This window comes from Pseudomonas sp. Wu6, from assembly GCF_019891515.1.
GTDB lineage: Bacteria > Pseudomonadota > Gammaproteobacteria > Pseudomonadales > Pseudomonadaceae > Aquipseudomonas > Aquipseudomonas orientalis_A.
The window spans coordinates 1-55,660 of record NZ_JAFLXH010000023.1 but is presented as its reverse complement, the minus strand read 5'-3'; the positions used below and the strand labels follow the sequence as shown (position 1 = coordinate 55,660).

Sequence of the window (55,660 nt, the reverse complement as noted above, 5' to 3'; positions counted from 1 at the left end):
AGCAAATCCTGAGGCCCGTTGAAGTCGGGAAAACCCTGGGACAGGTTGATTGCGCCGGTGTCGGCCGCCAACTGCGACATGCTGGTGAAAATGGTCGTGCCGACGTTCGGCAGCTTGCTGGTGATCATGGGAGCCCCCTTCGGGTGAGCTGCAAGTTTTAAGCTGCAAGCTGCAAGCGGGTCAAGGGGCAAACCGCCGCGCACAAAAAAGGGCGCCAACGGCGCCCTCTCTTGCAGCTTGCAGCTTACAACGTGAAGCTGCGGTTATTTCTTGTCGCGGCGCTTCTTGTCGGCCTTCTTGTGGTGAGTCATCAAACGACGCTTCTTGTTCACCTGACGGTCGGTCAATGTGTTCTTGTTGCCTTCGTATGGGTTCTCGCCACCCTTGAACTCGATACGGATCGGCGTGCCGACCAGCTTCAAGACACGGCGGTAGGTGTTTTCCAGGTAACGCACATAGGACTTGGGCACCTTCTCGATCTGGTTACCGTGAATCACGATAATCGGCGGGTTGGCACCACCCAGGTGGGCGTAACGCAGTTTGATGCGGCGGTTGTTGACCATCGGCGGCGCGTGCTCGCCCACCGCGTCTTCCAGGATCTGGGTAAGGCGGTTGGTCGGCCAGCGCGTGACCGCAGACTTGAACGAGTTCTGTACCGAGGCGTAGAGGTTGCCCACGCCGGTGCCGTGCAGCGCCGAGATAAAGTGGATATCGGCAAACTCAACGAAGAACAGGCGACGCTGCAGCTCGATCTTGACGAAATCGCGCTCGCTCGGCGTCATGCCGTCCCACTTGTTGATCGCGATCACCAGGGCGCGACCGGCTTCCAGGGCAAAGCCCAGCAGGTTCAGGTCGTGGTCCACCACGCCTTCGCGAGCGTCCATCACAAAGATCACCACGTTGGCGTCTTTGATCGCTTGCAGGGTTTTGACCACGGAGAATTTTTCAACTTCTTCGTGGATCTTGCCACGCTTGCGCACACCGGCGGTGTCGATCAGCGTGTACTTTTCTTCGTTGCGCTCGAACGGGATGTAGATGCTGTCGCGGGTGGTGCCGGGTTCGTCATAGACGATTACCCGGTCTTCACCGAGCATGCGGTTGACCAGGGTCGACTTGCCGACGTTAGGGCGGCCGATGATGGCGATCTTGATACCGTCTTTTTCGCTCGGGCCAGGAATGCGCTTGGCTTCCTCGCCTTCGGCGACGATCTCCTCCTCACCCTCTTCTTCCTCATCGTCATCCTTGGGAAAGGTGCTGAGGGCAATTTCGAGCATCTGCGTGATGCCGCGACCGTGGGCGCCGGCAACCGGGATCGCGTCGCCCAGGCCCATCGGGCTGAATTCGGCGCGGGCCGCTTCAGGATCGATGTTATCGATCTTGTTCGCAACCAGATAGGAGCGCTTGTTGCGCTTGCGCAGGTGCTCGCCAATCATCTGGTCGGCAGCGGTGTAGCCCGCGCGGGCGTCCACCAGGAACAACACGACATCGGCTTCTTCAATGGCCAGCAGCGACTGCTCGGCCATTTTTTCGTCCATGCCATGTTCGTCACCGGAGATACCACCGGTGTCGACAATAATGTAGGAGCGCCCTTGCCACTTTGCCTCACCGTATTGGCGATCACGGGTCAGACCGGACAAGTCGCCGACGATGGCGTCGCGAGTCCTGGTCAGGCGGTTGAACAAGGTGGACTTGCCGACGTTAGGTCGGCCCACCAGGGCGATTACGGGAACCATGCGGCTCTCCACTTCGTTATTTCAGAAAATACAAAAGCCGCTGCAGGGCAGCGGCTGGTGCTCGGGGCGGCATTTGAATGCCACATGCCCTGCTCGACACTGAATACTGCAGGAGCGAGCTTGCTCGCGAAAAACCAGAGGACGCCGCGTTTATCCAGAAAACCCGCGTTAGCGTTGACGTCCTTCGCGAGCAAGCTCGCTCCTACAAACAGCATTGAGGCAAGGCCGCCTGGGGGTTACCCCAAGCATGATTCTTACTTGATGGTCAGGGCTTCCAGCTTGCCGCTGTTGCCATACACATACAGCATGTTACCCACCACCAGCGGACGCGCACGCAGGCCGTCGCTGTCGATACGCTCGCGACCCACGAAGCGACCGTCCACCTGGCTCAGCAGGTGCAGGTAGCCTTCGAAGTCACCGACCGCTACGTAGCTGGAGAAGACTTCCGGCGCCGACAGTTGGCGGCGAGCCAGGGAGTCGTTGCTCCACAGCGCAGTGGTGGAACGCTCGTCGACACTTTCAACGGTGCCGGACGCCAGGCTTACGTAGACGCTGCCAAACCCTTGGGCGACACCGGCGTAGCTGGACGCATCACGCTGCCAGTTGACCCGGCCGCTCTGCAGGTCCAGTGCCGCGACACGGCCCTGGTAAGTAGCGACGTAGAGGGTCTCGCCGGACAGCAACAAGCCACCGTCGATGTCCACGACGCGATCCAACTCGGAACGACCTTGCGGGATAGCCACACGGGTTTCCCAGGCCGGCACGCCGTTCTGGGTATTCAGGGCCACCACTTTACCGGTGGACAGCCCGGCAACGGCCAGATTGTTGGTCACAATCGGACCACTGGTACCGCGCAGGGTCAACACCGCCGGGGTGCTGTCGTACAACCAGCGCTGTTCGCCGGTGCTGGCGTCCAGACCGATCACGCGATCATCCTGGGTCTGCACCACGACGATATCGCCGTTGGTGGCAGGCGGTGCGAGCACTTCACTGGTCACGCGGGCGCGCCATTTCTCTTCACCGGTGCTGGAGTCCAGCGCCACGACTTCGCCTTTGAGCGTGCCGAGCATGACCATGCCGTAACCCACGCCAACGGCGCCGGAGACAGGCAGTTCAAGGTCTTTCTTCCACTTCACGTCGCCGGTCATGCGATCCAGGGAGGTCACGATGCCGGTTACATCAGCGGCCACAATGTTGTCACCGTCGATTGCCGGTACCAGCATGTTGTAGGTTTCGCCCTGACCGTCACCGATGGAGCGGCTCCACTGCTTTTGCAGGACCACTTCTTCCTTGAAGCTGGTCAGCTCCGCAGGCGGCAGTTCTTTTTTACTGTTGCTGCTGCAACCCGCGGCCAGAACGGCCAGAGCCAGCAATGCTGCATGTTTCCAACGGATCACGTCACGCATCCCCTTTGGCCAAGTCGTCCAGCTTGATTTGTAAGCCACCGACCGCCGCTTCATCAGACAGCGCCGCCTTGGCTTTTTGGTACGCAGCATTGGCTTCGTCGGTACGACCCAATTGGACCAAAAGGTCGCCCTTGAGCTCTTCGCGAGTGGCTACAAATGCCTTGTCAGCATCGCCGTCGAGCAGTTTGAGTGCTTCGTCAGCCTTGTTCTGTGCCGCCAATACCTGTGCCAGGCGTTGACGTGCGATTTCACCCAGGGTCGGGTTGGTCGGTTTGTCGGCGATCGCCTTGAGCTCAGTGGCTGCCTCATCCAGCTTGCCGGTGTCGACCGCGACTTTCGCGACGAACAGGCTACCGTACTGGGCGTAGGTGGTACCGCCAAATTCGTTCTTCAGCTTGCCGGCCAGGTCTGCCACTCGTGCAGGGTCCGGCTTGCCGTCCGGCGTCAGGGTGGTTTCCAGCAATTGCTGGTAAACGATCGAGGCGCCCTGGGACTGGTTGGCCTGATATTTGGTCCAGGCTTGCCAGCCGAACACCACCACTAAAGCCAGCAGACCGCCAGTTACCAGGGGCTTGCCGTTACGCTGCCACCAGTCCTTGAAGTCGGCCAGTTGCTCATCATCAGTACTCGACACCCCAATACTCCTTAATCGCTAAATTCGGCTGTTCGACAGCTTCAACCCTGCACGACGCAGGTGGCCAGGTGCGCAGCGAGCGCATCAAAGGCAATGTTCTGTTGTTCGCCCTGGCCACGCAGGGGTTTGAAACCTACCACTTGCTGGGCCAACTCGTCATCGCCGAGGATCAGCGCATACAACGCGCCGCTCTTGTCAGCCTTCTTGAACTGGCTCTTGAAGCTACCGGCGCCGGCATTGATTTGCAGACGCAGGTTCGGCAGTTGGTCGCGCACCTGTTCGCTCAAGGCCAGGGCAGCCAGTTCGGCAGCCTCGCCAAAAGCGCAAAGATACACGTCCACCTGGCGGGAAATCTCTTGTGGCACTTGCTCAAGGGTCTCGAGCAACAGGATCAGCCGCTCGATGCCCATGGCGAAACCTACGCCCGTGGTCGGCTTGCCACCCATTTGCTCGACCAGGCCGTCGTAACGACCACCGGCACACACAGTGCCCTGGGCGCCGAGTTTGTCGGTGACCCACTCGAACACGGTCTTGCTGTAGTAATCGAGGCCGCGCACCAGCTTGGGGTTGATCACATAGGGAATACCCGCCGCATCCAGGCGAGCCTTGAGGCCCTCGAAGTGCGTGCGCGATTCGTCGTCCAGGTAGTCGGCCATTTTCGGCGCGCCGACCAGTACGGCCTGGGTGTCGGCGTTCTTGGTATCAAGCACGCGCAACGGGTTGGTCTTCAGGCGGCGCTGGCTGTCTTCGTCCAGCTTGTCCAGGTGGGCAGACAGGTACTCGACCAGGGCTTCGCGATAGCGTCCGCGGGACTCACTGGTGCCCAGGCTGTTGAGTTCGAGCTTGACCGCGTCGCGGATGCCCAACTGGCCCCACAGGCGCCAGGTCAGGACGATCAACTCGGCGTCGATGTCCGGACCGTCCAGGTTGAAGACTTCGCAACCGATCTGGTGAAACTGGCGATAGCGACCTTTCTGCGGACGCTCGTGGCGGAACATCGGGCCGATGTACCACAGTTTCTGGGTCTGGCCGCCACCGGTGATGCCATGCTCCAGCACAGCGCGAACGCAGGCCGCAGTGCCTTCCGGACGCAGCGTCAGGGAGTCGCCGTTACGGTCTTCAAAGGTGTACATCTCTTTTTCGACGATGTCGGTCACTTCACCGATGGAGCGTTTGAACAGCTCGGTGAACTCGACGATCGGCATACGGATCTGCTTGTAACCGTAGTTATCCAGCAGACGCGCGACCGTGCTCTCGAAATAGCGCCACAGTGGCGTCTGCTCCGGCAGGATGTCGTTCATGCCACGAATGGCTTGCAGAGACTTGCTCACATCAAATCCTTAAATTCGTTCAATCAGCCGCGAGCGATCAGCGCTGCGTCAGCGGCGACCTTCTCGGCCGCTTTCTCGCGGATCAGCTTTTCCAGCTCATCCACCAGATTGTCATTCGTCAATTTCTGCGACGGTTTGCCGTCAATGTAAATCAGGTTCGGTGTACCGCCGGTCAAGCCCACGTGTGCCTCCTTGGCCTCGCCCGGTCCGTTGACCACGCAACCGATCACCGCGACATCCAGCGGCACCAGCAGGTCTTCGAGACGCAACTCCAGGTCGTTCATGGTTTTCACCACGTCGAAGTTCTGCCGCGAGCAGCTCGGGCAGGCAATGAAGTTGATGCCACGGGAACGCAAACGCAGGGATTTGAGAATGTCGTAGCCGACCTTCACTTCCTCTACGGGGTCTGCCGCCAGGGAGATGCGGATAGTATCGCCAATCCCTTCGGCGAGCAGCATACCGAGACCCACCGCAGATTTCACTGTGCCTGAGCGTAAACCGCCCGCTTCCGTGATGCCTAGGTGCAGCGGCTGTACGATTTCCTTGGCCAGCAGGCGGTAGGCTTCTACGGCCATAAACACGTCGGAAGCCTTTACGCTGACCTTGAAGTCCTGGAAATTCAAGCGTTCCAGGTGCTCAACGTGGCGCAATGCCGACTCCACCAGCGCCGCCGGGGTAGGCTCGCCGTATTTCTTTTGCAGGTCTTTTTCCAGCGATCCGGCGTTGACCCCGATGCGGATGGGAATACCGCGATCACGGGCCGCATCGACCACGGCGCGCACACGGTCTTCACGACCGATGTTGCCTGGGTTGATCCGCAGGCAGTCCACACCCAGCTCGGCTACGCGCAGCGCGATCTTGTAGTCGAAGTGGATGTCGGCAACCAGCGGCACCTTGACCAATTGCTTGATACGGCCGAAGGCTTCGGCAGCGTCCATGTCCGGTACGGACACCCGCACGATGTCCACGCCGGCCGCTTCCAGACGATTGATCTGGGCGACGGTGGCAGCCACGTCATTGGTGTCGCTGTTGGTCATGCTCTGCACCGCGATGGGGGCATCGCCGCCCACCGGCACCGAGCCGACCCAGATCTTGCGCGATACGCGACGTTTGATTGGAGATTCGCCGTGCATGACTATTGTCCCAACTTGAGGCGAGCGGTCTCGCCACTGGTGAACGGCGCTACGTCCACAGGCTGGCCGTTGTAGGCCACTTGCGCGCCACGGGCATAACCCAGACGCAGCGTCAAAGGAGGCTTGCCGCCCTGGTCAAGAGTATCTCCCTTACGCTTCAGACCGCTAAACAGCACTTTGCCATTACCGTCGGTGACTTGCGTCCAGCAGTCAGCGACGAAGGTGATCTGTACGCGCCCGTCACCGGCGATCAACGCGGGGGTGGTGGGCGGCGAAATGGCAGGCGCAGCCGGTGCCGCAGGCGCTGGAGCCTGGGCCGGAGCGGCTGTTGCGGGAGCCTGGGCCACGGGCGCTACGGGAGCCGGCGCGGGTACGGCTGCAGTCGCTGCAGGTGCGCTGTCGGCTTGCGGAGCGGGTTGTTCAGCGGTGGCAGGCGCTTCCGGCGTGACTTGCCCTTCGACGACCGCCTGGTCTTCCGGCTCATCCAGCGGATGAATCTGGGTGGTGCCGTCGGCGCTTTCGACTTCGACGTGCTCCAGCGCGTTGCTGGTCAGGTCTTTATTGCGCTGGGAAGTCTGGTCCTGCCACCAGACGAAACCACCCCCGATCACGGCAATCAGCAGCAACAGGCTGACAATGCGCAGGATCGTGTGGGAAACCCGGGTCGGCTCTTCAATACGACCGAGGCCATGCACATTGCTGCCCTGGGAGTCGGTGCCGGTGAACTGGTCGAATTGCTGGACCAGTGCGGTCTGGTCGATACCCAGCAACTTGGCATAAGCGCGGATATAGCCGCGGGCAAACGTGTGCCCGGGCAGCTTGTCGAATGCGCCAGCTTCCAGGTTGGCCAGGGAGGTGCTGGTCAAATTGAGCTTGAGGGCCACTTGCGCCAGCGACCAACCATTGCTTTCGCGGGCCTCACGCAAGGTGTCGCCTGGGTTTACGCGATTAGCTGCTACAACTTCCGGGTGCGCGGCTTTCATCATTGCTCCGACAGGTATTGCTGATATTCCGGCGTACCGGGATAGAGTCGTTCGAGTTGCTGGCCAAAACGTGCGGCCGTGTCGCGTTCTTCATGAACCGTCGCCAGGCGCACACCGAGCAATAGACTACGTGCATTGTGCCCGCTGAGCAGGCTAAAACGCTCGTAATAGTCACGTGCCGGCACATAATGCCTGTCTTCGTAGGACAACTCAGCCATTTCAAGCAAAGCGCGTGGCTGGCGAGCGTTCAGGTGCAGGGCTTTTTCCAGTTGCTGGCGCGCCAGTTCGCGCTGTCCCAGGTGTATCGACGTCACCCCAAGGTTCTCGAAGATGCGCGAACGCTGGGGATAAAGGGTGTCGGTGCTGGCCTGGCGGAAATAAGCGGCCGCCTGTTCATACCGTTTCTGCTCGAACAGGAAACTGCCGTAGTTGTTCAGCAACCGCGCGTCGCCAGGACGGGAAGCCAGTGCCGTGGTGAAATACCGATCAGCCAACTCGGGCTCGGCCTGAGCCTGGAAGACCAGCGCCAGCGCGGCATTGGCATCCGCATCATCGGCATCCAGCTCCAGGGCCTTCTTCAATGGCACCTTGGCCTGCTCACTCATGCCTTGTTGCAGATAGCCCAGCCCCAGTTGCACATACGCCACTCGCGCCGCTTCACGACCCTTGTCGGTTTGCAAAGGGCTGTCGTAGCCCGATGAAACACAACCGGCCACGAGACCGGTAACAAGTAAAAGCAGCGCAAGGCGCAAGGGCATAGAGATCCTCTCTCAGATTCGATTTACAGCAATCAGCGGCAAATCGTCGGCGGCGTTCAGTTCGCGTCCGGCGATATAACGCTCGCTGCGGCGGGTGCGGTCCATCACCTGCCCTACCAATTGGCCACAGGCGGCATCGATGTCTTCACCACGGGTGGTGCGCACGGTGACGTTGTAGCCGGCCTGGTGCAGTTGATCCTGGAAACGGCGGATGGCGTTGTTGCTCGGCCGCTCGTAGCCAGAATGGGGAAACGGGTTGAACGGAATCAGGTTGATCTTGCACGGGGTGTTCTTGAGCAGCTCGATCATCTCGACCGCGTGCTCGACCTTGTCGTTGACGTCCTTGAGCATGGTGTACTCAATGGTCAAGACACGCTTTTCGCCCAAGGTCGCCATATAACGCTGGCAGGATTCGAGCAGCATCTTAAGCGGATACTTCTTGTTGATCGGCACCAATTGGTTACGCAATGCGTCATTGGGTGCGTGCAGCGACAACGCCAGGGAAACGTCGATGTGCTTGGCCAGCTCATCGATCATCGGTACCACGCCGGAGGTCGACAGGGTCACACGGCGCTTGGAGATGCCGTAGCCCAGGTCGTCCATCATCAGGTGCATGGCCGCAACCACGTTGTCGAAGTTCAGCAGCGGCTCACCCATGCCCATCATCACCACGTTGGTGATGGCACGGTCGACGGTCGCCGGGACGCTGCCAAAGGATTTGTTGGCAATCCACACCTGGCCGATGACTTCGGCGGCGGTGAGGTTGCTGTTGAAGCCTTGCTTGCCGGTGGAGCAGAAACTGCAGTCCAGGGCACAGCCTGCCTGGGACGAAACGCACAAGGTGCCGCGCTTGCCCTGGGGAATGTAGACGGTCTCGACGCAGCTGCCGGACGCCACGCGCACCACCCACTTACGGGTGCCGTCGCTGGAGATGTCCTCGCTGACCACTTCGGGACCACGAACTTCGGCAATGGCCTTGAGCTTGTCGCGCAGGGCCTTGCTGACGTTCGTCATGGCGTCGAAATCGTCGACGCCAAAGTGGTGAATCCACTTCATTACCTGACCGGCACGGAAACGCTTCTCCCCGATTGAGTCGAAGAATTTCTCCATTTCCGGCTGAGTCAGACCCAGCAGGTTGGTTTTAACAGTCGATGTAGTCATGGATTCACCCTCACTCTTTAAGCCGATGCTTAGCGAGCGGTTACTTCAGTAGCAGCGAAAAAGTACGAGATTTCGCGAGCAGCAGCGGCTTCGGAGTCCGAACCGTGAACAGCGTTGGCGTCGATGGACTCGGCGAAGTCAGCACGGATGGTGCCGGCAGCCGCTTCTTTAGGGTTGGTAGCGCCCATCAGCTCACGGTTCAGAGCGATAGCGTTCTCGCCTTCCAGCACCTGAACAACAACAGGACCGGAGATCATGAAGGCAACCAGGTCGCCGAAGAAGCCACGAGCGCTGTGCTCAGCGTAGAAGCCTTCAGCTTCAGCCTTGGACAGTTGCTTGAGTTTCGAAGCTACAACCTTCAGGCCGGCTTTTTCGAAACGAGTGGTGATCTCGCCGATGACGTTTTTTGCAACAGCGTCAGGCTTGATGATGGAGAAAGTACGTTGAACAGCCATGGTGTAACTCCAGAAACGGTAATTTACGAAAAATTAAACCCGCGAATTATACGCGGGTTATCGGGTATTGCCTAACTGCGTAATAAGGCGGCTCAGTCTGCTTCTTCGATCCACAGGCCTTGAATCGCCTCCAGGACCTTTTCGCCACCCCGATCAGGGATGTCGTCAAAATCCGGCAGTTCCATTACGAGGTTACGCAGCTTGACGAAGTTCACCGTAAGAGGATTGACCTCAGGATGAGCTTCAGCAAGTTGTATAGCGATTTCTTGTACATCAACCCATTTCAGGCTCATGACAGTTCCTTGAATCAATGCGGCGCTTCGGCCGCATGGTTGAGCGAATATTTCGGGATTTCGACCGTGATGTCTTCAGTGCCGACCTTTGCCTGACAGCTTAGACGCGAAGTCGCTTCCAGGCCCCAGGCGCGATCGAGGAAGTCTTCTTCCAGCTCATCGGCCTCCTCGAGCGAGTTGAACCCCTCGCGAATGACGCAGTGGCACGTGGTGCAGGCGCACACACCGCCACAGGCACTTTCGATCTCGATGTGGTTGTCGTGGGCGACCTCAAGGATGGACTTGCCGGTCTCAGCCTCCACGACCATACCATCCGGGCAATGCTCGGCGTGTGGCAGAAAAATGACCTGCGGCATCAGTTATTCCTCAATTTCATTCAGGTTGCGACCCGCCAGGGCGGCTTTTACCGTCTGGTCCATACGGCGGGCGGCAAAGGCATCGGTTACTTGTGACAGGCGCTTGGTCTGCTGCTCGATGGCGTAACCATCGTTGCCTTTCATCAGTTCGGCCAGCTCCTGCATCTGCAGGTCGATGACCATGCGCTCCTCGGCATCCAGCAAGCGCTCGCCATCGGCATCCAGAGCGCCCTGCACCGCTTCGAGCAGGCGCTGGGCATCGACTTGCTGCTCACGCAGCACGCGGGCGACCTTGTCATCGCCGGCATATTGGAACGAGTCCTTGAGCATCTTGGCGATTTCACCGTCAGTCAGGCCGTAGGACGGCTTGACCTGGATACTGGCCTCGACGCCCGAGCCCAGTTCACGGGCCGCCACGCTGAGCAGGCCGTCGGCGTCGACCTGGAAGGTCACGCGAATCTTCGCCGCGCCCGCCACCATCGCCGGGATACCACGCAACTCAAAGCGCGCCAGGGAGCGGCAGTCGCTGATCAGCTCGCGCTCGCCTTGCAGCACATGAATCATCATGGCCGTCTGGCCATCTTTGTAGGTGGTGAAGTCCTGGGCGCGGGCGACGGGAATGGTGGTGTTGCGCGGAATCACTTTCTCCATCAGGCCGCCCATGGTTTCCAGGCCCAGGGACAACGGAATCACATCGAGCAGCAGCAGTTCGCCACCATCACGCTTGTTGCCGGCCAGGGTATCGGCCTGGATCGCAGCCCCGATGGCCACCACTTGATCCGGGTCGATTTCAGTCAACGGCTGGCGACCAAAGGCTTCGGCAACGGCCTCGCGAACCCGTGGAACACGGGTGGAACCGCCTACCATGACCACCGCTCCGACCTCTTCGAACTCGATACCGGAATCACGCACCGCGCGGCGGCAGGCCTTGAGGCTGCGGGCAACCATCGGTTCGATCAACGCATCGAAGGCTTCGCGGGTCAGCTGGGCCGACCAGCTACCGTAGGAAACTTCAACGGAAGCAGCGTCCGTCAGCGCTTCCTTGGCAGCGCAGGCGGCTTGCAGCAGGTTGCGCTGAGCGCCTGGGTCCAGGTCGGCAGACAAGCCGGCACTGCTGATGATCCAGCCCGCGATGGCATGGTCGAAGTCATCGCCACCCAGGGCGCTGTCGCCACCGGTGGCCAGCACTTCGAACACGCCGCCGGTCAGTCGCAGGATCGAAATATCAAAGGTGCCGCCGCCCAGATCATAAATGGCGACCAGGCCTTCGGCGTGCTGGTCCAGGCCGTAAGCCACGGCGGCAGCGGTCGGTTCATTGAGCAAACGCAGCACGTTCAGGCCGGCGAGCTTCGCCGCATCCTTGGTGGCTTGGCGTTGCGCGTCGTCGAAATACGCCGGAACCGTGATCACCGCACCAACCAGCTCGCCGCCCAGGGTGGTTTCCGCACGCTGGCGCAGCACCTTGAGGATATCGGCCGACACTTCCACCGGGCTTTTCGGGCCCTGGACGGTGTCGATGAACGGCATATGGGATTCACCGCCGACAAAGCGGTACGGCAGCTGGTCGCCCAATTGCTTGACGTCGGACAGACCACGACCCATCAAGCGCTTGACCGACAGCACGGTATTAAGGGGGTCGGAGGACGCTGCCAGCTTGGCCGACTCGCCGACTTCGATACGATCGGCGTGATAGCGCACGGCGGACGGCAGGATGACCTGGCCATCGGCATCGGGCAACGGCTCGGACAGGCCGCTGCGCACCGCAGCAACCAGGGAATTGGTGGTGCCCAGGTCAATCCCGACCGCCAGGCGACGCTGGTGCGGTTGAGGGCTTTGACCGGGTTCGGCGATTTGCAGTAGAGCCATGGTAATCAGGTCTTATCTGTCTATCAGGCGTGCATCACGGGCAGCACACTGGGTTAATCGTCGAGGCGCTCTTCTAGCTGGCGCACTTCGTAGGTGAGCTTGTCGAGAAACTGCATGCGCCGCATCAGGCGTTCGGCCTGTTCGCGTTGCGCAGCATCATCCCAACAGGCTGCGAAGCTTTCGTTGAGCTCATCCTGGGCCGCCTTCAGACGACGCTTGAAGACCGCGACGCCAGCCACATCGGCTTCGTCCTGCAGGTCTTCGAGTTCTTCGCGCCATTGCATCTGCTGCATCAGGAAGTCCGGGTCATGCACGGTGACTTCCATCGGCAACTCGCCGCCCTTCATCGCCAGTAAATAACGGGCGCGTTTCGGGGGGCTTTTGAGCGTCTGATAGGCTTCGTTGAGGCTGGCCGATTGCTCCAGCGCCAGGCGTTGCTCACGCTCGGAAGCGTCAGCGAAGCGGTCCGGATGCACGCCACGCGCCAATTCTCGATAGCGCGTGGCAAGCTGCTCAAGGTCCAGCCGAAAGCTCGGCTGCAGCTCGAATAAAGCGAAATGACAAGGAGTACCCACAAGAAGCCTCAGATGTTGAAGCTTTCGCCGCAGCCACATTCACCGCGTACGTTGGGGTTGTTGAACTTGAAGCCTTCGTTCAACCCTTCCTTGACGAAATCGAGCTCGGTGCCGTCCAGGTAGGTCAGGCTTTTGGGGTCGATGATCACTTTCTCGCCGTGACTTTCGAACACCTGGTCTTCCGCAACCACCTCGTCGACAAACTCCAGCACGTAGGCAAGGCCGGAACAGCCCGTGGTGCGAACACCCAGACGAATCCCCTCACCTTTACCGCGCCCATTCAGGGAGCGGCGAATGTGCTGCGCAGCCGCTTCTGTCATGCTGATAGCCATCGTTGACTCCTTACTCGTCGCCAAATACTTAGATCAAGCCTTTCTTCTGCTTGTAGTCGCGAACGGCCGCCTTGATGGCGTCCTCGGCGAGTACCGAGCAGTGAATTTTCACCGGCGGCAGGGCCAGTTCTTCGGCCAGCTGGGTGTTGCTGATGGTGACAGCCTCATCCAGGGTCTTGCCTTTCATCCATTCGGTCGCCAGGGAGCTGGAGGCGATGGCCGAACCGCAGCCGTAGGTCTTGAACTTGGCGTCTTCGATAACGCCAGCGTCGTTGACCTTGATCTGCAGGCGCATCACATCGCCGCACGCCGGAGCGCCGACCATGCCAGTGCCGACATCAGGATCTTCCGCGTTCATCTTGCCGACGTTGCGCGGGTTTTCGTAGTGGTCGATGACCTTTTCGCTGTAAGCCATGGTACTGAATCCTCACTCATCAGGGCCGCTCTGGAACCCTGTAGAAACGCCTGCGTTTTCCGCCACGTTGCTACAGAGCTGGGGTGGCGGCTTCTATATTTAGTGTGCCGCCCACTCGATCTTGGAAATGTCGACACCGTCTTTGTACATGTCCCACAGCGGCGACAGAACGCGCAGCTTGTTGACGGCTTCGCAGACTTTCTGCGCGGCGTAGTCGACTTGCTCTTCAGTGGTGAAGCGGCCGAAGGTAAAGCGGATCGAGCTGTGTGCCAGTTCGTCGTTGCGGCCCAGGGCGCGCAGTACGTACGAAGGCTCAAGGGACGCCGAGGTGCAGGCCGAACCGGACGAAACCGCCAGGTCCTTGAGCGCCATGATCAGCGACTCGCCTTCGACGTAGTTGAAGCTCAAATTCAGGTTGTGCGGTACACGGGCGGTCATGCTGCCATTGATGTACAGCTCTTCAAGGTTCTCGACCTGCTTGTAGAAGCGGTCACTCAAGGCCTTGATGCGCACGTTTTCGGCAGCCATGTCTTCCTTGGCTACGCGAAAGGCTTCGCCCATGCCGACGATCTGGTGAGTCGCCAGGGTGCCCGAACGCATGCCGCGCTCGTGACCGCCGCCGTGCATGGTGGCTTCGATACGTACGCGCGGCTTGCGGCTTACGTACAGGGCACCGATGCCTTTGGGGCCGTAGGTCTTGTGGGCGGAGAACGACATCAGGTCGACTTTCAGCTTGGACAGGTCGATCTCGACCTTGCCGGTGGACTGAGCGGCGTCGACGTGCAGCAGGATGCCCTTGGAACGGGTCAGCTCGCCAATCGCTTCGATGTCGTTGATGGTGCCGATTTCGTTGTTCACGTGGATCACGGAAACCAGGATGGTGTCGTCACGCAGCGCGGCTTCGATCATGGCCGGGGTGACGATACCGTCGGTGGTGGGCTCGAGGTAGGTGACCTCAAAACCTTCACGCTCCAGTTGGCGCATGGTGTCCAGGACAGCCTTGTGCTCAATCTTGGTGGTGATCAGGTGCCTGCCCTTGGTCGCGTAGAAATGCGCCGCGCCCTTGATCGCCAGGTTGTCGGACTCGGTGGCACCGGAGGTCCAGACGATTTCGCGCGGGTCGGCGCCAACCAGGTCGGCGACCTGGCGACGAGCGTTCTCGACCGCCTCCTCGGCTTTCCAGCCGAATACGTGAGAACGGGAGGCCGGGTTGCCGAAGTTTCCGTCAACCAGCAGGCATTCGCTCATCTTTTGCGCGACACGCGGATCAACCGGGGTGGTCGCTGAGTAATCAAGGTAAATCGGCAATTTCATGGACTTTCTCCTAAATCAGGCTGGCTGGCGCGCCGTTAGCTCTGCGGCTGTCACTCGACGGCGGACGCTTCGATCTTGTCCAGACGCGGCGCCTTGGTGTTGCAACGGCGCTGGTCCTGACGCTGGGCTACTTCTTGCACCTCACGGCGAGTCACAAGATCAGCCAAGCTGATACCACTCAAAAACTCATGGATCTGCAGGCTCAAGTCACACCACAAGTGGTGCGTCAGGCAGGTGTCACCGGCATGGCAATCACCCAGCCCCTGGCATTTGGTCGCATCGACGGATTCGTTGACCGCGTCGATCACCTGGGCTACCTGGATGCCCTGCATATCGCGGGACAATTGATAGCCGCCACCTGGGCCTCGCACGCTGGAAACCAGATTGCTGCGGCGCAATTTGGCGAACAGTTGCTCGAGGTAGGACAGGGAAATGCCTTGGCGCTCGGAGATATCGGCCAGGGACACCGGCCCAGTTTGCGCGTGCAAAGCCAGGTCGAGCATGGCAGTCACCGCGTATCGGCCTTTTGTAGTCAGTCTCATGGACAAGTACCAAGGTGTTTCAGAATGGGAGCAAGTATGCGATTCCCGAGTATTTAAGTCAACTATAAGACCTAGTACTTTAGTCAGGATTACCCGTAAAAAGGGCGCGCGAATCATAGCAGGCTGGGGTGGGGACGAACAGCGTCACCGGATAACCTGCGATGCCAGACACAATGAAGATCAAATGTGGGAGGGGGCTTGCCCCCGATAGAGGTGGGTCAGTTGCCAAATAGGCCGGCTGATCCACTGCAATCGGGGGCAAGCCCCCTCCCACAGGGGATCTCTGGTGATTTCGAGATCTCAGCTTGCCTTGGTGGCGGTTTCGTCCTTGATCTCGGCGAAATCTTCTTCGCGCAGCTCAGGCAGATCTTTCGCACAGTAAGGGCTGCCCAGGTCCTTCAGGGCGCCACACATGCCCTCCAGCTTGCCATCCACCGCTTGCAGGTGGTCGAGCAACTGGCCAATGGCACGCGCCACCGGGTCTGGCATGTCTTCGCTGACGCCATAGGCATCAAAGCCAATCTTCTCGGCCATGGCCTTGCGCTTGGCCTCCTGTTCGTCGCCGACTTCCGGCTTGACGATGATCCGGCCCGGAATACCCACCACCGTCGCACCGGGCGGCACGGCCTTGGTGACCACGGCATTGGAGCCCACCTTGGCACCCGCGCCGACCGTGAACGGGCCAAGCACCTTGGCACCCGCGCCCACCACCACACCGTCGCCCAGCGTCGGGTGGCGCTTGCCTTTATTCCAGGTGGTCCCGCCCAGGGTGACACCCTGATAGAGCGTCACGTCATCGCCAATCTCGGCGGTCTCGCCAATCACGATGCCCATGCCATGGTCGATGAAGAAGCGACGGCCGACCTTGGCGCCGGGGTGAATTTCGATCCCGGTCAGCCAGCGCCCGAAGTTCGACACCAGCCGCGCCAGCCATTTCCAACCCATGCCCCACAGGGCGCCGGACAGGCGGTGAAGCCAGATCGCGTGCATGCCGGGGTAGCAGGTCAGCACTTCAAAGGCGTTGCGCGCCGCCGGGTCACGGTGGAAAACACTCTGGATATCTTCTCGCAAACGCTCGAACATCTTTAATCCTTCCGCTTAAGGAGCTCGCCACGGGCCGCTTTCTGGGTTTCCGTGAGGATGCCACGCAATATATTCATTTCCGCCCGACTGACCGAGCTGCGCCCGTAAAGGCGGCGCAGGCGCGCCATCAAGTGCCGTGGTTTTTCAGGATCAAGGAACTCGATGGCCACCAGGGTTTGCTCCAGGTGCTCATAGAATCGCTCCAGCTCGTCCATCGTGGCCAGCTCGCCACTTTTGGTCGACGCCACTTCGTCCTTCTCCATCTTGCTCGGCTGGCCCTCAGCCGCCAACCAGGCCATGCGCACTTCGTACGTCAGCACCTGCACCGCCGCACCCAGGTTCAGCGAACTGAACTCAGGGTCTGATGGAATGTGCACGTGGTAATGACATCGCTGCAGCTCTTCATTGGTCAGGCCGGAGTCTTCACGGCCAAACACCAGGGCGATTTCTGCGCCACCGGCCGCCTCTTCCACCACTTTGGTACCGCACTCACGCGGGTCCAGCAATGGCCAGGGAATGCGGCGGTCACGGGCGCTGGTGCCGAGCACCAGGTTGCAGCCGACCAAGGCGCCTTCCAGGGTGGCGACAACCTGGGCGTTTCCCAGGATGTCGTTGGCGCCGGATGCGCGGGCATCGGCCTCATGGTGCGGAAACACACGTGGCTCGACCAGCACCAGCCGCGTCAGCCCCATGTTCTTCATGGCTCGCGCCACCCCACCGATGTTGCCGGGATGACTGGTATTGACCAAAACGACACGGATGTTTTGCAGCAAGGGAGGCGCTCTCGGACACGGGAAAGGGGAGCAAATCTTACAGAAGCGCTTAGGGTTATGCCACGAAAGCTAACGTCGCCCTTCACCTGAAGAAAGTTTCTGCTAAACTGCCCGGCTTTCTTTAACAACCTTAGGTGACCTATCCATGCAGCCCATGCTGAATATCGCGCTGCGCGCCGCCCGCAGCGCCAGTGAATTGATCTTCCGCTCCATCGAGCGCCTGGATACCATCAAGGTCGACGAAAAAGACGCCAAGGATTATGTGTCCGAGGTGGATCGCGCCGCCGAACAGAAAATCATCGACGCCCTGCGCAAGGCCTACCCGACCCACGGCATCCTCGGTGAAGAAACCGGCCTGCACAAAGGCAGCGGCGAAGGCGAAGACTACCTGTGGATCATCGACCCACTGGATGGCACCACCAACTTCCTGCGTGGCATCCCGCACTTTGCCGTAAGCATTGCGTGCAAATACCGCGGCCGCCTGGAACACGCCGTGGTGCTGGACCCGGTTCGCCAGGAAGAATTCACCGCCAGCCGTGGCCGTGGCGCCCAGCTCAATGGTCGCCGCCTGCGTGTCAGCGGCCGCACCAGCCTGGACGGCGCCCTGCTGGGCACCGGCTTCCCGTTCCGTGACGACCAGATGGACAACCTGGAAAACTACCTGGGCATGTTCCGCGCCCTGGTCGGCCAGACTGCCGGCATCCGTCGCGCTGGCGCAGCGAGCCTGGACCTGGCCTACGTGGCCGCCGGTCGTTTTGATGCGTTCTGGGAGTCGGGCCTGTCCGAGTGGGACATGGCTGCGGGCGCCCTGCTGATTCAAGAAGCGGGCGGCCTGGTGAGCGACTTCACCGGCGGTCACGACTTTCTGGAGAAAGGCCACGTGGTTGCCGGCAACACCAAATGCTTCAAGGCAGTGCTGACGGCGATCCAGCCGCACCTGCCGGCTTCGCTGAAGCGCTAAGCGAGCGCGCACAAAAAAGCACCCCGAGGGGTGCTTTTTTTATGCCTGGGATTTGAGCCAGGCCCATCCATCAGCAGCAATACAGATCAAATGTGGGAGGGGGCTTGCCCCCGATTGCAGAGTGTCAGTCAACCAAGCATCAACTGACCCACCGCTATCGGGGGCAAGCCCCCTCCCACATGTTGAATTGCACAGTTTTTTGAATCTGTGCCTGGCCCTGGATTACTGCTGGTTCTGACCCAGAATCAGACGCCCTTCCTTGTCCACCGGAATCTGGCCGCCTGGATCACGCTCCATACGCACAGTACCTTCCTTGCCATCCAGGTTGTAACGCACGTCATAGCCCACAACCTTGTCGCTGATGTCATTCACGGTGTTACAGCGAGTCTGGGTAGTGGTGTAGGTATCGCGGTTCTGCATACCTTCCTGAACCTTGTTACCCGCGTAACCGCCACCGACCGCACCGGCGACCGTTGCCAGCTTCTTGCCGTTACCACCACCAATCTGGTTGCCGAGCAGGCCGCCTGCCAGGGCGCCTACGACGGTACCGGCGATTTGATGCTGATCCTGCACCGGACGCTGCCGGGTCACGGTGACATCCTTGCAGACCTCACGCGGGGTTTTAATCTGGGTTTTTACCGGCTGTACCGCCAGCACTTGCGCATACTCAGGGCCGCTTTTTACCAGGCTGTAGGTGGCAACAGCGCCCCCGGCAGTCACACCGACAGCACCCAATACCGCACCAACCAGCAACGACTTGTTCACGTTGAACCTCCTGACCATCACAAGCGGACCGAAAGATCCGCGCTATACCCAGCCTTGGAGCAAAAAAAAAGGCACGAGTTCAATCTCGTGCCTTTCTTTGTACCGCCGATCAACAAACGCCCATCAAGGACGGTCGTCGACCTCCTTGCCAGTGCTGGCCGGAGGGATCAGGTCTTCGCTGTTGAGGTTCAGCCAGATCAGTACCACGTTGGCGATGTAGATCGACGAATAGGTACCGGCCAGAACACCGATGAACAGTGCCAGGGAGAAGCCCCACAGGTTGTCGCCACCGAAGATCATCAGTGCCGCGATCGCCAGCAAGGTGGAGATCGACGTCGCCATGGTCCGCAGCAGGGTCTGGGTGGTGGAGATGTTGATGTTCTCGATCAACGTGGCCTTGCGCAGTACACGGAAGTTCTCGCGAACCCGGTCGAATACCACGATGGTGTCGTTGAGCGAGTAACCAATGATCGCCAGCACGGCGGCCAATACGGTCAGGTCGAAGGTGATCTGGAAGTACGCCAGGATACCCACGGTCACGATCACGTCGTGGATCAGCGACACGATGGCGCCGACCCCGAACTTCCACTGAAAGCGGAAGGCCAGGTAGATCATGATGCCGACCAGCGCCATCAGCATGCCGAGGCCGCCCTGATCGCGCAGTTCTTCACCCACCTGCGGGCCGACGAACTCTACGCGCTTGACCGAGGCCGGGTTGTCGCCGCCGACCTTCTGCAAGGCCTCGGCAACCTGGTGACCCAGTTGCGGGTCTTCGCCAGGCATGCGCACCAGCAGGTCGGTAGTGGCGCCGAAGCTCTGCACCACCGCCTCGTGATAGCCGGCCTTGACCAGCTCATCGCGCACCAGGGTGACGTCGGCCGGCTTCTCGTAGGTCAGCTCGATGAGCGTACCGCCGGTAAAGTCCAGACCGTAGTTCAGGCCCTTATGGAACCAGCTGAACAACGCCAGAACGGTAAGGAGCACGGTGACGCCGAACGCAACGTTGCGAACGCCCATGAAGTTGATTGTACGTAACATGGCAGCCCCTTAAATCCACAACTTCTTGAAGTCACGCCCGCCAAAGATCAGGTTGACCATTGCGCGGGTCACCATGATGGCCGTGAACATCGAGGTAAAGATACCCAGGGACATGGTCACCGCAAAACCTTTGACGGGGCCGGTGCCCATGGCAAAGAGAATCCCGCCGACCAGCAGAGTGGTCAGGTTGGAGTCGAGAATCGCGGTAAATGCCCGGCCGAAGCCTTCGTTGATTGCACGTTGTACGGTCATGCCCGCCGCGATCTCTTCACGGATCCGCGAGAAGATCAGCACGTTGGCGTCCACCGCCATACCCATGGTGAGGACGATACCGGCGATACCCGGCAGGGTCAGCGTGGCGCCCAGCAGCGACATCAGCGCCAGCAGCATCACCATGTTGCCCGCCAGGGCCACGGTGGCAATGATGCCGAAGAAGCGGTAGATGGCGATGATGAACAGCGACACGAACAACATGCCCCACAGCGCCGCATCGACACCCTTGGTGATGTTGTCGGCACCCAGGCTCGGGCCGATGGTGCGTTCTTCAGCGAAGTACATCGGCGCCGCCAGGCCACCGGCACGCAGCAGCAGGGCCAGCTCGGAAGATTCGCCCTGGCCGTTCAGGCCAGTGATGCGGAATTGCGCACCCAGCGGCGACTGGATGGTCGCCAGGCTGATGATCTTCTTCTCTTCCTTGAAGGTCTGTACCGGCACGTCTTTCTCAACGCCGTTGACCATCTGCTTGGTATAGGTGGTAACCGGACGCTGCTCGATGAAGATTACCGCCATGCTGCGACCGACGTTGCTGCGCGTGGCGCGGCTCATCAGCTCGCCGCCGTGGCCATCCAGGCGGATGTTCACTTCAGGCGTGCCGTGCTCGCCGAAACCGGCCTTGGCATCGGTCACCTGGTCACCGGTGATGATCAAGCCACGCTCGATCAACGCTGGAGGACGGTTGCCTTCGCGGAACTCGAACTCTTCGGAAGTCGCGCGGGTAGCACCCGGCTCAGCCGCGAGGCGGAACTCCAGGTTGGCGGTTTTACCCAGGATACGCTTGGCTTCAGCGGTGTCCTGCACGCCCGGCAGTTCAACCACGATGCGGTTGGCGCCCTGGCGCTGCACGATCGGCTCAGCCACACCCAGCTCGTTGACGCGGTTACGCACCGTGGTCAAGTTCTGCTTGATGGAGTATTCGCGGATTTCCGCGATCTTGGCCGGGCTCATTGCCAGACGCAGCACCGCCTGACCATTGAGGTCGGCCGGTACGATGTCAAAGTCGTTGAAGTTCTTGCGGATCAGCGCACGGGCCTGTTCGCGGGAAGCTTCGTCAGCGAAGCCCAGCTGGATCGCACCGTTGAGCTGCGGCAGGCTGCGATAACGCAGTTTTTCTTTGCGCAGCAGGCTCTTCACATCGCCTTCATACACTTTCAGGCGTGCGTCGAGGGCTTTGTCCATGTCGACTTCCAGCAGGAAGTGCACACCACCGGACAAGTCCAGACCCAGCTTCATCGGGTGCGCGCCAATGCTGCGCAGCCATTGTGGCGTGGTCTGTGCCAGGTTGAGCGCGACAACATAGTCGTCACCCATGACCTTGCGTACGACATCCTTGGCCGGCAATTGGTCTTCTTGCTTGGTCAGGCGCAACAAGCCGCCTTTGGAACCAGCTGCCAAGGTTGCCGCTTTAACCTGGATGCCCGCGTCAGTCAGCGCTTTGCTCGCGCGTTCCAGATCAGCCTGATTGACCTGCAGCGAAGTGCTGGCGCCAGAGATCTGGATCGCCGGGTCATCAGGATAGAGATTGGGAGCGGAATAAATAAAACCGATCGCCAGCACCGCCAGGATCAGTACGTATTTCCACAGAGGGTATTTGTTCAGCATCACGCCGCCCGCTTATAACGCGGGGCGCCTTGCGCGCCCCGTCGATTGGTAAAGGTTGTTACTCAGATCGCTTTGAGCGTGCCTTTTGGCAGCGTGGCGGCGATGGCGCCCTTCTGGAACTTCATTTCTACGGTGTCGGAGACTTCCAGTACCACGAAAGCATCGGAAACCTTGGTGATCTTGCCGGCGATACCGCCAGTGGTCACGACTTCGTCGCCTTTCTGCAGGCTGCCGAGCAGGTTTTTCTGCTCTTTGGCGCGCTTGGCCTGTGGACGCCAGATCATCAGGTAGAAGATGACCAGGAAGCCGACCAGGAAAATCCACTCGAAACCACCGCCCATCGGGCCGGCAGCAGCAGGCGCGGCGGCGTCAGCCATGGCGTTAGAGATAAAAAAGCTCATTTAGCACTCCAGTTGCAAATAGTGAATCTTAGGGTCGGGAAACTCAGTCCAAGGGCGGCACAGGGAGCCCGCGCTTGGCATAGAAGGCATCGACGAAGGCGGCCAATGTACCCTGTTGAATAGCCTCGCGCAAACCAGCCATCAGGACTTGGTAGTGACGCAAATTGTGGATGGTATTCAACATGCTACCCAGCATTTCCCCGCACTTGTCCAGATGGTGCAGATAAGCACGGGAGAAGTTCTGGCAGGTGTAGCAATCGCAGGTCGGATCGAGCGGCGAATCATCATGGCGATGGAACGCGTTACGGATCTTCAGCACGCCTGTATCAATGAACAGATGCCCATTGCGGGCATTACGGGTTGGCATCACGCAATCGAACATGTCCACACCGCGGCGCACACCCTCTACGAGATCTTCCGGTTTGCCAACGCCCATAAGGTAACGAGGTTTTTCTGCGGGCATCAGGCCCGGCAGGTAATCGAGCACCTTGATCATCTCGTGCTTGGGCTCGCCCACCGACAGACCGCCGATAGCCAGGCCGTCGAAGCCGATCTTGTCGAGGCCTTCCAGCGAGCGCTTGCGCAGACTTTCATGCATGCCGCCCTGCACAATACCGAACAGCGCCGCGGTGTTGTCACCGTGGGCATTCTTCGAGCGCTGGGCCCAACGCAGCGACAACTCCATGGAGATGCGCGCCACGTCTTCGTCAGCCGGGTACGGCGTGCACTCGTCGAAAATCATCACGATGTCCGAGCCCAGGTCGCGCTGCACCTGCATCGACTCTTCCGGGCCCATGAACACTTTGGAGCCATCCACCGGCGAGGCGAAGGTCACGCCCTCCTCCTTGATCTTGCGCATGGCGCCCAGGCTGAACACCTGAAAACCACCGGAGTCGGTGAGGATCGGACCCTGCCACTTCATGAAGTCATGCAGGTCGCCGTGCTTCTTGATCACTTCCGTGCCCGGGCGCAGCCACAGGTGGAAAGTGTTGCCGAGGATGATCTCGGCGCCGGTGGCGACGATGTCACGGGGCAGCATGCCCTTGACGGTGCCGTAGGTGCCGACCGGCATGAACGCCGGGGTCTCCACGGTGCCGCGCGGGAAAGTCAGGCGACCACGACGGGCTTTGCCGTCGGTGGCCAGCAGTTCAAACGACATACGACTCATAAGTTGTCCTCAGGGCCGCGCGGCGCCGGGTTACGGGTGATGAACATCGCATCACCGTAGCTGAAAAAACGGTACTCGTTGGCGATGGCGGCTTGATAAGCGGCCATGGTTTCCGGGTAACCGGCAAAGGCCGACACCAGCATCAACAGCGTGGATTCCGGCAAATGAAAGTTGGTGACTAGGCAATCGACCACATGGAACGGCCGGCCCGGGAAAATAAAGATATCGGTGTCACCACTGAACGGCTTGAGCACACCATCGCGCGCCGCGCTCTCCAGCGAGCGCACGCTGGTGGTGCCCACCGCCACCACCCGCCCGCCGCGCGCCTTGCACGCGTTAACCGCGTCCACCACGTCCTGGCCGACTTCCAGCCATTCGCTGTGCATATGATGGTCTTCGATGTTCTCCACACGCACCGGCTGAAACGTCCCGGCCCCCACGTGCAGGGTCACATAGGCGCTTTCGACGCCCTTGGCGGCAATCGCATCCAGCAGCGGCTGGTCGAAATGCAGCCCGGCCGTCGGCGCCGCCACCGCACCGAGGCGCTGCGAGTACACCGTCTGATAGCGCTCGCGGTCCGCGTCTTCGTCGGGGCGGTCTATATAAGGAGGCAATGGCATATGGCCGACACGCTCCAGCAGCGGCAACACTTCCTCGGCGAACTTAAGCTCAAACAACGCATCATGCCGCGCCACCATCTCGGCCTCGCCGCCGCCATCAATCAAGATGCTCGACCCCGGTTTCGGCGACTTGCTGGAGCGCACATGGGCCAGCACGCGATGGCTGTCCAGCACCCTTTCCACCAGAATTTCCAGCTTGCCGCCGGACGCTTTCTGGCCAAACAGCCGCGCCGGAATCACCCGGGTATTGTTGAACACCATCAAATCGCCTGGGCGCAAATGCTCAAGCAAATCAGTGAATTGACGGTGTGCGAGGGCACCGCTCGGCCCGTCCAGGGTCAGCAGTCGACTGGCGCGACGCTCGGCCAAAGGGTGGCGAGCGATCAGCGAATCAGGGAGCTCAAAAGTAAAGTCAGCAACGCGCATGATGGGGTTCGTCTAGCAGGGCCGGGAAGTCTAGCGGAAATAGTCAAAATTGACCATGAAACGTGATTGACCAACGGTAATCACCTCTCTATACTTCGCCGCCATTGAGCCCTGATGGCGGAATTGGTAGACGCGGCGGATTCAAAATCCGTTTTCGAAAGGAGTGGGAGTTCGAGTCTCCCTCGGGGCACCATCTTAAAAAAAGACCTTGAAATTCAAGGTCTTTTTTTTCGTCTGTAGAAAAGTGGGCGACAGCTGATTCATTGCTTGCCGCCCATTACCAACCTGAAACACGATCCAAATGTGGGAGCTGGCTTGCCTGCGACTGCGTCAGCCCCAACACCCTCAAACCACCTGCCTACACACCAACCGAATCCCCCTCCTCCGTCACCCCATTCGGCAACATCCCATTCGCCAAATCATCCACCACCGCCTTCGCCATCTCGCCCAAATAATGTGCTGCCCAGGCATAGCGATCTGCGCTGTTATCCATGGCCGCATCCAATGCCAGCATTTTTGAACAATGGAGGAGCTCGGAGGCATGCTCGAGGGCATCGCGGATGGGTACGCCGGCATTGACGCGGAATAGACGGTGGAGGTTGGGCTGTTTGCCGCAGGTGGAGAAGGTGATGACGCCTAGGGTTTTGTTGAGCGGTGGGTTGATCATTGGGCACCTCCCAGGTGGGTGGAGATGCAGGATAAGGAATTGCGAGGATATGACCTATCAGAAACGCTCATGAGTTTTAGCTCCTAATGTCGAGAAGCTGCCACATTCGTTATCAGGCGAAAGGGTGGCAGCTGTGCGCAGGCTGATAAACCGGGACAATAGGAACCCGGCAGGCCCGAAGGCCTCCCGCGCACAGCCGCCATAACACGGATGTGCGGACGCAAAAAAAAGCGCCGGCATGGTGCTGGAGACGCTTGAGCGCCTATTGTTCCACGGGTTATCAGACCCGGTCACTGAATTTGCAGTGACGGTGGGAAGGTAGCTCAGAAACGCGCGGATCTAAAAGCTGGGATCTGTGGCGAAAAGTTTCCGATAGTCAGGCTGAGGTTATCAATTCAAGCAGAATTGTGATCAGCCCTCTACTAAGCCTTAACCGGCAAGTGATGCTCCGACAGACCGCTGATGCATCTACAGTGACAGAAGCAAGCTCTGGTATTGGCAGAGCGATATCGTTAGCGCTTGCGGCAGAAGGGGCGACGTCGGTTTGCTATGACTTACGCCCGGATGCAAACCCTAGTATAAAACCGGGGTCAAACCACCGTTATTTCAAACGTGATCTGCCCCTCATTCCACTAGACCTTTCAGCCACAGTAGCAGGTTCTAGCCTCCACCCCCGGCCGCAGCTTTCTTGGCAGCTTTTTTAGCGTCGATGATCGCCTTAGTCTGCCCCACAATTTCATTGAATACCGCCGAAGCCGACGCAACCGAGGACGGGTCGCTCGATGAATCAAAGCCGCAGCCAGGATGGGCCGTCATCTTACCTTTTTCGGGGAGTTTCAGTGTCTGCACATAGTTCGGGTCAGCAACAACAACTGCCCACCTCAGAGTTTCATCGCCCTCTTTGAGCACAACCGTCGCTTTGCGACAGGCCGAGTAGATCAGCACATCGCTCTTCGTCTTATCGTTCGCAAGAAACTTCGTGGTTTCGATAGCGTCGCGGGCCACTGGCTCAATAAAGACATCACCGGCTATACCGCCAGCAAAGATCAGCGGTATTTTTATTACTTCGTTACGCTTCTCTGCTCTCGCCGTCAGCTCTGGCTCAAGATCAATCGCGTCAGGCAACGCAGTTGTGGTATCTACAACCTCCCCGGTGAAAGCAAGCAGTCCAACAAGACCAACACCCGCAGCCCCCACGTTCTCGATCAGTTTGACTAAGTTGTCTTCTGTGTTAATCGTAACTGCTTGAATTTGATCCGTATCCGGCCTTTTGGTGATACCCAGATGAGTGGTTCTCCAAAACCAGTAGTCTGTGGACTCGATCGCGTATCGATGAGCTGATGAGGCTGTGGGTACTGAGGTCAAAACCAGCTTTCCCGCTGGCGCGGCGGTAGCGGTTTTGTCGCCTTTGTCACTGTTAACCGCACCAGTCCCTGCTACAACATTTACGCTTTCTCCCTTTGCTGGCTCCGTACGGTCGAGACGGATCGCAGAGGACTGGAGTTCGAACTTCGTATACCCCTCCCTGTCTTCATTAAATGACTTGTGGTAAGTAATTGCGCTACAACCCGCTAGAGCGCCCATTAACATGACGTTTATGGATAGCTTGAGTATCTGCATCGAGATGATCCTTCTTGATTCGTGTTGAGCCTCATCTCTTAATGACTGCGTACTACTTGGCCCGCTCTACCGAGGCTGGACGTGTTTGGCACTAGTACCATCACACAGGCTAGCCAAGCGCTACCGTCTTTCCAGTCATTCTGGGTAAGTATTTTTGAGGCCAAGTCCAGAAGTGAATCGTCACGGTGCTCCTGGAGGTTCATTGGGCTCATATTCGGATCACGCATTACGTTGAACACAGCACCAGAACCTGACTCCAAACCCGACCGAAGGCACCTCCAGGTTTTTTTATAGATGGCTGTGCTGCGGGCATAAATGACATCATGCCCGCTCTATTCTCGCAGCGTATTGGCCATCTTTTGGCCGAGGGAGCTTTCAAGTACATGGTTTCGTTTGACCTCCCTGCCGGCGGCGGAGATATGGGGCGCCTCATACGCGAAACGGATTGGTCTGCAACCCCTCTGGGGGCCAGAGAATCTTGGCCTATGGCGCTCAAAAGCTCACTCAGTCTGATGCTGAACTCACCCGAGAGCATGTACCTCGTGTGGGGAGACGCGTTACAACTGTTCTTCAATGACGCTTACCTCATCAATCTCCCATGCGCGCCAGAAGTTGCCTTGGGCGCGCCGATTCATTTGATTTGGGGCCAGGCATGGGAGCAAGTACGCACCATTGCGCAAAGCGCGCTCCAGGGGCAGGCAAGCCGCTTTGAAAACCATCCGATTACACTTGTTCGAGAGGGGGTGACCGAGCTGACTTTCTGGTCATTCTCGTTTTCGCCACTGCATGGGGATACTGGAAAGCCTGAGGGAATGTTCTGCCTTGTCCACGAAACCACGACGCAGGTGCACGGAGCGCTGAAACTGGAGGAGAACGAGGCATTCACCGACCGTGTTCTCGCGAGCATAAACGACTGCATCAAGGTACTGGATCTGGACGCCCGCCTGACGTTCATGAGCGAGTTGGGTAAAGAGATCATGGAAGTCAGCGATTTCAACGAAATACGCGGCTGCCCGTGGCCTGACTTCTGGCAGGATCAGGGAAACGTGGATGCCAAGGCTGCCGTGCAATCTGCTCGCGAAGGTAAGAGTGCCAGCTTTATGGGATCTGCTTTCACCATGGGTGGGACGCTGAAATGGTGGCACGTTCAAGTCAGTCCTATTTTTGGCTCGGATGGGAAACCTGAAAAAATCCTTAGTGTCTCTCGCGACATGACAGCCCTGCGTGATGCCCAAAATGCATTGGCCAAACTCAACGAGTCGTTGGAGCAGCAAGTTGTCGAGAAAACCCGGGACCGAGATCGCATTTGGCGGCTTTCCGCAGACCTCATGCTGGTCGCTCATTTCGATGGGAAAATCTCGGCGGTCAACCCTGCGTGGAGTAAAACGTTGGGATGGCCTGAAGAACATCTCATAAATAGCCAGTTTCTTGACTTCGTTCACCCTGATGACTTGGAGCGGACGATTGATGCGATGACCGATCTGAAGCGAGGGGAGCATTTCCCTACTTTCAAGAATCGCTACCGGCATTCGGATAACTCATATCGCACCATCTCCTGGACGGCGGTGCCGGATAAAGACTTTATCCACGCTGTTGGCCGGGATACTCAAGCGGAGGAAGATGCCAACGAGGCATTGAAGCTTTCAGAGGAGGCGCTGCGGCAATCGCAAAAGCTGGAAGCTATTGGGCAGCTCACGGGTGGTGTCGCCCACGATTTCAATAATCTACTGACGGTTATCAAGTCCTGTACAGATCTTCTCAGCAGCCCAGTCCTATCAGAGGATCGCCGCGATAAATACATCAAAGCGATTTCAAGTACGGTAGAGCGCGCGGCGCGGTTGACGAGCCAGTTGTTGGCATTTGCACGACGACAAAAGCTGCAACCGGAAATCTTTAACGCTGGCGAGAGTGTTGTGCGAATAGGCGAAATGATGGACACGCTCACTGGGTCACGGATCAGTGTGACCATCGATATCTGTGATGAGCCGTGTTTTATCAATGCCGATGTAAGCCAGTTCGAGACCGCGCTGGTAAACATGCTCGTTAACGCTCGGGACGCAATGGGCGGTGTCGGGGAGCTTTCAATCAACGTTAATACGAATACATCGCTCCCCGCAGTACGCTCACACCCCGAGCGTCCTGGAAATTTCGTAACTGTTTCTATATCTGATACCGGCACAGGAATTTCTGCAGACAAATTAGAGCGCATCTTTGAGCCGTTCTATACAACCAAAGGTGTTGGGCAGGGCACCGGGCTCGGCCTATCTCAAGTTTTCGGGTTTGCAAAGCAATCAGGCGGAGAGGTCCTGGTCAGTAGCTGTGAGGGTGTTGGCAGCACGTTTACTCTATATCTGCCACGGGTCGAGGCATTCGTGCAAAAGACCATTGATGCCGCACCTGCAGTTACGGAGTGCGGCGAGGGATATGCAGTGCTGGTTGTAGAGGATAATGAAGATATCGGGACTTTCACTTCTGACACCCTGCAGCAGCTGGGTTATACCGTCCACTGGGTATCTGGCGGGCAGGAAGCGCTTATCGCGCTCTCACCTAATCCGGAAAATTTTCATGTCGTCTTCTCAGATATCACGATGCCCGGCATGAGCGGGATCGAGTTGTTCGAACGTATCGAAGTACTTTATCCATGGTTGCCCGTGGTCCTCACCACAGGCTACAGCTCCGAGTTCGCCAAAATTGAAGCGGGTGGTCAGCGGTTTGAGCTATTGCAGAAACCTTACTCAATCGAATCGCTTTCCAGTTTGCTTGCCAACGTGGTGAAGCGCAGAGCTTCACTGCGATCATAATAAATTTCGATTGCGTCCAACGGTCTTTGGACAAAGTGAAACAGGAAAATCATGGCATTCACCGCTACCTGTATTGTTTCCCTATTTTTTTGGGCTGTTGTTTCAGCAGTTACGGGGACTAAAGAGCCATGGGACCTGGCTAATTATTGGACCCTCATCTATCCCGCTGCGCTTGCTCTGTCGGTGATTCTTGGAGCCCTGCTGAAAAACGCCCAGTGGTCCGCAGGCGCCGTCGTAATGCTTGCTCAGATCCCGGTGATGTTGGTTACCTCTGGTGTTTCCCCGTTGCTGGGCGTCGGCATTCTGTATGCGGCTTTTCTTGCGATTCCGGCGATAGCGCTATCGTGGCTCGCCGGCAGGGTGCGGCAGGCTTACACGCCATAAAGCCCTGATCGTTCCCACGCTCTGCGTGGGAACGATCACAAATCGCCCAGCGTAGTGCTGCAAGATCGTACAAGCTCTCCCACCCTCCCCCTCGCTAACCTGACGACTCTCCACCACCACGAGTACCCGTCATGGTCCAGACACGTCCTATAAACCTCGCCCAAAAAGCCTCACTGATCGAGCAACAATGGAGCCCACGGGTCGTCGCCGAAATGAACGACTACCAGTTCAAGGTAGTGCGCATCGAAGGCGAATTCATCTGGCACGCCCATCCCGAAACCGACGAGGCATTCCTGGTACTGGAAGGCACGCTGCGTATCGACCTTGCCGACGGCCCGGTCTATGTGGTGCCAGGCGAACTGTATGTGGTCCCTCGCGGCGTAGAGCACCGCACGGCCGCCGAAGGCGAAGCCAAGCTGATGATGATCGAGCCACGTGGCATCTTGAACACCGGTCACGAAGGTGGGGACCGGACCGCCTTGAATGATCAGTGGATCTAGGGCTGCCTTTGGATCATACGAATCAATAAAGCTGACGGGCGCGTTATCGTTGAGGTTTTTCGCGAGCACGCTCGCTCCTACAGGGGGGCAAGTTCCGTCAAGCAAATTAGCGACATCAACAAAGGCGCGAACTCGGTGACTGGCTTATCGATTTCAGCGCCCTCTCCAACCAACCAAACCCCACATGTTCCTGTTCCAACCTGACCCCACTCCCCAGCCTGTTGTCGCGCAACTCATCGAACAACCCACGCTCTTCTGGCGTAAGAAAGGGCAAATCGTGAGCCACCTGCCGGCTCTCCTGCCCCCACAACTCCTTGTGGGCCTCCAGGGTTTGGCGGTCCATCAATAACGATTCGACATGCCCAAACTTGCGCCGCAGTTGATCAAGAATGGCAAAGCCGTGGGTATCAATATCACCCCAGTAATACATCGTGCAGCGCGACAACCACTCGGCACGTCCCAGGGTTTCCCAGCCATAGCCTTTACCAAAGATCACGATGGCCTCTGGCACAGGCGGAAAGGCGAGGAAATTGGTTTCGTTTTCGGTCACGAATACTCGCGTTACGGCGATGTGCAGCCGGGAAAAGCTCGCGGCGTCGAGGGTGATGTCCGGCAAGTCAGCCCCGGGCAGCAGGGCCAAGCCAGAGTCGAGCACACGAAAGCGAAGTACGGCGGTTTTTTCAAGGAAGCCGTAGCGAGCGCAAAACTGCGAGGCGCCTTTGTACTGTGTCGCGATAGCCTGCTCCGGCAGCACTCGATCAAACAATTCGCTCAAGACGGCTCGGTGGCCTTCGATGAATTTGGTATGGATGCCCGGAATGTCGACCTGTCGCAGGTAGATTCCGGGATATGGGTGTTGCTTCATCCACGCCACGACCTCCAAAAGCGCCGGCCAATGCGGCGCGAGTTCTACGGCCTGCAAAGGCCGAACGCCCAGCCAGCCGACAAGCGAGGGTTGCCGCTGAAGGGTCAGCTCAAGCATGCCGCGCAAGGCTTGCAGCTCAATCTGTTTGCCGATCAGCTTAATGGCATCTTCGGCCGAGTCCAGCCACACCGCCGCCGGTAACCGCTGCAAACCGATAACCCGATGGTTGATGTCCCGCCATTGAATGCGAATACCATCGACAGCACTGAGCTGTGCGACCCACTTGCGGACATCTTCGAAGTGTTCACTTAACTGAGTCGTATCCGGCGTTTTCAGCGCAAGTCGGCGTGGCTCCCAGGGCGGCCCTGCAACCAGCGCGCGCAGTAAGTCCCCGCGCAACCAAAGACGCAGCATCTGTTGCTTGAGGTCCTGCACCGTAGTCCAGTTCATCATGACAAATCGCCTCGGTGCTCCCGGTACTCCTCAATCGACAAATTACGCAACCGGGAGGCCTTGCCGCCCTCGTTTTGCACAAAGCCCACGCTGGAAACAAAAGGCTCGATGATGTGGATTTTCTGCAAGGGGGTGACGATCAGCAATTGCAGGTTGAGCTGTTCAAATAACCTCAGGCCGTACTCGGCCGATTCGTCGGAGCCGCGGCCGAAGGCTTCATCGATCACCACAAAACGGAACGAGCGCGAACGCACGGCGCCCCATTCCAGACCGAACTGATAAGCCAGGCTGGCCGCCAGAATGGTGTAGGCCAGTTTTTCTTTCTGCCCACCCGACTTGCCGCCCGAGTCGGAATAATGCTCGTGCTCGCGATCACCCTCGCGCCAGCGCTCGCTGGCGGCGAACAGAAACCAATTACGCACGTCGGTCACTTTGGCGGTCCAGCGTCGATCCTGTTCAGTCAGCCCTTCGCGCCCGCGAAAGCGATCAATGATGGTTTTGACTTGCAGGAACTTGCTCTCCGAATACTGGGCGTCTTCGGAGCCGGTCAAGGCGCCTTCGGTGCAGGCGCGCAATTGCATCTGGAAGTCGCGAATGTCGGCATCCGGGCTCAGTTGCGACTCCAGCACGATATAGCGGCCGGGGTTGTAGTCGATCTGCCCCAGGGATTGATTGATCAGGTCAATACGCTCCTTGATGGTCTCCCGCTCCCGCGCCAGTTGCCCGTTGAAGTTGGCGATCTCATTGATGGTGTTGACGTTGAGCAGTTCCTTGAAGCGTTGCTCAAAACGCGGCAGGTCGTCACGGATGAGCTGATCCAACAGGTTGCTGTACTCGTCGACGGCGTTAAGGTCGGCATCGAACTCGTTGGTTTCCAGCTTGTAGGCTTCCTTGAACGCCGCCATCGCACGGATGATTTTGTCGCGCAGACGCTCCAGTGCTTTGGCTTCGGCGTCCATTTTGCCTTGCAGGGCTTCACGCACTTCGCGTTCGGCGCTATCGCAGGATTCAACGGTCAACAGCCGCTCGCCCAGCACCTGGGCACGCAGGGCCTCCAGGTGGAGCCGCGTGGCGTCTGCGATCGTGATGATCAAGTTGAAGGTTTCGACGCGAAGCGCGGTGGCGACTTCGTGCTTGGCCTGCACGCTCCCCAATTCCTTGTCGAGCCTGGAGATTTCTTCTTCCGTCTGCCCCAGCGTGTCTTGCATGGTTTTCAGTTGGGCGGTCAGTTGCAGCAAGGTGTCACTGGCCGCTTCCAGCGTGGCTTTTTCATCCTGCAAGCGCGCCACGAGGGTTGCACACTCCGCCCAGTCAATGTCCCGATAGTCAGTGAATTCATTGAGCGCCGCCAACGATTCAAGCTGCTGACGCAACTGGCTGCGCCGTTTTTCGGCATTGGCGATCTGTGCGCCGATATCGGCCAATTGCCCTTGCAGCCGTTCTTTTATCGCCTCAAGCGCAACGATTTTTTCCGCGTTGCTCCAGCCAAGCACATACCGACTGCGGTCATCCAGCCGATGTCGATCATCCTTTTCATGCCGCTCACCAGCGCCCTTGATCTGCCCCGACAACGACAGGGCACGCACCTCTCGACGAAATTGTTCCGGTGTGTCGCAGCAGGCGTAATTGAAACGATGGCTCAGTTCGCGCAGCAGCCAGGCGTAAAACGCCGAGTCGGGTTTAACACTGAGTTTTGTCACCAGCGACTGTGGATGCAGATCCGGCGCATCGGACTGCCGACCGGACCGTACGCGGAAATACACCAGGCGACCCGCCAAGTGGGTTTTATCCACCCAGGCGGCGACCTGGTTGTACTGTTCATCCGGCACCAACAGCGCCAGGCCGAAATTGTGCAGCACGCGCTCAATGGCGCCCTCCCACGGGCGATGGTCTTCGCGCACCTGCAACAGTTCGCCGACGAAGGGCATGACGTCTTCCGCCAACCCCAACGCCAGGCACATGGCCGTGCGCAACTTGATCTGCGCATCGGGGATATTGCTGCGCCGCGCCTTGAGACTGGTGATTTCACTCTCCAGTGCCGCGTGCTCAAGCCGGCCCTGGCGCAACGAGACGCCCCATTCGGTGATCTGGTTTTGCAGGTCGGCTTCCTGGGTGCCCGACTGTTCTCGACGGGTTTGCAACTGTTGTCCAAGACGGGTGAACGCCGCTTCATCGTCAATCGGTGACTCGCCCACAGCGGCAAGTAATTGCCCGTGGCGCTGCGCTCGCTGTTGGCGGCGTTCGCGCTCGGTATCGTACTTGCGTATGTCTATCGCCAACTGCTCGAGACGATCACCGCCCTGCTCGGCCACCGCCCGCTTGATGGATTCCACGTCCTGGCGCTGACGATCACGCTGCTCGATCTGACGCTCCTTTTGCGCGCCGAGCCGCTGTTGATCCTGAGCCAGCAGTTGCAGGCGTCGATCCAACAGCGTCAGCTTGAGTTCGGAAAACCAGGGCTTGAGCGCCTCCCGACAATCACGCAAGCCGTCCTGCTCTGCGCACAGGCCCTGGTACTTGTCGCAATCGGCCACCAGCGGCTCCAGCAACACGCGCTGCTGCTTAGCCTTGAGCACGGCCTCATGGGCACGGCTCAGATCATCGAAGTGGGCGATCAGCGCAGCGATGCGCGCGGCAACATCAAAGGGTTCAAGCATGTGGCTGCGCACAAAATCGGTGAGGTTACCCACCGACTTCATCGAGACGGTTTGATGAAAAAGCTCCAGGGCCTGCTCGTTATCAATGCCAAGGCGGCGCCGGAACCACGCACCGTATTTGGGGAAACTGTCCTGAATATCCGCCCCGCTGTTACGCAGGCGCTTGCGCAGTTGCGGGATGTCCGAGCCAAAGTCGGCAAAGTCCGCGGTGATGCACAGGTCGCGCTCAGCGCCGACGTAAAAGCGCTCGGGCTGGCTTTGCCCGTCTCTCATCCAGAACACCTGGGCCAGGGTGACCGTCTGATCGTAACCGGCGTTATGAAACACCCCCAGAATCACCGAGTAGCTGTTGTGGTCACGCAGGGCGACGGGTTTGGCGGCACCGGTGACGTCACTGCGCTCGGATTTGTAATGACCCAGGACATAGGAGCGCAGGCTGCGCTCTTTGTTTTCTGCGCCGGCGGCCTTGTTATAGGCAATCCGTTGAGTGGGTACCAGCAGGGTGGTCAACGCATCCACAAGCGTCGACTTGCCTGAGCCGATATCGCCTGTCAGCAGGCTGTTTCTGCCCTCGGGCAACAGCGTCCACACGCGTTGATCGAAGGTGCCCCAGTTGAAGACTTCCAGGCGTTTGAGGCGAAAGCCTGAAAGGCTGTCATCGCCGATAAAGTCCAGCTCGGGTAGCAATAAGTCACTCATGGAACCACCTCCGGTTCGCTGTGTGGCGCGGCAGGGCTCTCGCCGCACAGATGGGCACGGTACTCACTCAGGCGGGTGTCGAATTCAGACAGCCACTGAGCATCCACGAACGCCTTCAGAATGCGCCGTACTTCATAACTGAGGGGGCCGCTGCTGCTCTTGAGACGCCGCAAAAAACCCAGGTCGACGACCTTGCCGATATGCGTGTCAATCTGATCGACCAGCCGCGCTTCGTTGCTGCTGTCGGGCAGAAACACGCGAATCAGTTCGACGATGTCATCGCGGGTCAGCACCAGCCGTGTTTCACCGCCACTGGCATCGAATTCCGCGAGTTTTTTACGCAGCAAGGCCAGCAGCAGGCTGACCGGAAATGACAACGGCCGGCGCGCAATCAGGCGCGGTACGCGAACCGTCGATTCATCGTCTGCAGGTTCGGTTCGGCTCCTCAAAAAGGCGTAGCCTTCGGCCTCATCCAGCATCAGCTCCAAACCCAACACGGTCACGTAGTCGCGCACCCGCGTCTGCAAGTTGAGCAATACGCTCCACAAGCGCTCGTCGGCTTCGTGATACATCACCCCTTTAAGCAGCACAACCAGCAGCGTCGACAAATCCGCCGCGCCACTGTCCATGACCTCACCCGATGCGGGTTGCTCTTCGCTCATCCTTGCCTCACAAAAATAACGCGCGCCAACCGTGCGTGCTTCTGAACCGAATGGCCATCACGATCCGTCGCGACCCACGCAATCGGCTCGTCCTGAGTGTCGTCGACAACGGTGGTAAAGGTTTCACTGCCCAAATGAAGATACGCCACCAATTCGGCCAACCCCTGCTGCAAGGGCCGCAACCGAGTCAGCTCATGCAAGGTAACTTGCGAGCGTAGCTGCAAGGTTTGCTGAATATGAGCGGCCAACCGAACCAGATCGACCGTCTGGTCGTTATACAATGCGCTGATATCGATATGTTCGTCGCCGACTTGCACCGCGATACCGGCAAAGTCGGGCTTTACGCTCAAGGTGTGCAGCGGGCGTTCCATGGGCAATTCAATACTGGCGGCCACGTCGGCCATGTCCATGAACGCCCCTGCCGGCGCTTGCTCACGCAGGCCCAGCGCCTTGGCTTCAACCCCGTGCAAAATATCCATGATGCGGCGGTTTTCCAGCCAGACCTGATCGTCCAGAAAGCGCCGTAATTGCTGGGACAGTTGCGCGACCATGCGCTGGGTGTGCTCGCCGGCCTCAAGCCAGTCGTAATGCACCCGCCGGGTACGAATATCCGGCTTGAGTTCCATCACCGGTGCCAGGGCCAGCACACGGTCAAGCATCCGCGTCAATTCCTCTTGACGACTGCTCGACATCAAAAAGCCCCAAAACGCCCTGAAACTACGGCCCTGGTCCGAATCGGAAATAGCGTCGCGCTCGCCCATGATCTGTTCGAGCAACGCGCCTTTGGCACCTTCCCACAAGGCAATCCGCTCCCGCACACGGCGGTCGAGCAGACGAAAGTTATGCTCGACCTCGCGAAAGTCAGCCAGCAACTCCCGTGATAACTGCGTGAATTGCTGAAAGCGATCTTTGAGCGCCGTATCGTCAAGCAGCGGCACGTCACCGCGCAGAATTTGTGCGATTTCCGCATCCAGCTCATCACGGCGCTTACGTAAATCGGCAACGCGCTTGGCCGGGTCGGTTTCACTGCCTTCACTCATTTGCTTGAGCAGCTCGAACAGCGTCAGTAAGCGCGACTCGGTACCGACGAATCCTCGCTCGGCGAGGGTGGCCAACCAGGCGATGGCTTTCTCGGTGGACGGGGTCAGGTCGAATTGCGGTTCATCATCGTCTTGACGATAGAACTTGCGCAGCCAACCTTTTTCCGGACTGGCCCATTCATTGAGGTACTGCAAAGCAGACTTGGGGAAAACATCGTCATCCAGCTGCCGGCGCAAGACATAGAGCTCGTCTTCCAGCGACTCGGCCAGATCGGCAGCAGGAACAGTCCGAACGTTGGTCGCGACAAAAGCACGATGTAAAAAACTCGCAACCAGCGGCCCATGGTCCGAACGCAAGAGGCGCCAGGCCGGATGGTGCGTGCGCAAGCTTTCAAGGGTGGCGTAATCCATCACTCACCAATTTGCAGGGTTGATCAGCGGGTAACAGTGGCGCGAATCATGGACTTTTTCCACCCTTTACTAGCGCAACTAGCCGAACGGACAGGTATCGCTAAGTGGTGCGAGGTTGAGGCCATAGAAGACATCGCGGTGACGGCAGAAGACAGTTCACTGCTGGCGGGAGAGTTGTGTACTGTGGTTTCGCGTTTAAAGTTGTAAGGCAAAGAGTACGCAAACCAAACGGTTCAAAACATCAGGGTCTTTTTTTTCCCGCGCAGAACAGTGATCATCGCCCTCCCCCAAAACCGCAGGAACCAAAACCATGGAATTGACGCTGGAAGCGGTTGCGCTTTATGCACTGAAGCTGGTGCACGAGACGGACGGCGGCAGCCCGGTTTTGCGCGATGATCCGGTGATGGAAGCGTACGACCGCGAGGTGTTTGGGTTGTTGGTGCGCCAGGGGGATTTGGCGGGGATTCAGGTGAAGCTTGATGAGTGCATTGCACAAGCATTGATTGCCTTAGGCGGTACCGACACGGTACTGGGGCGAGAACTGCAAAAACTATCCGCTGATGTTCAAGGCGTCTCTCACCTTGATGAACTGTCCTTGCCACTCAGCCTACTTAAGGACTACCTCAAAGACATCCAGTGAATCGGCGATCAGCATACTGGCCAAATACACCATCAAGATCGCAACACCCGCGTCCAACCAACGCCAGACTGCCGGCGTTCGAAACAACCCCGTCAACCGCTAACAGCCCAGCGCCAGCACCACGAACCATATAAGCGATGCCGTCATGGCGCCCGCGGCAAACAGTGCTTGCTGGCTTGCCGGTTTCGCAGCACCAATGGAACCGATCAGCACCACCGTATCAAGCCATGCGTAGGGGTTGGCGAACCCCAGCACTACCGCCGTGCGCAACAACCCCCGTTGCGAGTTCCCGCCGTGGGTGTCCGGCATCGATTGATCACGCAGGCAAGCCAATAGGCGCTGAGCACCGAACCAGAGCAAGTACGCCGCGCCGGAGAGTAGCAACAGCGCTACCAATGTTGGACGACGCTCTAAAATCGAACCTAACCCAGTGATGCCGAGAGCGATCAGCAGGACGTCGGCCACTATGCAAATTGCGACCACGCCCCAGACGGGACCACGGCTGACACCTTGGCGGATTACCAAGGTGTCTTTGGGGCCGGGGGCGGCGAACAAACCCATACCTAAAAGCAAGCCTTCGAGGTAGAGCGCACTGAAGTAGGGAGCCATGGAGTGTCCGTGCCCGAGGAGATAGTTACAGGAGTTGAATAGGTTGATTACCGAAGCCGATGTGACGGGCGTTTACGGAACGACTCAAATCGATTCTCTGCCTGCGGAAAAAGCTGGTCAGCACTTGCTCAGGATTCGGGTTAACAAAATAAATCAACGAGCTTCTGTCCACCGGCTTCTGAGGTGCGAGGACCGCGTGATAAGCCGCAGGAATTGCGTGATCGGACAGCTCAGTGAGTAAAGACCCTGCCAGCACCGCAATCTCATTCTCCAAAAGACGCACCGGCTCAAGCGAGAGCCCCTTCACCAACACCAGCCCTTCGCGGCTAGGCTTGATAAGCGACAGCATGTGACCATCTTCATGGGGGTCCTGGACGAACCGCCGCTCAATGCTTGCAGCCTGAGCACGATAAACACACAACTGCACGTAGGACGCCGAGCGAAAAGGGGCAAGTGGAGATACTCCAAACTCGCTGCATATACCGTCCATCAACTCTTGAGCCAACTCGCTGACCTGGCGCTCAAAAATTTCTACAGCCGCAAAAAAATCGCTCCGAGTAAATTCAAAACCATTTCTTTTCGACGCATGCGCCTGCCAATAACAGAATCGCTCACAGAGGTCAGGATGTTCCTCAACACTTGAGTATTCGGCACCGAAAGGGAAAAAACCGTCAGTGTCCTGGCTGAAAGAAAATGACGCTTTGGTGGCATGGGATATTGCTGAGTATCCATCAACAATTTGTTTGTAGTCCTGCAGCATGGCTTCCGGTAATTGCAAAGTGCCGAAACCTGATCGAGCAATGGAAGCGCAGCACGTCTTTAATTGAGTCATCGCTATATCCAAAGGTAGACGTAAAGGAATACAACAAACACTAGGTTCGCAAGCATGCGAGAAACTACGACACTGGATATAGCCAACCAGAAAGCGACCAATCCATGTCCTTCACAACATCACCAGCAGGTCGCAAGTGTGCATTGCGTGTTACCCGCAACGGTGGTCAGGTTGTCTTTTTTGGCGAACAACGTGTGGGCCTTTCCAAGCACTAGGGATAGCAATCGAATATGAGCATACGAACTCGCGACACCCTCCGCTCCCTCGTTGTACGACGCAGTCGAGAGTTGGGTAAATCCATGACCACCCTGGCCAGGGAGCCGCAATTTCCAGAACCTATCTGTACGGCTTGGCCAGCGGCGTATCTCAAGATCCCTCGGTTCGCACCCTGATCAAACTCGCCAAGGCGCTTCAGGTTTCACCGCTGCTACTGTTTCGCTATTTTGCCGACCTGACTGGCGCACCCGTCGATGCTTATTCAACTGCAGCCACGAACCGCGCCATCGGTCTACTCGACCCCGGTGACATCGCCGTATTCAATGCAGACGTCACCACCCCCGATCAAACCGTGGTAATGCCCAGTGAGACTTTTCATAAGACCTGGGAAATCCAGAACCTCGGCACACGTCCATGGCGTGGACGAAGATTGGTGCGCGTTGACGGTGAGTACGTCATCGCACGGCGCACCGCCATGGGCGCGCCATTGGAAGTCGTCATGGACACGCATCTGCGCAGCCTTAACAACGAAATCCTCATCGCAGAAACACTGCCTGGCCAACCCGTGCATATCACGATGGAATTCGCCGCGCCCAAGGAAACCTGCGCAGTCACTTCCATCTGGCGGATCGAGGATGAACATGGGCAACCGTGCTACGGCCCTGAGTTCATTTTGCATGTGATCGTAAACGTGATGACGCGCTGAGCTACTTGCGCCCTTCCACCACCATCCGCACCGCCAACCCCGTCAACACCGACCCCATCAGCCAACGCTGTACCACCTGCCAGCCCGGCCGGGTGACGAAAAATACGGCGATGGAGCCCGCCAGGGTGGCTATCACCGCATTCACGCTCACGCTGATAAGAATCTGCGTGAAGCCCAGCACCAGAGATTGCATCAGCACACTGCCATGGCCGTTCGGGTCGATGAACTGGGGCAACAGCGATAGATACATCACCGCAACCTTGGGGTTCAGCAGGTTGGTCACCAGGCCCATGGTGAACAGTTTGCGCGGGCTGTCCTGGGGCAGGCTGTGCACCTGGAACGGCGAACGGCCACCCGGCTTGAGCGCCTGCCAGGCCAGATAGGCCAGGTACAGCGCCCCGCCAAACCGCAGCGCGTCGTAGGCAAAGGGCACCGCCATCACCAACGCGGTAATCCCCAAGGCCGCGCACAACATATAAACCAGAAACCCCAACGCCACGCCGCCCAGGGAAATAAACCCGGCGACGCGCCCCTGGCAGATCGACCGTGAGATGAGGTAAATCATGTTCGGGCCGGGCGTCAGCACCATGCCCAGGGATATCAGCGCATAGGCAAGCCAGCTGGACAGTTCGGGCATGATTTGGCTCCTGCAACGCTGTAAGGTTGGACGCCATGGTAGGGCGTTCAAACCGCGCGCGTCAGATACAGATCCGCGCGCAAAACGTCATACACCGAGCGCACCATTCACCCGAGGGCAGGCACATGATTGATTTCAACAACAAAGGCTTCTTCAAGCTCAAACAGAACAACGAATACGCCGAACGCGTGGCGGCATTGCTGCTCGATGGCGAGGAAGTGGTGGATGCGTACAAGGCCATGCGCGACGGCGTGGTGTTCACCACCCAGCGCATCATCGCGGTGAATGTGCAGGGAATTACCGGCAGCAAGAAGGATTTTACGTCGCTGCCGTACAAAAACATCGTGGCGTATTCGGTGGAGACGTCGGGTACGTTCGATCTGGATTCGGAGCTGGAGATTTACTTTTCGTCGTTGGGCAAGGTGAAGTTTGAATTTACCGGAAAGACGTCGATTGTCGAGATTTCACGGTTGATTTCAAAGCATCTGCTGACTTGATCAGCGGACAAAAAGAGACCTCGGTGTGCCAAGGTCTTTTTTACTACCAACACGGTTCGGCTACTGCATCCCGATCAAAAAAATGTGGGTGCATTGGCTCAATGTCATAAGCAGCCAAGATATGCGATGGGAAGTCTTTCAAGTTGAACGTAACGATGACCTCCGCCTTACTACGAATCGCCGCCGCCAGTACGTGACGATCATCAGGATCGGGCAAATCCAGGCTCGAACATAACTCCTCATACCCTGTCACCAGCCCGTCGGGTATAGCCTTGTCCATCATCGTTGAAGTGTTATCCACTTGCTCCGAAGTAAGGTCGGGGCGATTTTTTAGCACATTGCGCTTCCACTCTTCATGGATCTGGCTGGTCCATCGCGCTCGATACAGACCAGACAATCCCAGCCACATCAACAGATCCCGGAGTGCTGCCGGGTGAAGAACACAAGCATCGTATACCGCAGTGAACGGCGAACACCTCATAGGTCATACCCCATGCCTAACTCCTGAGCCTGCCGTACCAACGCCTCCATCGCCTCTTGGCTTTCTGCATCGCGCTGCTGTTTAAACGCCATCAAATCTGAAAACCGGATACGCCGATGGCGACCCGTCTTCGTAAAAGGAATGGCGCCTTCTTCCAGCATCTTCACCAGGTGCGGGCGTGAAACGTTAAGCAGGTCGGCAGCTTCCTGGGAGGTCAACTCAGCATGGACGGGTACAACCTTGACGGCATTGCCCAGCGCCAGCTCACCCAAAATATCAACCAGCAGACGTAGCGCGGATGTGGGGAGTACAAGGGAGTGGGGTTTGTCTTCTTTGTCGAAGATATCGATGCGTTGAGTGTCGAATTTGGTCGACAGCAATGAGGCCAATTCGCGCTGGCCCTGAACGGCGGCTTCGACTTCCTTTTCCAGCGGAGGAATTGTTTTAGGGAGGTGCGGGGTGATCATGATGCTGCTCCGTCGTCACGTAGTTCAATTGAGCTCAAGCTAAACGAAACAAACGAAAATCGCAATATTCGAAACCCGCTGAAGTTACTGTCTACTTTTCCCACACTCCCCATCGAACACTGCCAATTCCAGCCCCGTGATATCCCCCCGTAGGCTCACTCCCTCGCACAAGGAAGTGAGCCGGTCATGTCAGAACGTTCTTATCCACCGACTGAAGAAGCGCTACGCAGACAGCGAATCCTGACACCGCAACCGTCGCGGGCCCCCTATTCGCCGGCGATTGATCTATACGAACCCTCCCCTGCCCCAGCCCCCACGCCGGCAAAACCTGTCGGCTGCGTCTTTATCAAGCCCTGCCAATTGCCGGACGGCTTCACCCGCTACGCAGACCCCACCGGTTATGTCCCGCTGGAGTTGGTCAAGGAGTACGCCCATTTCAGCCTGCTGGGTGGGCGCGAACTGGACGGCCGAGGCGCGGTGGCCTTGCGCAGGATCGGCGGCAGCGCGTTGCCCGCCGGCTTGGGGCAGTTGGCGTTGCGCTCTGCAGTGTGGGAATCGGCGGCGACTGCCGTCGGGTCTGTCGCCGGTGGCCTGTTGGCCGGTTTGGTGGCGCTGGCCTGGCCGTCTGAGATGGGTGATAGCGCGCTCTACAGTGAGGAGCAGTTGCGCTCGATGGCGCGGGCGCGGTCGCAGATGCGTTTGCATGTAGAACAACGCGAGGACGGTACGCTCAAGGGGTATGGCTTTTACACCGGCAACCATCCGAGTTGGCAGATGATCGATGTGGTGCAGTTCCAAGCCCGCGACGAGCAGTTTGTGGCGGATTTGGGTGAGGGAGTCGAGTTGATCTGGACGCCTGCGGTTGATCCCAGTGACACGCTGGGAATTCCAGCCTTGGAGGCTGCGCCGCAAGCGCCGGTGATCTGGATTTACCCGCCGACGGAGAAGGCCGCGCAGATTCTGGTGAATCCGGTTTATCCGCCGGAGTACCGGGATTTTATTCTGGTGTTCCCGGTGGGGTCGGGGGTTCGGCCGCTGTATCTGGTGGTAAATGAGACTCGCAAGGGCTCGAAAAATCCAGATTATGGTTACTACCCGGCGCCCAAGACCGAGGACATTACTGGCTTCCCTGGTTTGATAGAACAGAAGAGAAAGACGCGAAAACGCAACGGTGGCGGGCTTCGGGAGCGCTGGAAGGATGCGAAAGGAAAGAGACTTTTTGAGTGGGATTCAGAACAAGGTGAGCTGGAAGTCTACCGATACAGTGATGTGAAACATCTAGGGTCATTTGATCCCTATACCGGCGAGCGGCGGGGGCCGGCGAAAGATGAAAGACGTATAGAAAAGTAAGTGGAGCGTTCTCTATGGCAATGAAACTACGGCTGCAATGGTTCAACAAACAAACAGAAAATTTGGAGGCAGCTGAATACTCAGCAGACTTTGAGGAAGACGACAGCATTCTTAACAAACTCGATTTACACGAGGAACCGCAAATTTATTCTGGAGGGTTTGATGTTCTCCCAAGCTGGATAGCGATTCTTCAGCCACATTTCCGGCGGGTGATAGAGCCAGATATTTTCGACTTCCAGATTTCTTTTCACTATCAAGGCGCCTGGCCAACGCCCCCGAAGCAGTCGAACAAGGAATCGTGATGCAATGAGACCTACCCTGCAAAAGCCTCTCCTCTACCGCTCCTTCAACTCTAGAACCCACGGTGTGCGTCACGGCAGCTGTCGCGCTTATCGGTATGAACGGAACACAAAAAGTGAAAGAAACACCTTGGCAAATCGAGGTTCCATGCACAGTCACCTACGACACGGCTTTGATTACTCACCGCTATTTCGGTTTCTCCTGTCCAAAGTCGGCCACCCATGGAGCAAGGTTTTCAGCGAAGCCAACGCCCGCCTGGATCGTCCGGAGCCGGTGTTCTGGATGGTTGCGCTGCATGAAAGCGACAAGGAGGAGTATGTGAGAACGGATGAAAACAGCTATTACAGCGGCTTGTGGGTGGACGAGGCCGGCCTGTTACAGAAGGTCAACCCGCAATTGACGCCCGAGCTTATGGAACCCTTTTACGACTGCTGCACCCATACCTTCAACGGTGTGGTATTCGCACAGGCTTTACACAGGGTTGAGAACGTAGCGCCTGAAGGCTAGCCATACGCCGGCAACCGTTTACGCCATCACTCGTGCTGAAACGTCTCAAGATACGCCAATATATTTTCAATCTTCTCCGGATCACTGATGCCCCAGAAAATCATCCGCGTCCCTTTCACAACCGATTTCGGATCTTCAATGTAGGCCGCCAGTTTGTCCCGGGTCCAGACCACTCCCGAGGTCTTCATCGCCTCCGAATACTGATAGTCCGCCGTGGTACCGGCAGGTCGATCAATGATGCCGTTCAGTTGCGGCCCAAAACCGCCACGGGCGCCTTCGCCAATGCTGTGGCAACCGCCGCAGGTCTTGGCGAAGAGCTTGCCGCCCGCTTCCGCATCGCCGGCGGCGGCGGCCTGGCCGGTGGTCAGCATCAGGGCGAGGGTCAACAAGGCATACTTCATCGGACAGCTCCGCGTCGAGTGTTGATGCCAATTATGCCTGTTTACACAGCAACGCCCTCAGCCACGTTCCTGCACATCGCCAAACGACCACCCATCGTTTAAAAAACATCCAATCGAACCTATGCCCGCAGCTTCCACTCAACCCTACTGAACCCTGATGGTGGAGTAAGGATCATGGCTCGGCCATCGATTTTAGTATTGGAAGACGACGAAATCATTCGGGCGTTAATGGTGGATGTGCTGGAGGACTTCGGCGCGTCGGTGACGTCGTTCCCTTCGGCGGACGACGGGATGATTTATCTGGAACGGGGCGATGACCCCGTGGACCTGATTGTCAGCGATATTCAAATGCCGGGTTTGCTCAATGGCTTTGACTTGAGCAAGGTGGTGGCGCACCGCTGGCCGACGGTGCAGGTGGTGCTGACGTCCGGCAACGCCCATCTGGCGGCACAATTGGGCGGCTCGGTGCGATTCCTGCCCAAGCCCTGGAGTACCCAGCATCTGATTGACTGCGTGCAAACAGCGCTGAATCAGCAGGGTTTGGCTATGCATTGATAGCGTCGCGATATCACCTTGAGCGAACTTCCCGGTGAAACCATCGGTCCATTAATGACGCAAGGAGCGACATTTCTGATCCGTTAGTCAGCCTTTTCGCCTTGCGCGTTTAGTTACTGACTGCGAGTTGTGTAGAATCGTCGCCCTTTTCCGCGCGTCACTCATGGCCGAGAGGCCCACAGTTCGAGCTTACTGAATGCATTCTCAGGCCCATGACGTCGATGCGCCCCCACTGCTGGAAGCGTTGCGCACAGGCACGGCCTTGCTGCATACCGCGCTGGAAAAACGCCTGCCGTTTTTCTCCGATCGCCTTGATGCGCAGGGGTACCGGCATCTGCTGCAGGCGTACTTCGGGTTTTATCAGCCTATGGAGGCTGCACTGTACGGCAGCGGCTTGATTCCCGAAGGGCTTGATACCGCAATGCGTGTGAAAACACCGATACTGGTCAGTGACCTCCACGCGCTGGGCCTGGATGATCAGGCCATCGACACCCTGCCCCATTGCACGCAACTGCCAACGCTCGACACCCCCGCCGCCTGCCTCGGTGCTCTGTATGTACTGGAGGGTGCGACGCTGGGTGGCCAGGTGCTTCGTCGTGAAATGGCTCAGCGCCTGGGCGTCAATGCCGACAACGGCGGCGCCTTTCTCGACATCTACGGGGTAGAGACCGGGCGGCGCTGGAAAGACTTTCTTGTTTATCTGGGCGACCAGCCGTTGGACGCGCCCGCAAAACAATGCGCCGTGAACGCCGCCCGCTCGACATTCAGCTGCTTTGAGCAATGGCTCGACAGCCAGGAGGTACTGCTATGAAAACCGAAGATTTTGAAGAGCTGCTTGCCAACTGTGCCAACGAGCCCATCCGCTTTCCCGGGGCGATCCAGCCCCACGGTGCGCTGCTGACCCTGTCGGAGCCCGGCCTGAATATCATCCAGGTCAGCGCCAACGTCGGCACCTTGTTCGGCCATGCGCCCGAAACGCTGCTCGGTCAGCCGCTGCACAGCGTGATCGGCACCGAACACGCCCAGGCCGTGCAGGTCATGGCCCGGACCAATACCTTCTTCGACATGCCACCGTTGCACGTCACCCTCAACGGTGCGGATTTCGAAGGCTTGCTGCACCGCCACCAGGACGTGCTGGTGCTGGAGTTCGAGCCGCGGCTCAAGGACTTTCGCCCGCGCGCGTTAAACGGCCGCACCAGTAACCTGGGCAAGATGCTGCAACGTTTGCAGGCGGCGAAAACCCTGCAGGCGCTGTACGAAATCAGCGTAAATGAAATTCAGGCCATGACCGGTTACGACCGCGTGCTGATCTACCGTTTCGAAGACGAAGGCCATGGCCAGGTGATCGCCGAAGCGTCGGCGCCGTCCATGGAGCTTTTCAACGGGCTGTTCTTCCCTGCGTCCGACATCCCGGAGCAGGCTCGCGAGCTGTATCGCACCAACTGGCTACGGATTATTCCCAATGCGGCCTACGAGCCAGTCCCGTTGGTGCCCAGGCTGCGGCCAGATAACGGCGAACCGCTGGATTTGAGCTTTGCCACCCTGCGCAGTGTGTCGCCGATCCACTGCCAGTACATGCAGAACATGGGCGTGCTGTCATCCATGAGCATCTCGCTGATGGACAGCGATAAGCTCTGGGGCCTGATCAGTTGCGGCAATCGGGAACCCCTGCTGGTACCCAACGAGTTACGCACCGCCTGCCAGACCATCGGCCAGGTGCTGTCGTTGCAGATCAGCGCCATGGAAGCCCTGGAACTGAGCCGTCAGCGCGAGGAAAAACTTCAGGCACTGGCGCTGCTTGATCAAGCGATGAAGGCCTCGGAGGACAATGTGTTCGATGGCCTGGCCCAACAGGGCCAGTTGCTGATGGACCTGACGCGGGCAGGCGGCGTGGCGATCATTGATAACAAACAATTGCACCGCTACGGTAACTGCCCGGAACCGGCGCAGATCCGTGCGCTGCACAAATGGCTGCAGGAACGCGACGAACCGGTGTTCGCCAGCCACAATCTGGTTTCGTCATACCCCCCGGCCGCCGAGTTCCAGGCACTGGCCAGCGGCGTCCTGGCCATGCAACTGCCCAAGCCTGTGGACAATGGTGTGCTGTGGTTCCGCCCGGAAGTCAAAGAGAACATCAACTGGAGCGGCGATCCGCAAAAGCCGCTGGACCTGGAAAACTCCGACGCCGGCCTGCGCCTTCGTCCCCGCACGTCATTTGAAATCTGGAAGGTCGAAATGGCCGGCATCTCCACCAAGTGGAGCCATGGCGACCTGTTCGCCGCCAATGACCTGCGCCGCTCGGCCCTGGAAAACGACCTGGCCCGCCAGGTGCTGCGTGAACAACAAGCCGTGCGGGCGCGTGAAGAGCTGGTGGCGGTGGTGTCCCATGACCTGCGCAACCCCATGACCGTGATTTCCATGCTCTGCGGCATGCTGCAAAAGGCTTTCAGCTCCGACGGCCCTCATACGTCACGGCGGATTTCCTCGGCCATCGATACCATGCAGCAGGCGGCCGGGCGCATGAATGTGCTATTGGAAGACTTGCTCGACACGTCGAAAATCGATGCGGGGCGGTATGTGGTCAAGCCGGTGGCGCTGGATGTCAGCCAGATGTTCGAAGAGGCCTACTCCTTGCTCGCACCGCTGGCATCGGAGAAAGGCATTGACCTGTCGTTCAACGCCGAGCCCGGCCTGCTGATCAACGCCGACCCGGAGCGCCTGTTCCAGGTCCTGTCGAACCTGATCGGCAATGCCATCAAGTTCACCCCACGCCAGGGCAATATCGGCATCAGTGCCATGAGCAATGGCGAAGAAATCGTGTTCTCGGTGCGTGACTCGGGCGAAGGCATAGCGCCGGAACAATTGCCCCATGTGTTTGACCGCTACTGGACGCAGACCGAAAACAACCCCACCGGCAGCGGCCTGGGACTGTACATCACCCAGGGCATCGTCCAGGCCCATGGCGGCAAGATCGTTGCCGAAAGTGAGGTGGGCCGAGGGAGTGAGTTCCGGTTTACGGTACCCAAGATGATTGAAGATTCGTACACCTGATGCGGTAGAGCATGGGCGGGACCCTTTCTAAAAAACGCTCGTCAGTTGCAGTCATATCTTGCAGCAACGCGTTTATAGCGGCCCTTGCGGGCCGCTATTAAGGTAGGCCTTGCTTCGCTCCGATAGGCGAAGTCATCCTCTACTCATAGAAGGAAACATCCATGGTCAGCGGAATCAATCATTCACTGAGCAGCTTTCAATACCCACCTCTGCAGCAGGATGATGCAGGGCCCCAACGCACGAAGCGCAGCATCGACTCCACCGCCACGCAACAAAATGCCTTCGAGCCTGAAGGCATGGCGGCCAATGACCGACGCAAAACCAAGGGCGGTGGGCTGGACAGCCTGGGTCGAGGCAACGTTCTCTAACCGGGCGCGTACGAGGGGCCGTGTACGGCCCTTCGTACCCCCCGATAACAAAACCATGACATTCACTCGCTTAAACTCACCGGTTCAATCCAGCCCCGGACCACTGCCTGCATGCCGCATTCCGACACACTGCCCGCCGTTCTGGCGGGCCCTCTGCTGCGACGCCTCGAAGCTCGGCGCCTGGTGTTGTGGCTGGTAGGAAGTCGAGCACTGGAACTGACGCTGAAGCTGCATCTGCCCGAGCAGACACTGGAGATTATCCTTGACTGCAACGTCGTACCCGTCGGGCGTCACGCATTTATTCACTTGATCGATGTGTCACTGGACGAAGCGCTGCCGCTGGACGTGGCGATCGGCTACGACCTGGTTTTCGCCGATACTGGCATCGCCGAGTGGGCACCGCACCTCCTGTACGCCGACCACCAATACCCCAGTTTCGTCCTGCATAGCCGTATCCATCAGTTGGTGCACGGCTCATGCCGCAAACCCCATCACAGTGCCAACGACGGTTTGCTGTGCGTCGACCGTCTGCTGGCCGACGCCCAAACCCCGGTCGAACGTCCGGCCTTGCTGATGATGAGCGGCGATCAGGTTTACGCCGACGATGTCGCCGGGCCGATGCTGCGTGCGATTCATGGGCTGATTGCACGGCTGGGCCTGGTCGATGAATACCTCGAAGGCGCCGTGGTCGATGACAGCGCAAGCCTCTACCGGCATCCCGCCAGTTATTATCACCGTGCCGACTTGCTGCCGGCACTGGACAGCAATGAGACGTTGCGCGAACGCTTCTTTGGTGGCGTGAAAAAGCCGATTTTCACCAGCAGCACCGCCGATAATCATCTGGTGACCTTTGCCGAAGTCATCGCGATGTACCTGCTGGTGTGGTCACCCACGCCCTGGACGCTGATCACGCTTCAAAGCCCGCCCCTGAGCCTGGAACGACAGCAGCGTTATGCCAGCGAAGAGCTCCGGGTCGAGGGATTCCGCGATGGGCTGCCGGGGGTCGCGCGAGTCTTCGCCCACCTGTCGACCTTGATGATCTTTGACGACCATGACATCACCGACGATTGGAACCTCAGCGCCCAATGGGAGGAAACCGCTTACGGCCACCCCTTCTCCAGACGCATCATCGGAAACGCCCTGCTGGCCTACCTGCTATGCCAGGGCTGGGGCAATCAGCCCGATGCATTTGGCGAACTGGTGAGCCGAACCCAAGCGCTGACCCGTCAGACCCGGGCCAACCATCTGGACGCAGCCGCGCAGGACGAATTACTCGAAGCGCTGCGCAAATTCCAGCACTGGCACTACGTACTACCCACCAACCCCGCGCTGGTGGTGCTCGACACCCGCACCCGGCGCTGGCGCAGCGAGTTCACGCTCAAGCAACCCTCCGGCCTGCTGGATTGGGAAGCCTTGAGCGAGCTGCAGCAGGAACTGCTCGATCACCCTTCGGCTATCATCGTCTCGCCCGCGCCAATCTTTGGCGTGAAGCTGATAGAGACCGTGCAGAAAATCTTCAGTTGGTGCGGCCACCCCTTATTGGTCGACGCCGAAAACTGGATGGCCCATCGCGGCAGCGCCCAGGTGATTCTCAATATCTTCCGCCACTCCCGTACACCCGGTAATTACGTGATTCTGTCGGGGGACGTGCATTATTCGTTTGTCTACGAAGTGCTGATTCGCCACCGCAATGCGGGTCCCAGGATCTGGCAGATCACCAGCAGCGGCATCAAGAACGAGTTCCCGCCGCGTCTGCTGGAATGGTTCGACCGTCTCAACCGCTGGCTCTACTCCCCGCGCTCACCGCTCAACTGGTTTACCCGGCGCCGTACCATGCAGGTGGTGCCGCATATCCCGGAACATGCCGAGGCTGGCGAGCGCTTATGGAATTGCGCGGGAATCGGTCAGGTGTTTTTCAACGAAAAGGGCCAACCTGAAGCGATTTTTCAGCACAACGCGAATGGCAAGCCGCGTACGAAAATGACCGCGCCACGCCCCTGAAACAATACATCTGCCCTATTCAAAGCACACCGGCCGCGTTGTACAGTAGCGCCAGCCACGGAGTATCGGCGTCAACCACAGCTGGCCTCGGGAGCCAGTTCACGCAGGAAGCGCGTAAATGGACGATACAACCGGCAGTGAAATACCGCGCAATGACTTTTCCGACCTCAGCGCCGACCTGTTGCATGCCATCATGGAATTGGTCAGCGACGGTATCTGGGACTGGAATGCCAATACCGGCTTCGTCTACCGCAATCCCGGTTGGTACGAAATGCTGGGTTACTCGCGCCACTCCCTGGAAAACAGCGTATTCACCTGGGAGAACCTGATCCATCCTGAGGATTACCCCCGGGTGATGAGCGGATTTGATGACTATATCTGCCAACGCGCGCCCCAATACCGGGCCGAATACCGCTGCCGCAAGCGCGACGGCAGCTACCTCTGGATCGAAGACCGGGGCTACGTCATCGCGCGCAATCCCGATAACTCGGTCGCGCGCATGGTGGGTGCGCACCGCGATATTCATACACGCAAATGCTCCATGGAACGCCTTCAACAGCGTAACCAGTCGCTTGAAGCGCTGGTGGTGGAGCGCACCCTTGAATTGTCGCGCGTCAATCAGCAGCTGCAACTGCAATTGGACGAAAACCGATCCCTGGCCGAACGGGATGCCTTGACCCGCATCGCCAACCGTTATCGCCTGGAAAAAGTATTGCTCGAACAGTGCAGCCGCGCCGAACGTTTTCGCCTGCCACTGGCGCTGGTGGCCATGGATATCGATGACTTCAAGCCGATCAATGACCGACATGGCCATGCCGTAGGCGATCAGACGCTGATACGGGTGGTTGAAGGCCTGGAAGCGTGCGTGCGTGCGGATGACGTGCTGGCGCGCTGGGGCGGTGATGAATTCATGCTGGTCTTGCCCAACAGTACCCTGGAGACGGCCAGGGAACTGGCCGAACGGGTGCGTCATAAAATCCAGGAAATGCCCGCCGTGGGTGGCGCCAGGATAACCCTGAGCCTGGGCGTGGTGGAGCGTCAGCTCGGTGAGTCACCGGCAGCCCTGATGACCCGCGCCGATCAGGCGCTGTATCGGTCCAAGGCGGCGGGGAAGAATGGTGTGTCGGAATAAAACCGGCGACCTGAGCGGGCTCACCTTCGATGAGTTGCCTTGACCTGACTCCCCTGCCCCCTGAAAATGCGCGACGCTTTTTTGTCTCTCCCCGTTTACTGAAGTAGTGAAATTTCAATGTCCGATTCGTACACCGCTGAATCCGCCGAAGCCTCCGTAACCGCCTTGCACGCCAAAGCCGAGTACGAGAACGCCATCAATCTTTCACAGCATGTGCCAGCGGCCAAGATCATCAGCGAAATGGTGCTGGATGCGTTTCATACCTCCAAGGAAAGCGACCAGATCCGCGAATTGCGCCTGGCCATCCGTCAGGCCCATGACGCCTTTGACGATGACAAGGCGTACGAGCTGATGGGCCGGCTCAAGCAATTGAAGGACGCCGAAGCGGCCGATAACGCCGCCTTGGAAGACTTGAGCAGCAAGTTCTCGATCAGCCGCATCCTGTCCAGCTTCAAGGATGACCCCGAGTTCCAGGAACTGGTCTATGGCCTGGCCCTCAAGGTGCTGAACCAGTCGCACCAGGCCATCAGCAACCCGAGCGCCGGCAAGGGCAAGGCCGCGCGTGCCAAGAAAGAAGCCGAGGTGTTTGTGATCAGCAAGGAGGGTACCAGTGTCACCCTGCCACTGCGCACGCCGCGCTCCAAACTCAACGTCGACCGTGAAGCATTCGAATTCCTGGGGTTCAACTTTGTCGGTGAGGGCGATGAAGCCGAGCCGGAAGTGGAAAGCTTTGTCGATAACGCCGGCACTGAACAGCCGCTGAGCCGCAAGAACGTGATTGCGGCCCTGCAACAGCAGACAGCCTTTGATGGCTACAGCATCGTCCAGCAGTAATCCATTGCCGGTCACACAGCAGGACTGAAGTTGGGGACGGGGCAAGTCCTGATGCAGGTCAGTTAGCGCAGATCCCCTGTGGGAGGGGCGGTGCTCCGTTCCCACCTTTTGTCTGCGGTTCAGCCGACACCCACGATCTGCGTGGCGAACACCTGACGAAACCGCTCCATCTCCTGCCGGTTACCCACTGTCACCCGCACCCACTGCGGCCAGTTGCTCCATACCCGCCCCACCAGCACGTTCTGTGCAGCCAGCCGCTCGATTACCTGCTCTGCGGGTTGCTTGACGTCGATCATGAAGCAGTTGCTCTGCGAGGCCGTGCACCTGAACCCTCGGTCCTTGAGCCACGCGATAGTCTCATCACGCACGGTGGCATTGAGCGCCTTGCGCTGGCCCAGCAGCTTGACGTCCTCCAGGCTGGCATGGGCACCCAGCAGACTGGCACCCGCCGGCACATTGTCACCGCCGAACACCGCCAGTTGCTCCAGCAATGCCGGGTGGCCGATTGCCAGGCCCAGGCGCGCACCGGCCATGCCGTAGATTTTCGAGAACGTGCGCAGTACCAGCAGGTCGTCGTGGTCGCTGGTCCAGCTCACGCAACTGGGGGCATCGCAGAAATCGATATAGGCTTCGTCCACCACCAGCACGCTGCCTTTGGGTTTGTTGGCCAGCGCCTGACGGATGGCCTCGGTTGGCGTCAGGGTACCGGTCGGGTTGTTGGGGTTGCACAGGTACAGCATGCCGGCCTGGGGATCAGCCGCGAGCATGGCCGGTACATCATGGGCATGCGCGGCATCGAGGTTCACTTCGCGCACCGGTGCCTGGTTCGACGCGGCCGCCTGGCGCGGCACTTCGTAGGACGGCGTGGCCATCACCAGGCCACGGGTTGGACTGGTGAACGCCAACACGGCATAGCGCAGGGCGGCCATGGAGCCGGTAAACACGGCCACGCGCTCTTCGGTAATACCTTGCTGCCGGGCGAACAGCGCAGCCAACGCGTACATGTGCGGGTAAGGATAACGTCCTGCTGCCGCACTGCCCCGCCCCATCGCCTCAAGCGCCGCCGTTGACGGCCCGTAGGGGCTTTCGTTGTAGTTGAGCAATACGGTGTCAGAGGTCACCGGCGTGGGGTTGGCGACAGCCCAATCCAGGCGCCCCAGCACCGGCAAGGCCGCGCCCAGGGCGAGAAGAGATCGACGGCTGACGCTGACCATGGCAACTACTCCTTGTAGACGAACGATGATTCCTACGGGTCGTACAGAGAAGTATGACGAGGAAAACGCAGCCTGATTTAGCGCTTTATTGTTGAGCAACACACATGTAACACTCGCGATCGCGACGTTGAAAAGCCCCGTGGCAGGCTCTAGATCCACGGTTTCGCGAAGAAAAAATGGACGATCATGACTAAAGGGAACTGGTGAGCACGTGATGCACAGACGGGAAAAAACCGAGCACCTGAAGAGCAACATCAGGTACTTGATCAAAAGTCGCGGCGAAACCCAGCTTTCGTTAAGCAGCGCCGCCGGCCTGACCAGGACCACCATCTACAACATCCTCGAAGGCAAGGTCGCCAACGTACAACAGTCGACCCTGCGCAAAATCTCCGACTTCTTCGGCGTCTCCTACGAAGAAATCGAAACCATCAATTTTGAAGCCAAGGAAATCATCGAGAGCCATGCTTCACCCCTGGGCAACATGAACCCGGCGGCGGTGCCTGTGCTCAAGGAAAGCCAGGTCATGCAGCACCTGGGCAAGCGCATCGGTGAGCTGTCCACGCTGTTCCCGCTGACTTACTACTTCGGCCTGTCCTGCAACTTGATCGGCGTACTGCTGGAGCACGCCATTACCGGTCTCAATGAGCCAGGGGACCTGCTGATCGTTCAAAAAGGCGCGTGCAGCGACGACAAGGAAAAGCTGGTGTACGACCGCGCCACCCAAAAGCTCTTCATTACCCTTGAACCCTGTGCGAACTCGGATCGCCTGTGTGTCATCGGCGATATCTTCGAGGAGCGTTTCAATGAGCAGGCTTGAAGTACCGGGTGAAAATAGTAAATACAAGCTGCTGGGGTTTGAAAATGACAAGCGCCTGGCGGTGATCATGGTGATCGCCACGGGCAAGGTCATCAGGATCAAGCTCAGTGAAGTGCTCAACAGCGAAATGATGGACAACTTCAACAGGATGGAAATCAAGAACCTCTACAAGAAGTTCTATTCACAAGGCGGTGCGCTCACGGCCTACGACATGAACGACCGCAATGAAAACTCATGGATGATCTACATCATCCTGAATCTGCTGCTGTTCACGTTTTATATCTTTACCAGTATCGCCGCGACCAAACCGATCTACCTGGAGTCGATGGGCATCATCGTGACGCCGGGCACGTTCCTGTATCCCCTGACCTTTCTGATCGTGGACCTGCTGAACGAAAACTTCGGGCTGCGCCTGGCACGCCGAGCGATCCTGTTTGCGTTTGCCAGTAACGCGATGATCATCATCCTGCTCTACGGCTCGACCTTCCTGCCGGGGCTGCCGGGCTGGAAACTGGATGGACCGTACACCGACGTGATCCTGCAAGTCTCGTCGGTGCTGATCGCCTCGTCGGTGTCCTTCCTGGTGTCGGAGAACATCAACTCTTATCTGCTGTGCAAAATCAAGGAACTGACCAACTCCAGGTACCTGTACCTGCGGATTTTCCTCAGTACGTTCTTTGCGGTCATTATCGACAGCTTCCTGTTCTGCTTTATCGCTTTCTATGGCGTGATGCAGACCAGCGACATCCTGAGCATGATCTATGTGCAGATCGCGATCAAAGTCGGCTTTGCGTTCTTCAATATCCTGCCGGCGTATGGGGCGCGGTCGTTGTTCAAGCGCTATCTGACCAGTGCCAACGCCTGACCATTGGCTGATGGATAACTT

Annotated in this window: 58 protein-coding genes, 1 tRNA gene and 1 pseudogene (1 of these 60 cut by a window edge); 20 read left to right on the top strand and 40 right to left on the bottom strand. The window is 58.5% G+C overall.

The window, feature by feature from the left end:
- The 21 genes from J1G34_RS17055 to trmJ all read right to left on the bottom strand — a co-directional run.
- Positions 1–128 carry the 5' portion of a pyridoxal phosphate-dependent aminotransferase gene (locus tag J1G34_RS17055; RefSeq protein WP_122461311.1) on the bottom strand. It extends 1,021 nt beyond the left edge of the window, so the window shows 128 of its 1,149 coding nt (coding positions 1–128); it begins with the start codon at positions 126–128; its stop codon lies beyond the left edge, outside the window.
- A gap of 135 nt (positions 129–263) precedes the next feature.
- Positions 264–1,733 (bottom strand): ribosome biogenesis GTPase Der, encoded by a 1,470-nt coding sequence (der, locus tag J1G34_RS17050; RefSeq protein WP_057723953.1) that lies wholly within the window; start codon positions 1,731–1,733, stop codon positions 264–266.
- Positions 1,721–1,927 (bottom strand): hypothetical protein, encoded by a 207-nt coding sequence (locus tag J1G34_RS27475; RefSeq protein WP_158254504.1) that lies wholly within the window; start codon positions 1,925–1,927, stop codon positions 1,721–1,723. The genes der and J1G34_RS27475 overlap by 13 nt, the downstream gene beginning before the upstream one ends.
- Positions 1,928–1,987: 60 nt before the next feature.
- A complete protein-coding gene (gene bamB / locus J1G34_RS17040; protein ID WP_065887486.1) occupies positions 1,988–3,139 on the bottom strand; it encodes an outer membrane protein assembly factor BamB in 1,152 nt (383 codons plus the stop codon).
- Positions 3,132–3,773: a YfgM family protein gene (locus J1G34_RS17035; protein ID WP_065887485.1), complete on the bottom strand. Its 642-nt coding sequence runs from the start codon at positions 3,771–3,773 to the stop codon at positions 3,132–3,134. Before J1G34_RS17035 ends, bamB begins: the two co-directional genes overlap by 8 nt.
- A 41-nt stretch (positions 3,774–3,814) precedes the next feature.
- Positions 3,815–5,104, bottom strand: coding sequence for a histidine--tRNA ligase (gene hisS, locus J1G34_RS17030; RefSeq protein ID WP_065895833.1), 1,290 nt, complete (start codon positions 5,102–5,104; stop codon positions 3,815–3,817).
- Positions 5,105–5,127: 23 nt separating this feature from the next.
- Positions 5,128–6,237: a flavodoxin-dependent (E)-4-hydroxy-3-methylbut-2-enyl-diphosphate synthase gene (gene ispG, locus J1G34_RS17025; protein WP_003175952.1), complete on the bottom strand. Its 1,110-nt coding sequence runs from the start codon at positions 6,235–6,237 to the stop codon at positions 5,128–5,130.
- A gap of 2 nt (positions 6,238–6,239) precedes the next feature.
- Complete coding sequence (locus tag J1G34_RS17020; protein WP_065895834.1) at positions 6,240–7,220, bottom strand: RodZ domain-containing protein; 981 nt, start codon at positions 7,218–7,220, stop codon at positions 6,240–6,242.
- Complete coding sequence (pilW, locus tag J1G34_RS17015; RefSeq protein WP_122483718.1) at positions 7,220–7,978, bottom strand: type IV pilus biogenesis/stability protein PilW; 759 nt, start codon at positions 7,976–7,978, stop codon at positions 7,220–7,222. Before pilW ends, J1G34_RS17020 begins: the two co-directional genes overlap by 1 nt.
- A gap of 12 nt (positions 7,979–7,990) precedes the next feature.
- Positions 7,991–9,139, bottom strand: a complete 1,149-nt coding sequence (gene rlmN, locus J1G34_RS17010; RefSeq protein WP_065887481.1) for a dual-specificity RNA methyltransferase RlmN — start codon at positions 9,137–9,139, stop codon at positions 7,991–7,993.
- Positions 9,140–9,168: 29 nt separating this feature from the next.
- Complete coding sequence (gene ndk, locus J1G34_RS17005; protein ID WP_003175956.1) at positions 9,169–9,594, bottom strand: nucleoside-diphosphate kinase; 426 nt, start codon at positions 9,592–9,594, stop codon at positions 9,169–9,171.
- 92 nt (positions 9,595–9,686) lie between these two features.
- Complete coding sequence (gene iscX / locus J1G34_RS17000) at positions 9,687–9,887, bottom strand: Fe-S cluster assembly protein IscX (RefSeq protein WP_003238461.1); 201 nt, start codon at positions 9,885–9,887, stop codon at positions 9,687–9,689.
- Positions 9,888–9,901: 14 nt separating this feature from the next.
- A complete protein-coding gene (gene fdx, locus J1G34_RS16995; protein ID WP_015885743.1) occupies positions 9,902–10,243 on the bottom strand; it encodes an ISC system 2Fe-2S type ferredoxin in 342 nt (113 codons plus the stop codon).
- Positions 10,244–10,246: 3 nt separating this feature from the next.
- Positions 10,247–12,109 carry a Fe-S protein assembly chaperone HscA gene (hscA, locus tag J1G34_RS16990; protein ID WP_122483717.1) on the bottom strand — a complete coding sequence of 621 codons (1,863 nt, stop codon included), beginning with the start codon at positions 12,107–12,109 and terminating at the stop codon, positions 10,247–10,249.
- A gap of 53 nt (positions 12,110–12,162) precedes the next feature.
- Positions 12,163–12,684, bottom strand: coding sequence for a co-chaperone HscB (gene hscB, locus J1G34_RS16985; RefSeq protein ID WP_065892372.1), 522 nt, complete (start codon positions 12,682–12,684; stop codon positions 12,163–12,165).
- Positions 12,685–12,692: 8 nt separating this feature from the next.
- The gene (gene iscA / locus J1G34_RS16980; protein WP_003175963.1) at positions 12,693–13,016 is read right to left on the bottom strand and encodes an iron-sulfur cluster assembly protein IscA; all 324 of its coding nucleotides are present in this window, start codon (positions 13,014–13,016) and stop codon (positions 12,693–12,695) included.
- Positions 13,017–13,044: 28 nt separating this feature from the next.
- On the bottom strand, positions 13,045–13,431 hold the full coding sequence (gene iscU / locus J1G34_RS16975; RefSeq protein WP_003175965.1) for a Fe-S cluster assembly scaffold IscU: 387 nt from the start codon (positions 13,429–13,431) through the stop codon (positions 13,045–13,047).
- 99 nt (positions 13,432–13,530) lie between these two features.
- The gene (locus tag J1G34_RS16970) at positions 13,531–14,745 is read right to left on the bottom strand and encodes an IscS subfamily cysteine desulfurase (RefSeq protein WP_222994385.1); all 1,215 of its coding nucleotides are present in this window, start codon (positions 14,743–14,745) and stop codon (positions 13,531–13,533) included.
- A gap of 50 nt (positions 14,746–14,795) precedes the next feature.
- Positions 14,796–15,287: a Fe-S cluster assembly transcriptional regulator IscR gene (gene iscR / locus J1G34_RS16965; RefSeq protein WP_003194020.1), complete on the bottom strand. Its 492-nt coding sequence runs from the start codon at positions 15,285–15,287 to the stop codon at positions 14,796–14,798.
- Between the two features lie 300 nt (positions 15,288–15,587).
- Positions 15,588–16,370, bottom strand: a complete 783-nt coding sequence (cysE, locus tag J1G34_RS16960; protein WP_065892373.1) for a serine O-acetyltransferase — start codon at positions 16,368–16,370, stop codon at positions 15,588–15,590.
- Positions 16,371–16,372: 2 nt separating this feature from the next.
- Positions 16,373–17,143, bottom strand: a complete 771-nt coding sequence (gene trmJ, locus J1G34_RS16955; RefSeq protein ID WP_222994384.1) for a tRNA (cytosine(32)/uridine(32)-2'-O)-methyltransferase TrmJ — start codon at positions 17,141–17,143, stop codon at positions 16,373–16,375.
- Positions 17,144–17,288: 145 nt separating this feature from the next.
- Between trmJ and suhB the strand changes: the two genes are divergently transcribed.
- Positions 17,289–18,104, top strand: coding sequence for a type III secretion system regulator SuhB (suhB, locus tag J1G34_RS16950; protein WP_003175971.1), 816 nt, complete (start codon positions 17,289–17,291; stop codon positions 18,102–18,104).
- A gap of 222 nt (positions 18,105–18,326) precedes the next feature.
- On the opposite strand, the gene J1G34_RS16945 is transcribed toward suhB, so the two are convergent.
- From J1G34_RS16945 to queA, 6 genes are all read right to left on the bottom strand, one after another.
- Positions 18,327–18,869: a glycine zipper 2TM domain-containing protein gene (locus J1G34_RS16945; RefSeq protein WP_005791197.1), complete on the bottom strand. Its 543-nt coding sequence runs from the start codon at positions 18,867–18,869 to the stop codon at positions 18,327–18,329.
- A 123-nt stretch (positions 18,870–18,992) separates the two neighbouring features.
- Complete coding sequence (gene secF / locus J1G34_RS16940; protein ID WP_065892375.1) at positions 18,993–19,907, bottom strand: protein translocase subunit SecF; 915 nt, start codon at positions 19,905–19,907, stop codon at positions 18,993–18,995.
- Positions 19,908–19,916: 9 nt separating this feature from the next.
- On the bottom strand, positions 19,917–21,785 hold the full coding sequence (gene secD, locus J1G34_RS16935) for a protein translocase subunit SecD (RefSeq protein WP_065892376.1): 1,869 nt from the start codon (positions 21,783–21,785) through the stop codon (positions 19,917–19,919).
- A gap of 62 nt (positions 21,786–21,847) precedes the next feature.
- Positions 21,848–22,186, bottom strand: a complete 339-nt coding sequence (gene yajC / locus J1G34_RS16930) for a preprotein translocase subunit YajC (protein WP_003175975.1) — start codon at positions 22,184–22,186, stop codon at positions 21,848–21,850.
- Positions 22,187–22,229: 43 nt separating this feature from the next.
- Complete coding sequence (tgt, locus tag J1G34_RS16925) at positions 22,230–23,345, bottom strand: tRNA guanosine(34) transglycosylase Tgt (RefSeq protein WP_162303237.1); 1,116 nt, start codon at positions 23,343–23,345, stop codon at positions 22,230–22,232.
- Between the two features lie 5 nt (positions 23,346–23,350).
- Positions 23,351–24,400 (bottom strand): tRNA preQ1(34) S-adenosylmethionine ribosyltransferase-isomerase QueA, encoded by a 1,050-nt coding sequence (gene queA, locus J1G34_RS16920; protein ID WP_065892377.1) that lies wholly within the window; start codon positions 24,398–24,400, stop codon positions 23,351–23,353.
- Between the two features lie 108 nt (positions 24,401–24,508).
- On the opposite strand from queA, the gene J1G34_RS16915 reads away from it, so the two are divergent.
- Positions 24,509–24,593, top strand: a tRNA-Leu gene (locus tag J1G34_RS16915).
- 165 nt (positions 24,594–24,758) lie between these two features.
- On the opposite strand, the gene J1G34_RS16910 is transcribed toward J1G34_RS16915, so the two are convergent.
- Both J1G34_RS16910 and J1G34_RS16905 read right to left on the bottom strand, forming a co-directional pair.
- Entirely contained in the window at positions 24,759–25,067 is a 309-nt protein-coding gene (locus J1G34_RS16910; RefSeq protein WP_065898238.1) for a DUF3077 domain-containing protein, read from the bottom strand.
- Between the two features lie 660 nt (positions 25,068–25,727).
- A complete protein-coding gene (locus tag J1G34_RS16905) occupies positions 25,728–26,687 on the bottom strand; it encodes a hypothetical protein (RefSeq protein WP_065898239.1) in 960 nt (319 codons plus the stop codon).
- Between the two features lie 419 nt (positions 26,688–27,106).
- Here J1G34_RS16905 and J1G34_RS16900 point away from each other — a divergent pair, with 419 nt between their 5' ends.
- From J1G34_RS16900 to J1G34_RS16890, 3 genes are all read left to right on the top strand, one after another.
- Positions 27,107–29,488 (top strand): PAS domain-containing protein, encoded by a 2,382-nt coding sequence (locus J1G34_RS16900; protein ID WP_222994393.1) that lies wholly within the window; start codon positions 27,107–27,109, stop codon positions 29,486–29,488.
- Between the two features lie 51 nt (positions 29,489–29,539).
- A complete protein-coding gene (locus tag J1G34_RS16895; RefSeq protein WP_222994383.1) occupies positions 29,540–29,872 on the top strand; it encodes a hypothetical protein in 333 nt (110 codons plus the stop codon).
- 131 nt (positions 29,873–30,003) lie between these two features.
- A complete protein-coding gene (locus tag J1G34_RS16890) occupies positions 30,004–30,372 on the top strand; it encodes a cupin domain-containing protein (RefSeq protein ID WP_128876136.1) in 369 nt (122 codons plus the stop codon).
- 115 nt (positions 30,373–30,487) lie between these two features.
- On the opposite strand, the gene J1G34_RS16885 is transcribed toward J1G34_RS16890, so the two are convergent.
- The 4 genes from J1G34_RS16885 to J1G34_RS16870 are packed head-to-tail and all read right to left on the bottom strand — an operon-like array spanning position 30,488 to position 37,159.
- Positions 30,488–31,690 carry a Wadjet anti-phage system protein JetD domain-containing protein gene (locus J1G34_RS16885; RefSeq protein ID WP_240996956.1) on the bottom strand — a complete coding sequence of 401 codons (1,203 nt, stop codon included), beginning with the start codon at positions 31,688–31,690 and terminating at the stop codon, positions 30,488–30,490.
- Positions 31,687–35,046 (bottom strand): ATP-binding protein, encoded by a 3,360-nt coding sequence (locus J1G34_RS16880; protein ID WP_222994382.1) that lies wholly within the window; start codon positions 35,044–35,046, stop codon positions 31,687–31,689. The genes J1G34_RS16885 and J1G34_RS16880 overlap by 4 nt, the downstream gene beginning before the upstream one ends.
- Positions 35,043–35,708 (bottom strand): DUF4194 domain-containing protein, encoded by a 666-nt coding sequence (locus J1G34_RS16875; protein ID WP_065892383.1) that lies wholly within the window; start codon positions 35,706–35,708, stop codon positions 35,043–35,045. Before J1G34_RS16875 ends, J1G34_RS16880 begins: the two co-directional genes overlap by 4 nt.
- Positions 35,705–37,159 carry a DUF3375 domain-containing protein gene (locus J1G34_RS16870; RefSeq protein ID WP_065892384.1) on the bottom strand — a complete coding sequence of 485 codons (1,455 nt, stop codon included), beginning with the start codon at positions 37,157–37,159 and terminating at the stop codon, positions 35,705–35,707. Before J1G34_RS16870 ends, J1G34_RS16875 begins: the two co-directional genes overlap by 4 nt.
- 310 nt (positions 37,160–37,469) lie before the next feature.
- Here J1G34_RS16870 and J1G34_RS16865 point away from each other — a divergent pair, with 310 nt between their 5' ends.
- Positions 37,470–37,799, top strand: a complete 330-nt coding sequence (locus J1G34_RS16865) for a hypothetical protein (RefSeq protein WP_065892385.1) — start codon at positions 37,470–37,472, stop codon at positions 37,797–37,799.
- A gap of 99 nt (positions 37,800–37,898) precedes the next feature.
- On the opposite strand, the gene J1G34_RS16860 is transcribed toward J1G34_RS16865, so the two are convergent.
- Positions 37,899–38,408 (bottom strand): LysE/ArgO family amino acid transporter, encoded by a 510-nt coding sequence (locus J1G34_RS16860; RefSeq protein WP_262411834.1) that lies wholly within the window; start codon positions 38,406–38,408, stop codon positions 37,899–37,901.
- A gap of 25 nt (positions 38,409–38,433) precedes the next feature.
- The gene (locus J1G34_RS16855; protein WP_065892387.1) at positions 38,434–39,240 is read right to left on the bottom strand and encodes a 2OG-Fe(II) oxygenase family protein; all 807 of its coding nucleotides are present in this window, start codon (positions 39,238–39,240) and stop codon (positions 38,434–38,436) included.
- Between the two features lie 349 nt (positions 39,241–39,589).
- On the opposite strand from J1G34_RS16855, the gene J1G34_RS16850 reads away from it, so the two are divergent.
- The gene (locus J1G34_RS16850) at positions 39,590–40,162 is read left to right on the top strand and encodes an NBR1-Ig-like domain-containing protein (protein ID WP_262411833.1); all 573 of its coding nucleotides are present in this window, start codon (positions 39,590–39,592) and stop codon (positions 40,160–40,162) included.
- Position 40,163: 1 nt separating this feature from the next.
- Here the strand turns inward: J1G34_RS16850 and J1G34_RS16845 are convergent, their stop codons facing one another.
- Positions 40,164–40,799: a LysE family translocator gene (locus J1G34_RS16845; RefSeq protein ID WP_122461319.1), complete on the bottom strand. Its 636-nt coding sequence runs from the start codon at positions 40,797–40,799 to the stop codon at positions 40,164–40,166.
- A gap of 125 nt (positions 40,800–40,924) precedes the next feature.
- Between J1G34_RS16845 and J1G34_RS16840 the strand changes: the two genes are divergently transcribed.
- On the top strand, positions 40,925–41,296 hold the full coding sequence (locus J1G34_RS16840; protein WP_065892390.1) for a PH domain-containing protein: 372 nt from the start codon (positions 40,925–40,927) through the stop codon (positions 41,294–41,296).
- A gap of 67 nt (positions 41,297–41,363) precedes the next feature.
- On the opposite strand, the pseudogene J1G34_RS16835 reads toward J1G34_RS16840, so the two are convergent.
- Positions 41,364–41,777: pseudogene (locus tag J1G34_RS16835) on the bottom strand (PIN domain-containing protein); the annotation flags it as partial.
- A complete protein-coding gene (locus tag J1G34_RS16830; RefSeq protein WP_065892392.1) occupies positions 41,774–42,244 on the bottom strand; it encodes a helix-turn-helix domain-containing protein in 471 nt (156 codons plus the stop codon). The pseudogene J1G34_RS16835 and the gene J1G34_RS16830, both read right to left, overlap by 4 nt.
- Before the next feature lie 186 nt (positions 42,245–42,430).
- Here J1G34_RS16830 and J1G34_RS16825 point away from each other — a divergent pair, with 186 nt between their 5' ends.
- The 3 genes from J1G34_RS16825 (at position 42,431) to J1G34_RS16815 (ending at position 44,401) form a co-directional block, all read left to right on the top strand.
- The gene (locus J1G34_RS16825; protein ID WP_222994381.1) at positions 42,431–43,594 is read left to right on the top strand and encodes an S-type pyocin domain-containing protein; all 1,164 of its coding nucleotides are present in this window, start codon (positions 42,431–42,433) and stop codon (positions 43,592–43,594) included.
- Between the two features lie 14 nt (positions 43,595–43,608).
- Positions 43,609–43,896 carry a colicin E3-like toxin immunity protein gene (locus tag J1G34_RS16820; RefSeq protein WP_222994380.1) on the top strand — a complete coding sequence of 96 codons (288 nt, stop codon included), beginning with the start codon at positions 43,609–43,611 and terminating at the stop codon, positions 43,894–43,896.
- Between the two features lie 145 nt (positions 43,897–44,041).
- Positions 44,042–44,401, top strand: coding sequence for a hypothetical protein (locus J1G34_RS16815; RefSeq protein WP_347709494.1), 360 nt, complete (start codon positions 44,042–44,044; stop codon positions 44,399–44,401).
- Positions 44,402–44,427: 26 nt separating this feature from the next.
- Here the strand turns inward: J1G34_RS16815 and J1G34_RS16810 are convergent, their stop codons facing one another.
- Complete coding sequence (locus J1G34_RS16810) at positions 44,428–44,802, bottom strand: c-type cytochrome (RefSeq protein WP_065885091.1); 375 nt, start codon at positions 44,800–44,802, stop codon at positions 44,428–44,430.
- Positions 44,803–44,976: 174 nt separating this feature from the next.
- On the opposite strand from J1G34_RS16810, the gene J1G34_RS16805 reads away from it, so the two are divergent.
- The 7 genes from J1G34_RS16805 to J1G34_RS16775 all read left to right on the top strand — a co-directional run bounded on the left by J1G34_RS16805 (position 44,977) and on the right by J1G34_RS16775 (position 52,743).
- Positions 44,977–45,357 (top strand): response regulator, encoded by a 381-nt coding sequence (locus J1G34_RS16805; RefSeq protein ID WP_065885090.1) that lies wholly within the window; start codon positions 44,977–44,979, stop codon positions 45,355–45,357.
- Positions 45,358–45,553: 196 nt separating this feature from the next.
- On the top strand, positions 45,554–46,168 hold the full coding sequence (locus J1G34_RS16800; RefSeq protein ID WP_065898243.1) for a biliverdin-producing heme oxygenase: 615 nt from the start codon (positions 45,554–45,556) through the stop codon (positions 46,166–46,168).
- Complete coding sequence (locus J1G34_RS16795) at positions 46,165–48,408, top strand: ATP-binding protein (RefSeq protein ID WP_222994379.1); 2,244 nt, start codon at positions 46,165–46,167, stop codon at positions 48,406–48,408. Before J1G34_RS16800 ends, J1G34_RS16795 begins: the two co-directional genes overlap by 4 nt.
- Positions 48,409–48,569: 161 nt before the next feature.
- Positions 48,570–48,776, top strand: a complete 207-nt coding sequence (locus tag J1G34_RS16790) for a hypothetical protein (RefSeq protein ID WP_065892396.1) — start codon at positions 48,570–48,572, stop codon at positions 48,774–48,776.
- A gap of 111 nt (positions 48,777–48,887) precedes the next feature.
- Positions 48,888–50,777, top strand: a complete 1,890-nt coding sequence (locus J1G34_RS16785) for an alkaline phosphatase D family protein (RefSeq protein WP_065892397.1) — start codon at positions 48,888–48,890, stop codon at positions 50,775–50,777.
- Between the two features lie 118 nt (positions 50,778–50,895).
- The gene (locus tag J1G34_RS16780; RefSeq protein WP_222994378.1) at positions 50,896–51,909 is read left to right on the top strand and encodes a diguanylate cyclase domain-containing protein; all 1,014 of its coding nucleotides are present in this window, start codon (positions 50,896–50,898) and stop codon (positions 51,907–51,909) included.
- Between the two features lie 117 nt (positions 51,910–52,026).
- Positions 52,027–52,743, top strand: a complete 717-nt coding sequence (locus J1G34_RS16775; RefSeq protein WP_065892399.1) for a hypothetical protein — start codon at positions 52,027–52,029, stop codon at positions 52,741–52,743.
- 119 nt (positions 52,744–52,862) lie between these two features.
- Here the strand turns inward: J1G34_RS16775 and ptaA are convergent, their stop codons facing one another.
- Positions 52,863–53,957: a pyoverdine biosynthesis transaminase PtaA gene (gene ptaA, locus J1G34_RS16770; RefSeq protein WP_222994377.1), complete on the bottom strand. Its 1,095-nt coding sequence runs from the start codon at positions 53,955–53,957 to the stop codon at positions 52,863–52,865.
- A 214-nt stretch (positions 53,958–54,171) separates the two neighbouring features.
- Here ptaA and J1G34_RS16765 point away from each other — a divergent pair, with 214 nt between their 5' ends.
- Complete coding sequence (locus tag J1G34_RS16765) at positions 54,172–54,774, top strand: helix-turn-helix transcriptional regulator (RefSeq protein ID WP_065892401.1); 603 nt, start codon at positions 54,172–54,174, stop codon at positions 54,772–54,774.
- Positions 54,761–55,639, top strand: coding sequence for a queuosine precursor transporter (locus tag J1G34_RS16760; protein WP_122736641.1), 879 nt, complete (start codon positions 54,761–54,763; stop codon positions 55,637–55,639). Before J1G34_RS16765 ends, J1G34_RS16760 begins: the two co-directional genes overlap by 14 nt.
- The last annotated feature ends 21 nt before the right edge of the window (positions 55,640–55,660 follow it).

What these genes read in the sequence shown, in the direction of transcription:
- der (WP_057723953.1), bottom strand. Translation starts at nt 1,733, where the DNA reads ATGGTTCCCGTAATCGCCCTGGTGGGCCGACCTAACGTCGGCAAGTCC.
- bamB (WP_065887486.1), bottom strand. Translation starts at nt 3,139, where the DNA reads ATGCGTGACGTGATCCGTTGGAAACATGCAGCATTGCTGGCTCTGGCC.
- ispG (WP_003175952.1), bottom strand. Translation starts at nt 6,237, where the DNA reads ATGCACGGCGAATCTCCAATCAAACGTCGCGTATCGCGCAAGATCTGG.
- J1G34_RS17020 (WP_065895834.1), bottom strand. Translation starts at nt 7,220, where the DNA reads ATGAAAGCCGCGCACCCGGAAGTTGTAGCAGCTAATCGCGTAAACCCA.
- pilW (WP_122483718.1), bottom strand. Translation starts at nt 7,978, where the DNA reads ATGCCCTTGCGCCTTGCGCTGCTTTTACTTGTTACCGGTCTCGTGGCC.
- rlmN (WP_065887481.1), bottom strand. Translation starts at nt 9,139, where the DNA reads ATGACTACATCGACTGTTAAAACCAACCTGCTGGGTCTGACTCAGCCG.
- ndk (WP_003175956.1), bottom strand. Translation starts at nt 9,594, where the DNA reads ATGGCTGTTCAACGTACTTTCTCCATCATCAAGCCTGACGCTGTTGCA.
- iscX (WP_003238461.1), bottom strand. Translation starts at nt 9,887, where the DNA reads ATGAGCCTGAAATGGGTTGATGTACAAGAAATCGCTATACAACTTGCT.
- fdx (WP_015885743.1), bottom strand. Translation starts at nt 10,243, where the DNA reads ATGCCGCAGGTCATTTTTCTGCCACACGCCGAGCATTGCCCGGATGGT.
- hscA (WP_122483717.1), bottom strand. Translation starts at nt 12,109, where the DNA reads ATGGCTCTACTGCAAATCGCCGAACCCGGTCAAAGCCCTCAACCGCAC.
- iscA (WP_003175963.1), bottom strand. Translation starts at nt 13,016, where the DNA reads ATGGCTATCAGCATGACAGAAGCGGCTGCGCAGCACATTCGCCGCTCC.
- iscU (WP_003175965.1), bottom strand. Translation starts at nt 13,431, where the DNA reads ATGGCTTACAGCGAAAAGGTCATCGACCACTACGAAAACCCGCGCAAC.
- J1G34_RS16970 (WP_222994385.1), bottom strand. Translation starts at nt 14,745, where the DNA reads ATGAAATTGCCGATTTACCTTGATTACTCAGCGACCACCCCGGTTGAT.
- iscR (WP_003194020.1), bottom strand. Translation starts at nt 15,287, where the DNA reads ATGAGACTGACTACAAAAGGCCGATACGCGGTGACTGCCATGCTCGAC.
- cysE (WP_065892373.1), bottom strand. Translation starts at nt 16,370, where the DNA reads ATGTTCGAGCGTTTGCGAGAAGATATCCAGAGTGTTTTCCACCGTGAC.
- suhB (WP_003175971.1), top strand. Translation starts at nt 17,289, where the DNA reads ATGCAGCCCATGCTGAATATCGCGCTGCGCGCCGCCCGCAGCGCCAGT.
- secF (WP_065892375.1), bottom strand. Translation starts at nt 19,907, where the DNA reads ATGTTACGTACAATCAACTTCATGGGCGTTCGCAACGTTGCGTTCGGC.
- secD (WP_065892376.1), bottom strand. Translation starts at nt 21,785, where the DNA reads ATGCTGAACAAATACCCTCTGTGGAAATACGTACTGATCCTGGCGGTG.
- yajC (WP_003175975.1), bottom strand. Translation starts at nt 22,186, where the DNA reads ATGAGCTTTTTTATCTCTAACGCCATGGCTGACGCCGCCGCGCCTGCT.
- tgt (WP_162303237.1), bottom strand. Translation starts at nt 23,345, where the DNA reads ATGTCGTTTGAACTGCTGGCCACCGACGGCAAAGCCCGTCGTGGTCGC.
- queA (WP_065892377.1), bottom strand. Translation starts at nt 24,400, where the DNA reads ATGCGCGTTGCTGACTTTACTTTTGAGCTCCCTGATTCGCTGATCGCT.
- J1G34_RS16910 (WP_065898238.1), bottom strand. Translation starts at nt 25,067, where the DNA reads ATGATCAACCCACCGCTCAACAAAACCCTAGGCGTCATCACCTTCTCC.
- J1G34_RS16905 (WP_065898239.1), bottom strand. Translation starts at nt 26,687, where the DNA reads ATGCAGATACTCAAGCTATCCATAAACGTCATGTTAATGGGCGCTCTA.
- J1G34_RS16900 (WP_222994393.1), top strand. Translation starts at nt 27,107, where the DNA reads ATGGGGCGCCTCATACGCGAAACGGATTGGTCTGCAACCCCTCTGGGG.
- J1G34_RS16895 (WP_222994383.1), top strand. Translation starts at nt 29,540, where the DNA reads ATGGCATTCACCGCTACCTGTATTGTTTCCCTATTTTTTTGGGCTGTT.
- J1G34_RS16890 (WP_128876136.1), top strand. Translation starts at nt 30,004, where the DNA reads ATGGTCCAGACACGTCCTATAAACCTCGCCCAAAAAGCCTCACTGATC.
- J1G34_RS16885 (WP_240996956.1), bottom strand. Translation starts at nt 31,690, where the DNA reads ATGATGAACTGGACTACGGTGCAGGACCTCAAGCAACAGATGCTGCGT.
- J1G34_RS16880 (WP_222994382.1), bottom strand. Translation starts at nt 35,046, where the DNA reads ATGAGTGACTTATTGCTACCCGAGCTGGACTTTATCGGCGATGACAGC.
- J1G34_RS16875 (WP_065892383.1), bottom strand. Translation starts at nt 35,708, where the DNA reads ATGAGCGAAGAGCAACCCGCATCGGGTGAGGTCATGGACAGTGGCGCG.
- J1G34_RS16870 (WP_065892384.1), bottom strand. Translation starts at nt 37,159, where the DNA reads ATGGATTACGCCACCCTTGAAAGCTTGCGCACGCACCATCCGGCCTGG.
- J1G34_RS16865 (WP_065892385.1), top strand. Translation starts at nt 37,470, where the DNA reads ATGGAATTGACGCTGGAAGCGGTTGCGCTTTATGCACTGAAGCTGGTG.
- J1G34_RS16860 (WP_262411834.1), bottom strand. Translation starts at nt 38,408, where the DNA reads ATGGCTCCCTACTTCAGTGCGCTCTACCTCGAAGGCTTGCTTTTAGGT.
- J1G34_RS16855 (WP_065892387.1), bottom strand. Translation starts at nt 39,240, where the DNA reads ATGACTCAATTAAAGACGTGCTGCGCTTCCATTGCTCGATCAGGTTTC.
- J1G34_RS16845 (WP_122461319.1), bottom strand. Translation starts at nt 40,799, where the DNA reads ATGCCCGAACTGTCCAGCTGGCTTGCCTATGCGCTGATATCCCTGGGC.
- J1G34_RS16840 (WP_065892390.1), top strand. Translation starts at nt 40,925, where the DNA reads ATGATTGATTTCAACAACAAAGGCTTCTTCAAGCTCAAACAGAACAAC.
- J1G34_RS16830 (WP_065892392.1), bottom strand. Translation starts at nt 42,244, where the DNA reads ATGATCACCCCGCACCTCCCTAAAACAATTCCTCCGCTGGAAAAGGAA.
- J1G34_RS16825 (WP_222994381.1), top strand. Translation starts at nt 42,431, where the DNA reads ATGTCAGAACGTTCTTATCCACCGACTGAAGAAGCGCTACGCAGACAG.
- J1G34_RS16820 (WP_222994380.1), top strand. Translation starts at nt 43,609, where the DNA reads ATGGCAATGAAACTACGGCTGCAATGGTTCAACAAACAAACAGAAAAT.
- J1G34_RS16815 (WP_347709494.1), top strand. Translation starts at nt 44,042, where the DNA reads ATGCACAGTCACCTACGACACGGCTTTGATTACTCACCGCTATTTCGG.
- J1G34_RS16810 (WP_065885091.1), bottom strand. Translation starts at nt 44,802, where the DNA reads ATGAAGTATGCCTTGTTGACCCTCGCCCTGATGCTGACCACCGGCCAG.
- J1G34_RS16805 (WP_065885090.1), top strand. Translation starts at nt 44,977, where the DNA reads ATGGCTCGGCCATCGATTTTAGTATTGGAAGACGACGAAATCATTCGG.
- J1G34_RS16800 (WP_065898243.1), top strand. Translation starts at nt 45,554, where the DNA reads ATGCATTCTCAGGCCCATGACGTCGATGCGCCCCCACTGCTGGAAGCG.
- J1G34_RS16795 (WP_222994379.1), top strand. Translation starts at nt 46,165, where the DNA reads ATGAAAACCGAAGATTTTGAAGAGCTGCTTGCCAACTGTGCCAACGAG.
- J1G34_RS16790 (WP_065892396.1), top strand. Translation starts at nt 48,570, where the DNA reads ATGGTCAGCGGAATCAATCATTCACTGAGCAGCTTTCAATACCCACCT.
- J1G34_RS16785 (WP_065892397.1), top strand. Translation starts at nt 48,888, where the DNA reads ATGCCGCATTCCGACACACTGCCCGCCGTTCTGGCGGGCCCTCTGCTG.
- J1G34_RS16780 (WP_222994378.1), top strand. Translation starts at nt 50,896, where the DNA reads ATGGACGATACAACCGGCAGTGAAATACCGCGCAATGACTTTTCCGAC.
- J1G34_RS16775 (WP_065892399.1), top strand. Translation starts at nt 52,027, where the DNA reads ATGTCCGATTCGTACACCGCTGAATCCGCCGAAGCCTCCGTAACCGCC.
- ptaA (WP_222994377.1), bottom strand. Translation starts at nt 53,957, where the DNA reads ATGGTCAGCGTCAGCCGTCGATCTCTTCTCGCCCTGGGCGCGGCCTTG.
- J1G34_RS16765 (WP_065892401.1), top strand. Translation starts at nt 54,172, where the DNA reads ATGCACAGACGGGAAAAAACCGAGCACCTGAAGAGCAACATCAGGTAC.
- J1G34_RS16760 (WP_122736641.1), top strand. Translation starts at nt 54,761, where the DNA reads ATGAGCAGGCTTGAAGTACCGGGTGAAAATAGTAAATACAAGCTGCTG.